Origin of the sequence: Mesorhizobium sp. M0626 (genome assembly GCF_040320665.1) — a bacterium.
Lineage (GTDB): Bacteria > Pseudomonadota > Alphaproteobacteria > Rhizobiales > Rhizobiaceae > Mesorhizobium.
Map to the genome: position 1 here is coordinate 168,477 of NZ_JAMYQD010000005.1, position 57,671 is coordinate 226,147.

Consider the following 57,671-nt stretch of genomic DNA (forward strand, 5'->3'; position numbering starts at 1 on the left):
TGAGCACCGGAAGCGCAGGAACCTGCCATTTGCAGGCCGGCCTCACCTGAATGTCAGCGCACCTAAATAACCGCCGCGACGCTGCGCAGGATCGGCTGCAGGCGCACGGTGCCGATATCCTCGCGCTCGAAGCGGCTGCCGACCTTGGTCAGCTTGGCCAGCACCTGCTCGCCCTCCTCCGGCCCGATCGGGGCAATGACGATGCCGCCGCTCGACAATTGGTCGAGCAAGAAGCGCGGCAGGCTGTCGAAAGCCGCCCAGGCTACGATGCGGTCGAACGGCGCTTCGTTGGCAAGCCCGTTGGAACCGTCGGCCTGGCGCACGATGACATTGCCGATGCCGAGCGCCTCGAAGCGTTGCCTGGCCTGCTCGGCCAGCGTTTTGTAGCGGTCGACGCTGACGATGCGCGCCGCGAGCCGCGACATCACCGCTGCCGTGTAGCCCGAGCCGGTGCCGATCTCCAGCACCCGGTTGCCGGGCTCTATTGCCAGGGCCGCAATCACCGCCGCCTGCAGATCGGCGCCCTCGATCGCCTCGCCGCATTCGATCGGCAGCATGCCGTCCGACCAGGCGATGGAATGGAACTGGCCGTTGAGGAAGCCGCGCCGCGGCGTCGCCTCGAAGGCTGCGATCAGCGCCTTCGGCACCGCGCCTTGGCCGCGCAGGCGCAGCAGGAAAGCGGCAAAACCCTCGCGATCGTCGAGCGGCAAGTTCATGCCAGAACCTTCTTCATGCGAACACCTTATTCAGACAGCGCCTTGGTCAGTTGGTCACGGATTTCATGCGCGGTGAGGTCAAGCTGCAGCGGCGTCACAGACACGAGCCGGTTGCGCAGAGCATGGAGATCGGTGCCCTGCTTGCCCTCGACCGGCTCGCGGCCGAAGCGCAGCCAGTAATAAGGCAGGCCGCGCCCGTCGCGGCGCTCGTCGACCCAAAGGCTGTGCACCAGCTTGCCCTGCGACGTCACGACGGTGCCGGCAACCTCGTCAGGGAGGCAGTTGGGAAAGTTGACGTTGAGCAGCACGCCGTCCGGCAGCGGCATGGCGACGAGCTTTTTCAGCAACGCCGGCGCCAGCGCCTCGGTGGTCTCATAGGGAACGACGCGGTCCTCGCCGACATAGGAATAACCCTGGCTGAGTGCGATCGAGCGGATGCCGAGCAGCGCGCCTTCCATGGCGCCGGCGACGGTGCCGGAATAGGTGACGTCGTCAGCGATGTTGGCGCCGGAATTGACACCGGACAGGATCAGGTCCGGCGCGCCAGGCAGGATCTTCTTGACGCCCATGATGACGCAGTCGGTCGGCGTGCCGCGCACGGCGTAGTGTTTCTCGCCGATCTTGCGCAGCCGGAGCGGCTCCGAGATCGACAGCGAGTGCGCGTAGCCGGACTGGTCCTGCTCCGGCGCCACGACCCAGACATCGTCCGACAGCGTGCGGGCGATGCGTTCGAGCGACGCCAGGCCCTCGGCATGAATGCCGTCATCATTGGTCAGAAGGATGCGCATTACTTCGATTCGATCTTCGCCAGACCGCCCATATAAGGCCGCAGCACTTCAGGAATGGTTACGCTGCCATCCTCATTCTGGTAGTTTTCGATGACGGCAATCAGCGCACGGCCGACAGCGGTGCCCGAACCGTTCAGCGTGTGCACAAAGCGGTTGCCCTTGCCATCCCGGTCCTTGTAGCGGGCATCCATGCGCCTGGCCTGGAAGTCGCCGCAGACCGAGCAGGACGAGATTTCGCGATAGGCGTTCTGGCCGGGCAGCCAGACCTCGATGTCGTAGGTCTTGCGCGCGCCAAACCCCATGTCGCCCGTGCACAGGACCATGGTGCGGAACGGCAGCTCCAGTCGCTTCAGCACCTCTTCCGCGCACTGCGTCATCCGCTCGTGCTCGGCGAGCGAAGACTCCTGGTCGGTGACCGAGACCAGCTCGACCTTGTAGAACTGGTGCTGGCGCAACATGCCGCGCGTGTCGCGGCCGGCGGAGCCCGCTTCCGAGCGGAAGCACGGCGTCAGCGCCGTATAGCGCAGCGGCAGCTTTTCATGGGCCGTGATTTCTTCGCGCACCAGGTTGGTGAGCGGGACCTCGGCGGTTGGAATCAACCCGAGCCGGCCATCGCCATGCTGCACGAAGAACAGGTCGTCCTCGAATTTCGGCAGCTGGTTGGTCCCGAAAAGCACTTCGTCGCGCACCATCAGTGGCGGGATGACTTCTTCATAGCCATGCTCGGTCGTGTGCAGATCGAGCATGAACTGGCCGATGGCGCGCTCCATCCGCGCCAGCCCGCTCTTCAGCACGGTGAAGCGTGATCCCGACAGCTTTGCCGCCCGCTCGAAATCCATCATGCCGAGCGCTTCGCCGATCTCGAAATGCTCCTTCACCCAGTTCGGCCGGGTCGGCACCTCGCCGACGATATGCTTGACGACATTGTCGTGCTCGTCCTTGCCGACCGGCACGTCGTCGAGCGGCACATTCGGCAGCACCGCCAGCGCATCGTTCAGCGTCTTGTCGAGCTCGCGCTCGCGCGCCTCGCCATTCTGGATGAAGGTCTTGATATCGCCGACTTCGGCCTTGAGCTTTTCGGCAAGTGCCGTGTCGCCCGAACGCATGGCGTTGCCGATCTCCTTCGAGGCGGCGTTGCGGCGTTCCTGCTTGGTCTGCAGCTCGGTGACGTGCTCGCGCCGCGCTTCGTCCTTCTTGATCAGCTCATCGACCGTGGACTGCGCCTCGTCAGCCGACCACGAGCGCTTGGCCAGCGCCTCGACAAGTGCCTTCGGGTTGTCGCGAATCCATTTGATGTCAAGCATGGTTGGTCGTCCTCGAGCTAAGGCCTGAGGGCGTAAACCGCATCCTTCATCGATGCAAGATGGCGGCTGTCGCGTTTTTCCGCTAACGCGGATACCCGAACGCGACAGCCTATGAACGAGCCTGCTTTGAGGACGCGTCCGCCGCCTTTTCGGCCACGGCTTCGGCGGCTTCCTGCTTCTCGCGCGCCAGCTTCTGCTTGACCTGATCGCGCTCGATCAGCCGGGCCGCCCAGATCGACACCTCGTAGAGCAGGATGGTCGGGATGGCCAAACCGATCTGGCTCATCGGATCAGGCGGCGTCAGCACCGCCGCGACGACGAAGGCGATGACGATCGCCCATTTGCGCTTCTCGGCCAGCGCCTTCGACGACAGCATGCCGACGCGCGTCATCAGGCTGGTCACCACCGGCAGCTGGAACACCAGGCCGAAGGAGAAGATCAGCGTCATGATCAGGCTGAGATATTCCGACACTTTCGGCAGCAGCGAAATCTGCACCTGGTCGTCGGTGCCGGCCTGCTGCATGGCGAGGAAGAACCACATCACCATCGGCGTGAAGAAGAAATAGACCAGCGACGCTCCCATCAGGAACAGGATCGGCGATGCGATAAGGAACGGCAGGAAGGCGTTGCGTTCGTTCTTGTAGAGGCCTGGCGCGATGAATTTGTAGATCTGCGTGGCGATCAGCGGAAAGGCGATGACCATGCCGCCGAACATGGCGAGCTTGACCTGGGTGAAGAAGAATTCCTGCGGCGCCGTATAGATCAGCTCGACCTTGTGCGGATCGAGCCCGGCCCACTGCGTGGCCCACTTGAACGGAACGACCAAAAGATTGAACAGCTTCTTGGCAAAGAAGAAGCAGACGAGGAAGGCGACGAAGAAACCGCCGATCGACCAGATCAGCCGCCGGCGCAGTTCGATCAGATGCTCCATCAGCGGAGCCGACGACTTCTCGATCTCGTCCTTTTCGCTGTCCGTAATGCTCACTTGGCGGCCCCCGCCGTCTTCTTGGACGCGGGCTTCGTGGCCGGCGCAGGCTTCGGCTCAGCCTTTGCGACTGCCTTCGGTGCAGCAGCGGGCTTGGTGGCGGCTTTTCCAGGTGCAGCCTTGGCGGGCGCCGCTGACGGCTTGGCCGCAACCTTCGCCGCAGGCGCCGGCTTTGCCGGTGCTGCCTTGGCTGGCGCTGTTTTGGTTGCCGGGGCCTTTGATATCGCAGCCCCCTTGGCGCGCGCGTTTCGTGGCGCTGCTGTTGCTGCAGCCGGTGTCACCACCGCCTGATCGGTCATCGCCGGAAGGATCGGCGCCGCCGGCGCTGTTTCCGGTCCGTTGACACCCGGCATCACCGTCGCGCCGTTCTTGAGCGGCTCGGCCGGCTGTGGTGTTTCTGCCGCGGGCGTTGAGGGGTCGACGGCGGGCTTCGGCTTCATCACCGCATCGACGCCGGAGCGAACCTCGGCTGCCGCCTGTTCGAACGGATTGAGCTGCTTGCGGATTTCGGCCGCCGGATTGAGGCCGCGCAGCGTATCGACAGACTTCTTGACGTCGTCGAGCTCGGCTTCCTTCAACGCCTCGTTGAACTGCTTCTGGAAGTCGGAGGCCATGGCACGCAGCTTCGCCGTCGTGCGGCCGAAGGTGCGCAGCATATTGGGCAAATCCTTGGGTCCGACGACCACGATCATGACGATCGCGATCACCAGCATTTCGGTCCAGCCGACTTCAAACATGGCAATCAGTTCCGACTAGTGCTTGTCGCCCAAGAGTGCGAAGCGGCTTTTGGACACGACTTGCTCAAAAGCAACAACCTCGGGCTCAGCTCTTGCTGGCCTTTTCCTTCACTGCCGAAACGGTCTCGTCCGGGCGGTGCTCGACGGTGCGCTTGTCTTCGGCGGTATCGTCGTCGGCCATGCCCTTCTTGAAGCTCTTGATGCCCTTGGCCATGTCGCCCATCAGCTCGGGTATCTTGCCGCGGCCGAACACCAGCAGCACGATCACCAGCACGATCATCCAGTGCCAAATCGAAAATGAACCCATTGTAACTCTCTCTCGAATGTTTTCCCTGGCGATGATCTATGCGTTTTCGCGTTGGGATTCAAACACAACAGCGACAAAGTTTATGAAGGCGCGGCTTATGTCACGCATTTTCGGCAAAGCTGCCCGCTACCAATCGGCGCATCTACCGCAGCAATGCAGCTTTTTGACAGCGGCTTGCGGTCAATCTTCCGTGACGCGCGGCGTCAGCAGGCCGAGTTCCTCGAGATCGATGTCGGTCAACGCATCCTCGTCCTCGGTCAGCGCGTCCGGATCGGCCGGCGGCAACGGGATGGCGAAATTCGACGGCATGCGGCCGGAGAGCAGCCCTGCCCCCTTCAGTTCGTCCATCCCGGGAAGATCGCGGATCTCCTCCAGTGCGAAATGGTCGAGGAAAGTGTCTGTCGTGCCGTAGGTGACGGGACGGCCGGGCGTGCGGCGGCGGCCGCGCATGCGCACCCATTCCGTTTCGAGCAGCGTATCCAGCGTGCCCTTCGAGGTCTCGACGCCTCTGATGTCCTCGATCTCGGCGCGCGTCACCGGCTGGTGGTAGGCGATGATCGCCAGCACTTCGAGCGCGGCGCGCGACAGCTTGCGCTGCTGCACCGTGTCGCGGCTCATCAGGAAGGCGAGATCGCCGGCGGTACGGAACGCCCAGGCATCGCCGACCCGAACCAGATTGACGCCGCGCCGCGCATAGATCTGCTGCAGCTCAGCCATGGCAGCGGCAATGCTGATGCCATCGGGCAATCTGGCTGCGAGCTGCTTTTCGCTGACCGGCTCGGCGCTGGCGAACACGATCGCCTCGGCCATGCGTATGGCTTCGGCCATATGCAGCCGTTCGCCAGGATTCAGAAGCAGGGTATCAATCGGGTCCTGGGCGATAATGCCCTCCTCGGTCTCTTCTTCGACCTTGAACGGAATGACCGAAGCGTTGGCGCGTTCGCTCATGATGCCACCTCGACTGCCTTGATTGGTTGCGCGCGGCCGCGCAGATAGAGCGGCGCGAACACCTGGTCCTGTCGCATCTCGATGCTGCCTTCGCGCACCAGTTCCAGCGACGCCGCAAACGAGCTGGCAATCGCGGTACGCCGTTCGTCCGGGCTGGTCAGGTAATTGATCAGATAGCTGTCCAGCGCCGTCCAGTCGCGCAGCGAGCCGATCAGCCGGGTCAGGATATCGCGCGCATCCTTGAGCGACCACACGCCACGCCGGGCAATTGTCACATTGGTGATCGCCTGTTTCTGGCGCTGCTGCGCATAGGCGGTGAGCAAATCGTAGAGCGAGGCCGAATAGGCGTTACGCTTCTCGACGATGACCATCTCAGGCATGCCGCGTGCAAACACGTCGCGGCCGAGCCGGTTGCGGTTGACCAGCCTTGCCGAGGCGTCGCGCATGGCCTCCAGACGCTTCAGCCGGAACTGCAGCACCGCGGCCAGTTCCTCGCCGCTTTCGCCTTCTTCGCCGGGCTGCTTGGGGATGAGGAGCTTCGACTTGAGGAAGGCCAGCCACGCCGCCATCACCAGGTAGTCGGCGGCAAGCTCAAGCCTTAGCGCCCTCGCCGTCTCGACGAAGGTCAGATACTGCTCGACCAGCGCCAAGATGGAAATCCGCGACAGATCGACCTTTTGGTTGCGGGCGAGATGCAGCAAGAGATCGAGCGGACCTTCGAACCCGGCGACGTCGACGACAAGCGACGGGTCGCCGGTGACCCGTGAATCGTCGTTCTCGGCCCACAGACGGTCCATCGGTGCGGCCTTCGCAGCCTTGCTGTCCAATGTTTCCGCCACTTGTTCCTTTACCTCTGGTTAGAGCATGATGCCGAAAAGTGTGAAACGGTTTTCGGACGACATCATGCTCTCTCTATCTAATTTAGAGACGGATTCAGATTTCAGGTCGAACAGACCTGAAATCATCCGTCTCTAGGCCACCGCATCGAAATAGGTGGCAAACTCGGCGCGTATCTCGGTTTCGTCGGCCCGGTCGCGATCCCTTATATAGGTCAGCGCCCGGTTGGCGCGCTCCAGCGACGTCCCTTCAAGTCCCGTGGTTCGCGATGCGATGCCTGCCATCTCCTCGAAAACGCCATTGCAGTGAAGGACCAGATCGCAGCCCGCCGCAAGGATCGAGGCCGCCTTTGTCGGGAAATCCCCAGAAAGTGCCTTCATCGAGGTGTCGTCGCTCATCAACAGCCCGTCGAAGCCGATCTCGCGGCGGATGATCTCGTCGATGACCTTGCCTGAGGTGGTCGCTGGGTTGTTCGGATCGATGGCGCTGTAGACGACATGCGCCGTCATCGCCATCGGCAGATGGCTAAGCTCGCGGAAAGGGGCGAAATCATGCCGCTGCAGGTCGCTCAGCGAGGCGTCGACCACAGGCAGCTCGAAATGCGTGTCGGCGAAGGCGCGTCCATGGCCCGGAATATGCTTCATGACCGGCAACACGCCGCCGGACATCAGCCCTTCCGCGGCGGCGCGGCCAAGTTCGATGACCGGGCGCGGCTCCTTGCCATAGGCGCGCGCGCCGATGACGTCGCTGGCGCCCTCGATCGGCACGTCCAGCACCGGCAGGCAATCGGCCGAGATACCGAAGCGCAACAGGTCGAAGGCGTGCAGCCGCGCCATCAGCCAGGCAGCGCGGGTGCCGGCATCATGGTCCTTGCGCCACAATGCACCGAGCGCGCCGCCGGCGGGATAGTTCGGCGCCAGCGGCGGCCGCAGGCGCTGCACCCGGCCACCTTCCTGATCGATGAACACCAGCGCATCGGGGCGCCCGATACAGTCGCGCATTTCGGCGACCAGATCGCGGATCTGCTCCGTTTCGCCGATATTGCGCGCAAACAGGATGAAGCCCCACGGGCATTCATTGCGATAGAAACGGATTTCTTCGCGGGTCAGCGATTTCCCGGCACAGCCGAGGATCATGGATTTTGATTCGGTCATTCCACCAGTTTAGGGCTTCGCGCCGCCAAAGGGAATCTCCCCGGACGGCAAGCGCCTCAACCTCTCGCCCATCCACATGAAAAAGCCGGCGCGACCCTTGGGAACGCACCGGCTCTGATAATTGGATCCGGCCTTACCGCGACACGAAGCAGTTGCCTCCGGCAGCCTTGTAGCTGGTGCACAGATTGATCGCATCGTTGCGCGATTGCGCAGGCACCCGGACACGGTAGAAGGTGCCCTTGCCGGCGATCTCCGCCTTGACGATGTTGGCGGTGCGACCGGCGAGCACATTTCCATAGCGGCGCTGCAGGTCGGCGTAGTTGGCCTGGGCGCTTTCGACCGTCGGCTGCGAAGCGATCTGCATCGACCACGAACCGCCCGATGTCGAAGCCGTCGCCGGAATGGAGGCAACCTGGTCGGGCTTGACCTCGCCGACCACGTCGACCGGCTGGTCGGACGGGCGCTGCGGCGCCACGGCAACCGTCTGCGGCGTGTTGGCGGACTGGGTCTCAGCCTTCGGCGTGGCCGCCGGCTTCACCGGCTTGACCGGCTTGGCGGTTTCGGCACTTGCCTGGTCGCTATTTGCCTGATCGGCAGGCGCCACGGTGCCGGTCTGCTCGGCATCGGCCGAAGGGGCGACGTGCTGCGGCGCCGGGTCAAGCGGCTCAGTCGCCGCAACCTGCGGCGCGGCCGGCGTCGAGTCCTCGCGTGCCACCAACGAGCCGTCGGGCTTGACCACCATGGTCCGCACCTTGCGCGGGGCAACGGCGACGGTATCGGGGTTCTTGTCGGCTTCCTGCAGCACCTGCGCGATGCGGTCCTCGGATTTTGGCGCCGGCGCGACAGCCGCGTCGGGGTTGCCGGCAGCGTCGGGGTTGACGGCAGCTTCGGGGTTGCCGGCAGCGTCGGGGCCTGGGGCAGTGTCGTCGGGCGACAGATCGACGACGCGGCTTTCAGGCTCCTGCGCCTTCACATCGACCGGCTCTTCGGTGTTGGTGACCAGCTTCTCCTGAACCGGCTCGGCCGGCTTGGTGCCCTTGGCGACCGCATCATAAACCTTGTTGTCCTGGTTCGGCACCACGGCGCCGCCCGGATTTTCGGGCTTGACCTTGATCGGCCTGTTGTCGGCTTTGACAATGACCGGCGCATCGCTGCCGCCCTTGCCGCCGAACGACAAGGCGAAGGCGCCAAGGCCGCCGGCAATCGCAACCGCAGCAACGACCCCCGCGACCAGCAGCCCGCTCCTGCGCGGCGGTGCGGCTTCCTGCTCGGCGAGGCCCGGCACCGCCATTGCCTCGTCCAGATCCGGATCGTAGTCGAGTTCGTCGACCGCGAAATCGTCGGCCTGCGAAACCGGCTGGCTGCCGGGCAGATCGTCCATGTCGAAGCCGCCGGCGGAATCGGCGTGGTGAGCTTGCGTGGCTGCAAGCACTTCGGCTGGCCGCGCAGCATAGGCGCGCTGGTCGAGCTCGTGGCCCGAACTGAAGCCGGAACTGTAGGAATCGTCATCATAGCCGGCACTGCGTGCGGCAGTGGGCGGCGCCACTTCCACCGCGTTCATCTCGTTGAGCATGCCGGCGAATTCGGCGTCGATGTCGTCATAGGCGGCCGGCTCGTCTTGCTCGAAGCTGAGTTCTGGAATGTCGAGGTCGTCGGCAATCGCCACCACACGCTCCGGCACATCGACCGTCTCGACATCCGGCATCTCGTCATAGGCCTGAGGCGGCGCCTGGCGCGATGGCGTCGGCGCCACATAGGCAGCAGCTGCAACCGGCTGGTCGCGATAGCTTGGCGCTGCCGCCGGCGGCATGGACGGCTTTTCTGCAAAAGAAGGTTGCGGCTGCGCTGCAAAGGAAGGCTGGGCCGGGGTGGGAGTCACGCGGCTCCACGAACGCGCCGGCTCCGGCGGCGTCGAGCGCCAATCGCCAGCGACCGGTGCTGCCGTGTCATTACCGAGATCGATGCCCTTGGCGAGCGCCGCATCGAAGGCATGATCATCGAACTCGATCTCGGGCTCATGGCCCTCGAGTTCGCCGGCAAGCAGATCGTCGAAATCGGCATCGTCCGCCCGGGCCTCCTGAGGAGCCGGCGCGTGTTCGTCCAGGTCCCAGTCGAGATTATCGACCGGAGCGACCGGCGTTGCGACGGACCGCTGCACCGGGGCAACCGGCTCATAAGTCCTGGCGGGCTCGATGGCGGCAGCCCTGGTGGGCTCGGTGACGACCGGAATCGGCGCGACTGGCGCCGGGCGTGGTGTGGTCATGGCGCCAAGCAGCGCGTTGAGTTCATCTTCCAACGTCCGTTCGTCAGCGACCGGAGCGGCCGGGGTCGCCATATTGGTAGGCGCCACATAGGCTGGTGCGACCGGAGTTGGCTGAACCGGAGTGGGTGCGATCTCGGCAACCGGCTCGTGATCGGCAAGCGCATCATCGATGCTCAGATCGAAATCGTCGAATGCTTCGTGCGCAGTCTCATGAGAGGGGCTGGCCTCCACAGTCCAGGCCGGCGTCTCGTTCACTTCCGGCGCATCCATCTCAACCGGCGCGCTGGCCTGCAGATCGCTGACATCCAGATCGCGCTCTTCCGGATCCTCGGCCTCAACAGGCTGAGCCTCGAAAGCCTGAGGCTCGAAATGCTCGGCCGCAAAATCCTGGGCTGCAAAATCCTGGGCCGCAAAGTCCATGTCGACATCGGCCATCGCGTCATCGAAATGACCCGCAAAATCCTCGTCGGCAACAGTGTGGTCGGCGACTCCGACGACCGGCGCCTCGGCTACTGGCGCGGCATACTGGTCCTGCGCCGGCGCAGGACCGTCCAGCGTCAGCTCGTCTTCCAGCGACATCGAGACGGCATTGTCGAAATCATCGTCGAACGCGACATCGTCGGCGGGCGCAGCAGCAACCTGGGCTACATCTGCGGCATGGGCGACGGTCGCATCGTCATCGAGCAGCAACCCCTGCTCGAGCGAAGCGGCAAGCTCGTCATCCATCGGCAGGTCGTCTTCGAGCGGCGATACGTTTTCCAGTGAACTGGCCACGGCATTGTCGAAATCGTCATCGAATGCAGCTTCGTCGAATGCGGGCTCGGCAAACCAAGGTTCGGCAACCGAGGGTTCAACGGGAGCAGCCGCAGCCTGCGGGCCAGCGCCGAAATCCAGATCGGCGGCATCGTCGAAGACGAAATCATATTCCAGCGAAGCAGCCAGCGCATCGTCCATCGCGGCATCGGTGGTTTCGAAAGCCGGCTCGCGAATCTCGGCAGCAGGTTCGTAGGGCTCAGCGGCAGGCTGGTGAATCTCGGGAGCCGGCTGGCTGGCCTCCATGGAACCGACTTCATCGCCGAATTCGCCCATCAACTCCTTCTCGAGGTCGATGTCGAAATCGCCCTCGTCTGCAGCCGTCTCGACGGCTGGCGCCTGCGGCTTGACCGGCTGGCGCGGATCGAAACCCATGATCCTGGTCAGTTCAGCGAACGGATCATCTTCGGCGATGTCGTTGTTGTCGGCTACTCTCAGCTGGGTTCTGTCTGCCATTATTGTTCCCGAACTCGCACTCATTCGGACGCCATGGACGTCGCGTAGGGTTGGCCCTTACCAGCGCAATGTGGGCAAATGGTGACAGGTGTTTTAGTTAAACCTAACGCATCTCAGTGGGCGCATCAGCCCCAATCAGCGTCAGGCCGGAGGTCAAAACATCCGAAACAGCCTGCACCAGCCCTAGTCTGGCATGAGTCAATTGTCGGTCGTTAACCTTAACAAAACGTAAGTCGGCATTCTCGGTGCCCCGATTCCAGTGTCCATGGAAGCTGGAAGCCAGATCGTAGAGGTAGAATGCCAGCCGGTGCGGCTCCAGCGCAAGGGCCGCAGATTCGACCAGCCGGGGATATTCAGCCAGCTTCCGGATCAGGCCGATCTCGCCCTCATCGGTGAGCGACGCCGAGGCCGCGGCCAGGCTGTTGCGGTCGAAATTGGCCTCGCCCAGTTGCTCGCTCGCCTGCCGGAACACCGAATGACAGCGCGCCGAAGCGTACTGCACGTAGAACACGGGATTGTCCTTGGACTGTTCGGTGACCTTGGCGAAATCGAAGTCGAGCGGCGCGTCGCTCTTGCGGTAGAGCATCATGAAGCGGATCGCATCGCGGCCCACCTCCTCCACCGCTTCGCGCAAGGTCACGAAGTCGCCCGACCGCTTCGACATCCGAACCGGTTCGCCATCGCGAAACAGCTTCACCAGATTGCACAGGAGCACCGTGAGTTGCAGCTTCAGATCATCGCCTGCAATCGCCCGCGCCAGCGCTTCCAGCCGCTTGACGTAGCCGCCATGGTCGGCGCCCAGCACATAGATCAGGCCGACGAAACCGCGGTCGACCTTGTCCTTGAGATAGGCGACGTCGGCGGCGAAATAGGTGAACGAGCCGTCGGACTTGACCAGCGCCCTGTCCATGTCGTCGCCGACCGCCGTCGAGCGGAACAGCGTCTGCTCGCGGTCTTCCCAGTCGTCCGGCTTCTCGCCCTTGGGCGGCGGCAGCTTGCCCTTGTAGATATGGCCCTTCAGCGTCAGATCGTTGATCGCCGAGCGGATTTTTTTGGCATTGTCGGCATGCAGCGTGCGCTCGGAGAAGAAAACGTCGTGATGCACATTGAGCAACGCCAGATCCTCGCGGATCATCACCATCATGGCGTCGATCGTGCGGTCCTTGACGATTGCCAGCGACTGATCGTCGGGCATCTGCAAGAGCTTGCGGCCAAATTCGGCAGCCAGCGCCTGACCGACCGGCACAAGATAGTCGCCGGGATAGAGACCGGCCGGTATCTCGCCAATGTCGTCGCCCAGCGCTTCGCGGTAGCGCAGGAAGGCCGAACGCCCGAGCACGTCGATCTGCGCGCCGGCGTCGTTGATGATGTATTCCTTGGTGACGTCATAGCCGGCGAAGGCCATCAGATTGGCGAGCGTGTCGCCGACAACCGCGCCCCGGCAATGGCCGACATGCATCGGCCCGGTCGGATTGGCCGAGACATATTCGACATTGGTCTTCTTGCCGCTTCCGACGGTCGAGCGACCATAGTTTTGGCCCTCGCCCAGCAGCGCAGTCAGATGCGCCTGCCAGAAACCGTCCTTGAGCCGGAGATTGACGAAGCCGGGACCGGCGACGTCGGCTTCGGCAACATCGGCGTCGCTGCGCAGCACTTCCACCAGCCGCTCGGCCAGCGCCCGCGGGTTGTGCCCTGTCGGCTTGGCCAGTACCATCGCCGCATTGGTGGCGAGATCGCCATGGCTGGCGTCGCGCGGCGGCTCGACGGCGATGCGCGACAGGTCGGGCGAAACGCCATTACTGTCTTTCAAATCAAGCGCTTCGACGGCTTTTGTGATTCGCGCGCTGAAATCGGCGAAGATGTTCATGGGTCTTGCTCTGGCGGACTGTGCAGGGGAACCGGCTCATTGGCCGGCAAATCGCGCCCGCCCTAGCTTAAATCGGGCGTATGGTCAAACAGACGGCGGTGTTCCTTCAAGGCGTAGGTATCCGTCATCCCCGCCAGGAAATCGGCGACGCTGCGCGCCTTGATGCGGTCCTCCGCCCGGTCGAGCCCCTCCCGCCAGCCGTCCGGCATGGCGCGCGGATCGGCGAAATAGACATCGAACAGGTCGCGCACGATCTGCTCGGCCTCAGTGCGAACGCGCATCACCTCGTCATGCCGGTAGAGATGCTTGTAGAGAAAGGTCTTCAATTCCTTCTCGGTCGCCGCCACGTCAGCGGAAAAGGTCACCATCGTTTCGCCCGCCGCCCGCACCGCTTCGGCGCTGTCAGGCTTGATGCGCTCAAGATTGGCGGTGGTGGAAACAATGACATCCTCGACCATCATCGTGATCTGCCGGCGCATCAGCTCATGGCCGGTGCGCACATCGTCCAGGCCCGGATAGCGCGCGCGCACGCTTGCCAGGATCGATCCCGGCAGCGCCACCGTTTCCAGCATGTCCAAGGTCAGGAAGCCGGAGCGCAGGCCGTCGTCGATGTCATGGGTGTTGTAGGCGATATCGTCGGCGATCGCAGCACATTGCGCCTCGATGCCGGCGAAATGGTCGAGTTCGAGGTCGTGCAGCTCGGAATAGTCGCGGATCGCCTGCGGCACCGGGCCTTTGAGCCCTTTTCCCTTGGCATCTGTCAGCGGCCCATTGTGCTTGACCAGCCCTTCCAGCGTTTCCCAGGTCAGGTTTAGCCCGTCGAACTCGGCATAGCGCCGCTCCAGCCGCGTCACCACGCGCAGCGACTGCGCATTGTGGTCGAAGCCGCCCCATTGGGCCATCCGCTCGTTCAGCGCGTCCTCGCCGGTATGGCCGAACGGCGTGTGACCGAAATCGTGCACCAAGGCGACCGCCTCGGCCAGATCCTCGTCGCCGCGCAGCGCTCGCGCCAGAGCCCGCGCAATCTGCGCGACCTCGATCGAATGCGTCAGCCGGGTGCGATAGTGGTCGCCTTCATGGGCGACGAACACCTGCGTCTTGTGCTTCAGGCGGCGGAAGGCGGTGGAATGGATGATGCGGTCGCGGTCGCGCTGGAATGGCGTGCGAGTCGGGCTCTCGACCTCGTCATAGAGCCGCCCGCGCGACCTGGCTGGGTCGCTGGCATAGGCCGCGCGCGGCCGATAGCCGAACCCAATGTCGCCAAGCTCATTTGTCATGGCTGATGCCGCCGCAGTTGACTTGCCCCTTCCCGCTTCATACCTATCATGTGAAACCGAAAGCAAGGTGACGCCCATGGGCGCTGATGCCAAGACTGCCATGAAAGTCGAGATGACCGAGTCCGCCGCCAGGCGGATCGCGAAAATCGTCTCTGGCGAGGCCGGCAAGACGGCGCTGCGCGTCTCAGTAGAGGGCGGCGGCTGCTCCGGCTTTTCCTACAAGTTCGACCTGGTCGATACGCGCAATGACGACGACGTCGCCATCGAAAAGGACGGCGCCACCGTGCTGATCGACGATTTGTCGCTGGTCTATATGGGCGGCTCGGTGATCGACTTCGTCGACGATCTGATGGGCCAGTCGTTCCAGATCCGCAACCCCAATGCAGTCGCCTCCTGCGGCTGCGGCACCAGTTTCTCCATCTAGGCAGATGTCCGGCGTCGGCGCGGTCCGTCAGGTCGCACTGTCGGCCGGGCGCGACCTCGACGTCACGCTGGCCTTCTGGCACGATGTGCTCGGCCTCAGCGTTCATGCCCGCTACGATCCGCCGGGCATCGCCTTCATCATGGCCGGTGATATCAGGTTGCTGTTCACCGATGGCGTTCCGGCCGGCACCGTCTATCTCGATATAGCCGGGCTCGAAGCCTTCCACGCCGAGGCGAAAGCGTGCGGCGTTCCCTTCACCGCACCGCCGGCGCTCGTCCACAACGACACCGAAGGCACGTTCGGAACGGCGGGGGAAAGCGAGTGGATGGCCTTTCTAAAGGACCCGGCAGGCAATACGATCGGGCTTGTCGAACGTCTTTCGCCCGAACATCCCTGAGGCCGCCCATGAAAATCGTCACCTGGAACATAAACGGCATTCGCGCCCGCATCGGCAACCTCACCCACTGGCTGAGCGAAAGCCAGCCCGACATCGTCTGCCTGCAGGAGATCAAATCGGTCGACGAGCAGTTCCCGCGCGCCGAGATCGAGGCGCTTGGCTACAACGTAGAAACCCATGGCCAGAAGGGCTTTAACGGCGTCGCCCTGCTGTCGAAACTTCCGTTCGACGAGGTTATCAGAGGCCTGCCAGGCGACGAGACTGATGAGCAGGCGCGCTTCATCGAGGGCGTGTTCTCGACCGACCAGGGCGCGCTGCGCGTCGCCTCGCTCTATCTGCCCAACGGCAACCCGGTCGATGACGAGAAGAAGTTTCCCTACAAGCTGGCCTGGATGGAACGGCTGCATCGCTGGGCCGAGCAGCGGCTGCTTCTGGAGGAGGCGCTGGTGCTGGCCGGCGACTACAATGTCATCCCCGAGCCGGTCGATGCGCGCTTCCCCGAGAACTGGCTTGGCGATGCGCTGTTCCAGCCGCAGACCCGGCAGGCCTTCCGGCGGCTGAAGAATCTCGGCTTTACAGAGGCGGTGCGCGCCGTCACCGATGCGGCCGACGTCTACACCTTCTGGGACTACCAGGCCGGCGCCTGGCAGAAGAACAACGGCATCCGCATCGACCATCTGCTGTTGTCGCCCGAAGCGGCCAACCGCTTTTCCTCGGCCTCGATCGAAAAGCATGTGCGCGCCTGGGAAAAACCTTCCGACCACGTGCCGGTGGCGATCGATCTGGCGCTGCTGCCGGCCTGATATCAGCCGAAACCCTGATATCGCCACAATCGCGCCATTCAGTCAGAGATCAGCATGGCGGCTGGGGTTCCATGGCACTACGATTCCTCCTTTGCCCGATCGGCCTGGCATTTGCCATGGCCTCCCCTGCAGCGGCACTTGCCGACCAGCAGTGCCTGGCCAATGGCAAGTCCTACCAGGTCGGCCAGGTCACCTGCCTGACGGTTTCAGACAAGAGCCATATGGCCCGCTGCGACCTGGTGCTCAACAACACCTCATGGACCGAGATCGGCGACAGCTGCCCCGACAGCACGATGAAGCCGCATCTGCACGTCACGCCGATCTCGGTGCCGGTACACAGAGCGGCGCCGGCGGAACTCACCGAGAACTGATGGATGTGAGCTAATTTCCCCCTTGAGGGGGAGATGGCCGGCAAGCCAGAGGGGGGCGCGAAGAAACGCGACCTTTCGGTCAAACAAGCTCACCCTCTCAGTCCAACCCGGGCAAACTTTAGTCAACTGAAATGCCAGCGGGACAGCGCCCCCCTCTGCCCTGCCGGGCATCTCCCCCTCAAGGGGGGAGATTGGCAATTTCACTGGTCGCCGCCGCCCTTGGTGAGAATATCGTCGGCAAGCGAAATCGCAGTGCGGCGGTCGGCTTCGCCGGCGGCGGCAAATGCCTCTTCCTGCATGCCGCGGATCCACGGCTGGTCGCTCGGCGAGGCGCGTTCGAGCGCGGCGGTCATCATGGCCAGCCCGCGCACGATCTTGCCGCTCTGGAACAGAAGATTGCCAAGCGTCGCCTGGGCGCCGGCATGGCCTTTTTCGGCGGCGAGCTGGAACCAGCGGCCGGCCTGCTTGACGCTGGCCTTGACGCCGCCCTCGCCCTTCAGGAACATCTGGCCCATCTCGAACTGGGCGTTCGGGTTGCGGTAATTGGCGGCCGCACGCATGTAATATTCCTGCGCCGCGACCTCGTTTTCCTCGACCGGGCTGCCGGGGATGCCTGTCCGGAGATAGTCGCCCAGCGCCACCAGCGCGTCGGAGACATAGCTTTCCTCCGGCGAACCCGGCTCGACATCCTGATCGACGATCTCGGAGAAGAATTTGAACGCCGCGTAGTCGTCGCGCGTCACGCCGTCGCCTTCGGCATACATGCGGGCGAGCTTCCAGGTGGCGCCGATCTGGCCGTTTTCGGCGGCGTATTTATAGGCCTCGACCGCCTGTTCCTTGTGGCCGCTCTTGTAAGCGGAGAAGCCGAACTGGAACACGGCCCACGGGCTCGATTGCGGCTTCACGCCGGTCTTGTCGTCGAACACCTTGTCGTCGAAGGCCATGGCCTGGCTCACGGCGCCAAAGATCGCAACAGCGACCAGTGCCGGAAGGACAGACGACCTCAACAACTCAGATATCCGCATAGCAATGTGTTTCTTTGGCACCGCCGGGATGGGTGACCGCGCCGTCGCGGGCAGGCCCTACCGTCTGTGCATATTTCCAGATCGCGCCCGACTGGTAGTCGGTCGTGCGCGCCTTCCAGGCCTTCGCCCTCGTTGCCAGTTCAGCCTCGGACAGGTCGACCTCGATCGTGCCTTTGGTCGCGTCGATCGAGATCACGTCGCCGTCTTTCAAGAGCCCGATCGGGCCGCCAACGGCTGCTTCGGGCCCGACATGGCCGATGCAGAACCCGCGTGTCGCGCCCGAAAAACGGCCGTCGGTGATGAGGGCCACCTTGCCGCCCATGCCCTGGCCGTAGAGCGCCGCCGTCGTCGACAGCATCTCGCGCATGCCCGGACCGCCGCGCGGACCCTCGTAGCGGATGACGAGAACTTCGCCTTCCCTGTAGTTGCGGTGCGTGACCGCCTCGAAACATTCCTCTTCCGAATCGAAACAGCGTGCCGGGCCTGAGAATTTCAGCTCCGTCATGCCCGCGACCTTCACGATCGCGCCTTCGGGGGCAAGGTTGCCCTTCAAGCCCACGACACCGCCGGTTTGGGTGATTGGTCGGTTGGCGGGACGGACCACATCCTGGCTATCATTCCAGGCAACATGCTCCATGTTTTCGGCCAAAGTACGGCCAGTCACGGTCATGCAGTCGCCATGCAGATAGCCATGGTCGAGCAGCGTCTTCATCAACAGCGGAATGCCGCCGGCCTCGAACATGTCCTTGGCGACATATTTGCCGCCCGGCTTGAGGTCGGCGATGTAAGGCGTCTTCTCGAAAATCGCGGCAACGTCGAACAGGTCGAACTTGATGCCTGCCTCATGCGCGATCGCCGGCAGGTGCAAAGCCGCATTCGTCGAGCCGCCGGTGGCCGAGACCACGGTCGCCGCATTCTCCAGCGCCTTCAGCGTGACGATGTCGCGCGGCCGGATGTTCTTGGCGATCAGCTCCATGATCTTTTCGCCGGAGGCGAAATTGAAGCGGTCGCGCATCTCGTAAGGCGCCGGCGCGCCGCAGGAGTACGGCAGCGCCAGGCCGATCGCCTCGGCGACGGTGGCCATGGTGTTGGCTGTGAACTGGGCCCCGCAGGAGCCGGCGGACGGACACGCCGCCTGCTCGATCTCGAGCAGTTCGGCATCGCTGACCGTGCCGACCGAATGCTGGCCGACCGCCTCGAACACGTCCTGCACAGTGATCTGGCGGCCGCGATAGGAGCCCGGCAGGATCGAGCCGCCATAGATGAAGATGGACGGCACGTTGAGCCGCACCATGGCCATCATCATGCCGGGCAGCGACTTGTCGCAGCCGGCAAGGCCGACCAGCGCATCGTAGCAATGGCCGCGCATGGTGAGTTCGACCGAATCGGCGATGACATCGCGCGACACCAGCGACGACTTCATGCCCTGGTGGCCCATGGCGATGCCGTCGGTGACGGTGATGGTGCAGAATTCGCGCGGCGTGCCGTTGCCGGCCGCGACACCTTTCTTGACCACTTGCGCCTGGCGCATCAGCGAGATGTTGCAAGGCGCCGCCTCGTTCCAGCAGGAAGCAACGCCGACCAGCGGCTGCGCGATCTCGGCTGCCGACAACCCCATCGCATAGAGATACGAACGATGCGGCGCACGCGCCGGACCAACGGTCACATGGCGGCTAGGCAGCTTGGCCTTGGAAATGACTTTGGCGTCCATACTCTTCCTTGCCGCGGGCGGTGCGGCCTGCCTCATCGCCGAGCCTTCTGGCGCGTGTCCCGAGACAAATTCGAGGTGCGCCGGGTTTATGGCGGGAAATGGGCAATTTGGTCGGCGGGGCTGTAGCGCGGGGGTTGGTCTGGAACTGTTGCCAAAACGTCACAATTACGAGAGGTGAAAGTGATGCGACGGATTTGCAACGCTGGCGCCTGTCGGCACGACACGGCGCTGTTCTCCAAAAGAAAAGGCCGGGCAGTGCCCGGCCTTTTGTCTTCAATTTGAAAGGCTTACCACTTCACCTTCAACGAGGTCGAAACTGCGGAGACCAGATCGTTGCCGAAGTCTGCTGTGTAATCTGTACCGTAGGTGACGCCATCTTCGCCCACGACTGGATGGATCGATCCGCTCGTAAGAACACCCAGTGCCCCACCAAGACGTACCTCGATGTTCTGGGTCGGCGTGTAAGCCACGCCACCGCTGACCGTCCAGGTATCGGTCTGAGCGCTGAGGCCCGTGCTGGTGCCACGATCCCAGGTCAGAACGGCAGCGCCGCTCCACTGATCATTGAACTTGTGGCCAATGCCGCCGGAAACCGTCCAGCCATCACGATAGAGCAGATCAAGCGACGTGGCCCGGTAATCGCTGGTAGTCGAGCACTCTGGAGAGCCCACCGGGCAAAACGGAATGCTCTGCAGGACGCTCCAGTTGACCCACTTGACGGATCCAAAAGCCAGCCATCCTGGCGCGATGCCGGACTGCAGTTTCAGTTCCAAAGAGTCGGGCACCTGAGAAGATCCGGAGACGTCCGTTACCTTGCCCAAAAGCGGGTTGCCCGGAAGAGGAACCTCGGTCAGATCGAGCGTTCCGTCCAAATTATTGAGCTTGACCGCCGAGTTGTACACTAGGCTGGCGCGCAGCGCGATATCCGGAATCTCGTACGCAATACCAGCGCGCCATCCATAACCGTCGCCCTTGAGATCGAGACGGCCTATGCCGGTACCGATGCCAAGCAACCCTGGAATTGGCGACACCAACTGTTCCTTGTAGCCCGAGACGTCCTCGTGGAACACGCCACCGATGAAACGAAACTGTCCTTTGCCCAGATCCATCTTGTACGAGCAGGTTCCGCCTACAGCTTCACTCTTGACCTTGGTGACGACATTGCCGTTCGCGCCGGCCCAATTGGCGCCGGGATTGCTATACGCACCGATCGGTTGGCCGTAGTCGATAAGGCAATCGACGGGGCCTACACCAGCCTTGAAGCCGACGCTCGGTACCCAATAGCTTTCGGTATCACGGGCGCTGCTGGAGTATCCCATGGCGCTAAGATCGCTACCACCTGTAAGCGGGTTCGGATCTATGTCCTTCACATTCTTCAGGTCGCGTTGCGGCATCACATAGGTGCCGGTAACCTCGCCCGTGACCTGCGCCGGATCGAACAGCAGATCGATGTCATAGCCGCCGCGCTCCAGACCGCCGGCATGTACGGAACCGATCAGGCCCAGCGAAAAACACCCCGCCCCCAGCAGTGTTTTCAAACGCAAATTGTTCATGAATGTCCTCCCCGAAATTCCAGTGCGTCAAGCTAGAACCAATTCGGGTTAACGGTGCAACAATGAATTGAAATAGCGTACATGTACGCACTTGCGGAACGCATTTGGACAAAGTGGCGCGCCGCGCAAGCATGCCGGAAAATGGCCATTTGAGCGGCAATCGGCGCAAAAAATCATGAAAAACCGCTCTAAACAGTATAAAACCCGGCTGTTTTACCGGCATTAGGCCCCATTGTTACATTATGGCAACAATGGGGCGCAAACTTTCCGTTTACGTCAACATTAACGTTACGGAATGCCTGTTTTTCTGGCACAAGACCTGCCTTGACGCTGTTCCCAGGCATCGCGAATCCGGCGCTCAGCCGGCGTCGCGCACCCGGGTCAACGCCACCGAAAGCTTCTCCTGCTGATCACGGTATTCCGCGAGTTTTTCGCGATCGGCCGCGACGATCTCTTCCGGCGCGCTGGCGACGAACCGTTCGTTCGACAGCTTCTTGTGCAGCCGCGCGATTTCCTCGGTCACCTTGGCCAGTTCCTTCTGCAGCCGCGCCGCCTCGGCGGACAGATCGATCAGGCTGCCGAGCGGCAGGCAGATCGTCGCCTCGTTGAGCACGATCTGGGCCGAGCCCTTGGGTGCGGCGTCCTGCTGCGAGATGTCGCCGACCCGCGCCAGCCGCTTGATGGCGGACGCATGGCGTTCCAGCCTCTGGTGAGTCTCGGCGCTGGCGCCGACCACCACCAGCGGCGCGATCGCCGCCGGCGGCACGTTCATTTCAGAGCGCACGGAGCGAATACCGGAGACCAGATCGACCAGCCAGTTGATGTCGGCGGCTGCATCGGCGTCCTCGAAGTCGGGCGACGGCCAGGCGGCGTGGCACAGCAGCGTTGCGCGCGTCCTGCCCTCACCTGCCGTCTGCGCCCACAGCTCCTCCGTCATGAACGGCATCATGGGGTGAAGCAGCTTGTAGATCTCGTCGAGCACGAAGGCGACGCAGGCGCGGCTTTCGGCTTTGGCCGCCTCGTCAGTGCCCATGAACACCGGCTTGAGCAGTTCGAGATACCAGTCGCAGAACAGGTTCCAGACGAAGCGGTAGGCAGCCGCTGCCGCCTCGTTGAAGCGGTATGAGGTGATGCCCTCGGTGATCGCGTGCGACGCCCGGGTCAATTCGGTCAGGATCCAGCGGTTGACCGGCAGCTTGGCGTCGTTCAGCCAGAAATCGTCATTGCGCGCGACCTCGTTCATCTCGGCAAAGCGTGTCGCGTTCCACAGCTTGGTGCCGAAATTGCGGTAGCCGGCGATGCGCGCCGGATCGAGTTTCACGTCGCGCCCCTGCGCCGCCATCACCGTCAGCGTGAAGCGCAGTGCATCGGCGCCAAACTCGTCGATGAGGTCGAGCGGATCGATGACGTTGCCTTTCGACTTCGACATCTTCTGCCCGTTCTTGTCGCGCACCAGCGCATGCACATAGACGGTGTGGAACGGCTCCTCGTGCATGAAATGCAGGCCCATCATCATCATCCGGGCGACCCAGAAGAAGATGATGTCGAAACCGGTCACCAGCACGTCGGTCTGGTAATAGGTCTTCAGCTCCGGCGTGTGATCCGGCCAGCCCAGTGTCGAGAACGGCCACAGTGCGGACGAGAACCAGGTGTCGAGCACATCCTCGTCGCGGCTCAGGATTTCGCCCGGCTTGAAGGTCTCGAGCTTGTCCTCGACCCAGGCCTTCCACGGGCCTTCCAGCGCCAGATAATATTCAATCGCGGCGCCCAGCGCCTCTTCCTCGGTCTTCTCGACGAAGACGCGGCCGTCCGGCCCGTACCAGGCCGGGATCTGATGACCCCACCACAGCTGGCGTGAAATACACCAGGGCTGAATGTTCTCCATCCAGTCAAAATAGGTCTTTTCCCAGTTCTTCGGCACGAAGTTGGTACGGCCTTCACGCACCGATGCGATCGCCGGCTTGGCGAGCTCGGCGGCGTTTGCATACCACTGCTCGGTCAGAAACGGCTCGATCGGCACGCCGCCGCGGTCGCCATGCGGCACGGCGTGGCGGTGCGGCTCGATCTTGTCGAGGAAGCCGCCGGTCTCCATCAGCTCGACGATTTTCTTGCGCGCGACGAAACGGTCGAGACCGTCGAGCTCGTCCCAGACGGCCTGACGCTCCGGCGTCACGTCGAGCCCGGCGAGAAAATCCTCATTATCCCTGAGCGTTATTGCCGCCTCGATGGTCAGGATGTTGATCGCCGGCAGCCTGTGGCGCTTGCCGACCTCGAAATCGTTGAAGTCGTGCGCCGGCGTGATCTTGACCGCGCCGGAACCCTTTTCCGGGTCGGAATACTCGTCAGCCACAACCGGGATTTTCCGGCCGACGATCGGCAGCACGACATTTTTCCCGACCAGATGCCGGTAGCGCTCGTCGTCCGGGTGCACGGCAACCGCCGTATCGCCAAGCATCGTCTCGGGCCGTGTCGTCGCCACGGTAATGAAGGTCGCCGAATTTTCCGGATCGAAAGTCTCGCCTTCGATCGGATAGCGGAAGTGCCAGAGATTGCCGTTGATCTCCTGGGGCTCGACCTCCAGGTCGGAGATCGCCGTCAACAGCTTCGGGTCCCAGTTCACAAGGCGCTTGTCCTTGTAGATCAGCCCTTCCTTGTAGAGGCTGACGAATACTTCGAGCACGGCCTTGGACAGGCCTTCATCCATGGTAAAACGTTCGCGCGACCAGTCCGCCGAGGCGCCGAGCCGCTTCAGCTGGTTGAAAATGGCGCCGCCGGACTCGGCCTTCCACTCCCAGACCTTGTCGATGAACTGTTCGCGGGTAAGATCGCGGCGATGTATCTGCTTTTCCATCAGCTGGCGTTCGACCACCATCTGCGTGGCGATGCCGGCATGGTCCATGCCGGGCTGCCACAGCACGTTCTTGCCGCGCATGCGCTCGAAGCGCACGAGTATGTCCTGTAGCGTGTTGTTGAGTGCGTGGCCCATATGCAGCGAGCCGGTGACGTTGGGCGGCGGGATGACGATGGTGAAGGCCTCCGCCCCCTCCTCGGCGCCGGCGCCGGCGCGAAATGCGTCCGCCTCTTCCCAGATTTTGGCGATCTTGGGCTCGACGGTCTTGGCGTCGTAGGTCTTTTCAAGCATGGGAAAGTGGTCCGCGCGGTCGGGAGTTTTGCTGACCCGGTGTAAATCGGAAGGTTTTGGCCAAGTCAACCGCGAGGGCTGCCTCAGTCCTTCAACGCAAATAGGCGGGGCCCTGGTCATTTCAACGGGAAGGCCATGCCTGCACCTTCATCGTCAGCGATCCCGACGGTAACCTGATCGTGTTCGCGACATCGGCCGGAAGCTGGCCTGCAGCGAAAGCTCCGCCCGAAGGCGGCGCTTTAATCCGGAACGGGCTGTGGTAATGCCTACTGCGCGCCGCGCGCGACGCGCTCGATTTCTTCGCGTACCAGGCGCTCGACCAGCGTCGGAAGGTTGTTGTCCAGCCAGTCCTGCAGCATCGGCCGCAGCATCTCCTCGGCCATCTCGTCGAAGGTCTTCTTGCTGCGGCTGGCAAAGGCGTCGGAGAGCTCGCCGAAGGCCGCAGCGACCTGCCGTCCCGTATGTTCCGAAACGATCGCCGGCCGAACCGGAGTTGTATCGGCCGGGCGCGCGTGCTCGCTGCGCGAAGGATGAGGCTCGAAAGCCGGCTCGGCAGCGAGATCGTCTTCGAAAGCCTCGACCTCCGCGATTGCTGCCTGCCGATTTTCAGTCTCTGGCTGCCTGATCTCCGGCTGCCTGATCTCGGGCCGCCGTACTGTGTCAGCCGGTTTTGCCTGATTGCCAACGGCCGCGATTTCGCGGCGCCAATCCGTGACGATCGAGTCGGTGGTTTCCGCCTTTGCCCGCACTGCAACTTCTGCCCTGACGGCGGGAGCTGGCTCACTGGCTATCCTGGCGCTTACTTCCGCCAATGTCATCGGAGCATGCGCGGGTGGCGCGGCGGTCGTGGCATTTGCCGCAATGGCCGGCTTCACTGGCGACGGCTCGGAGCGCGGCTCCAGCCGCGCAACCACCGGCTCGGCCAGTTGGGCCTGCACCTCGGCCAGCGTCACCGGCTTCTTGCTTTCGGTCGAGCTGTGCAATTCGCTGCGGAAGGCCTCGACATCCGAAACAGGTCCGGCGGCCGGCACAACGTCCTGGCGCAACTCATCCGCGTCGCCCGGCAGCTTGCGGCCTGTGTCGCTGTCTTCGATGATCCTCCTGATGGAAGCCAGTATTTCTTCCATGGAAGGTTCGCGCTGTGCGCTGCTTGCCGTCGCCATCGTCACATCCGCCGCCCCCGCGCATGATCCCGAAAATCGATCTTCGATTTTCGAAGAGGATCAGGCGCAAAATCAAAGTTCTACAGCCTCCTTTGCGCATCCATCGGACGCGTGGCGCTGCAGTGACCCGTTCCTGGATTCCTGTCCGGCAAAGCCGGATACGAATCATGGCGACAGCGTAGCCGACGGATCGCCATCCGAGAATCCCCAATCTCGGAAGACGCCGGATTTCAACAATTTAGGCTACAAAAGACAAACGCCGCGCATCCTTGGGAAGCGCGGCGCTACGATACTTTCAATCTTGGCGGGATTTGAACCGCTCAGTCGCGATCAACGACCGTCCGGCGTACGCAGCCCGATCCATTTGTCCTTGACGGCTCTGTAGTGCTCTTCAGGCTTGTACTTCACCACATTCAACGCCAGGCGATCGGCCGACAGGCGGCCCATGGCCGACAGGATGGCGTAGCTCGCTACAACCACATCGCGCTCGGAGCTGGCGAGGTCGATCTTTGCCGAGATGACGGCGTTCTGGGCATTCAACACGTCGAGCGTGGTGCGCTGTCCGACATTGCGCTCCTCGATGACGCCGTTGAGCGCCAACTGTGCGGCCGCGATCACCTGCCGATTAGCGTCGACGCTTTCACGCGCTGCGATGTATTGCGTCCATGCCGAGGTCACGGCCTGGCGCACCGAGTCACGGCTGACATCCACCTCGATGCGAGCCTGGCTGAGCGATTCCTTCGACTGACGAACGAGTGCGGAGGTACGGCCGCCCGAATAGATCGGAACGGTCAGCGTCGCGCCGACGGTGGCGGCATTGGAATCGCCGTCCGAATCCCCCGCGCCAGGTACGGTATTTTGATAGACATGGGAAAGGCCGGCACTGGCAGTCAACTGCGGCAGCAACGCACCCTCCTGCGTCTTTACATCAAATCCGGCTGCATCGACGGAATGTAGGGCGGCCAGGATGGCCGGATGCTCGTTCGATGCAATGCCGATCGCCGCCTCGAGACTCCTCGGCAACAGCTTCGCCAACGGCGACGCGGCCTTGAGCTTGCCCGGCTCGTCACCGACGATCTGATGATAGGTTGCCGCACTGGCCAGAGCCTGCGCACGGGCAGCACTCAATTGCGCCACCGCGGCCGAACGCGACGCGTCGGCCTGCGCCACATCGGTGCGCGTGCCCTCGCCGACCTCGAAGCGCGAGCGTGCCGCGCGCGCCTGCTCGGTCAGGAACTGCAGATTCTGTTCGGTCAGCACCGCCACCTGGCGGTCGCGAATCACGTCCATATAGGCGCTCGCCGCGTTGAACAGCGTGTTCTCTTCGGTGTTGCGCAGGCCCTCGACCGAGGCCCTCACCTGTGCAGCGGCCGACGCGACCCTGTTCTTGGTCTGGAAGCCGTCGAACAGCGTCTGATCAATCCGAACGCCGAAGCTGCCGGTGGTCAATGCCAGGCTCGCGTTCCTGCCGTTCAGGTGCCTGGAGGTGTAATCGATATCAGCCGAACCAGTGATCACCGGGCGATAGCCCGACTTGGCGATCGCCACGCCCTCATCGGTGACGCGCACGCCGGCACGGGCCGAATTCAGCGAGGAATTGTTCTGGTAGGCCTTGGAAAGCGCGCCGAGAATGGTTTCCGCCGAGGCGGCTATCGGCGAAAGCGCTGTCGCGGAAATGAGGACAGTAACAAACAAACTCTTGGCTAAGGACGGCACTTTATATCCCTCATTCGTTTTGCACGGGAACCACGCCACGCCAGCCCATCCCTAGGGATCGGCCAGCGCCGCGTCGATGTATCGTTCCCCCGCTGACAGCCTCCCGAAACCCCGGTTAACCAATCAGCAACGATTGTTCAATCGCAAGCCAACATGACAGAGTCTTTGCTGCAAGGCAAAATCACTTAGAACTCGAAGGCATGAATGCGTTCAAATCCGGGTAGTGGCTTAATTGCCGCATTAAATGCCCGTCTTCCGGTTACAACCCCCCCTGCATTGAAAAAGAGCCGGGCTACGCCCGCATTGCCCTGCCCTTCCACAGCCACCAGCCGGCCGCCTTCGGCAAGCTGGTCAAGCAGCGCCGCAGGCACTTTCTCGACGCTGCCGCCGATGAGAATCACATTGTAGGGCGCCTTGGCGGCATGACCTTGCGGCAGTGGGCCGGTGACCACGGTGACGTTATCGCAGCCCTGCGCCGAAAGCGCCGCTTTGGCTGCTTCCGCCAGTGTGGTATCGCTTTCCAGCGCCACGACGGATTTGGCCAGCCTGGACAGCAGCGCCGCGGAATAACCGGTGCCGCAGCCGACATCGAGCACCGAATCGCCGGCGTCGATCTCGGCCAACTGCAAAAGCTTGGCCAGTGGCGACGGCTCCATGAGGTAGCGCGCACCGCTGCCATCGGCGCCGTCGGAGATGCGGATATCCTCGTCGATATAGGCGAGAGCCTGTTGGCCGGCCCCGACAAAGGCCTCGCGCGGCACGGCAAGCATGGCATCGAGCAATGCTGCGTCGGTCACATCGGTGGTGCGGACCTGGCCGTCGACCATCTTGACGCGAAGTTCGGAGAAATCAGCGCTCATGTCCCAACCAATCCGTCAAAAGCCAATGCGCTGAATGCGCTTGTCGCGCCGACACTGCGGCGCATTCGAACTCAAGCCCCCGGCATGCGGGAGTTGAAGCGATTGGAGGCCTCGCCCGGAATCGAACCGGGGTGCAAGGATTTGCAGTCCTCTGCGTAACCACTCCGCCACGAGGCCTCATCGCTCCCGGCGAGCGAACTCAATATGGTGGCAGCGAAAGGTCGTCAAGCGTCCGCGCGGCATTCCGGCGCGCTTTCCTCATCAGCCGCCGCAACGTGGTTCCCGAGCGATTTCAGCGCTTGGCGCACCGGCATATTGGCCGCTCCTCAAGCATGGCTGCGCGACCGGCGAAACTCGAACCCGCAGCTTTACGCAGCGGGTGCAAACTGGCTTTCACCGTAAACGCGCGGCTGACACCAGGGGCTGCCGTTCTCAAGGAGATATTCGAGGGGAAGGTCTGCGGGGGGGGTGGAAGCGAAGCGTCCACTGAACCGGGACCGCGCGCCATCGCTTTCAATTTGGCCGGCGACGCCGTTCCCACCAGACGACGAACCGGCGCCGCAGGCGGCGCACCGCGGCAAATTCGTAGGAAAGCACCAAAAGGCCGAGCGGAATCATCCAGAAGCCGAGAATCGGGAGGAAACCGAGAAGGCCGAAAAACACCAGCATGATACCGATGGCGATCCTCAGCCCGCGCGAGCGCGGCATGGTGAACTCGCGCCCGAACACCGAGATTTTCCGCGCCGGTGCCTGGTTTTCGTCTGCTGCAGTCATGTCGAAAGTCGATCCGGTTGCCTTCGATAAAGCCATATGCGCTAAAGGCTGCAATCGCCTTTCAGGTTCCGCCGACCAAGGTCCGACGGCGCCCAAGACGGCTCATATGTGGTGTCATCCGGCGATTGCCAGAAACCATTGGGTGAAAATGCGCTAAAAAATGCGAAATGCTTCTTTGCAAAGCCGAAAAGGGTTTGCTATAGGCTGCGCCACTCACATGAGAGCCTCTATTCCCCGGTAGCTCAGTGGTAGAGCAACCGGCTGTTAACCGGTTGGTCGCTGGTTCGAATCCGGCCCGGGGAGCCACCGCCTTTTCTAAGCCGTGGTGCGATCTTGTACACTACAGCGCCATTGTCCGCGCACTTCGGTCCGCTTAGCTTCTGCCAGAACGGCTGGTAACAGCTACGAAGCCGATCGAGGCAGTTTGGCGGGCATCGCGCCCCTGCCCTCGCCCGAAGGCAGCCTGATAACGCCCGGTATCATCTATGAAAATACCAAATCGGGAGGACGTTGGTGCAAACCAAGAAGATCATCAATGACGGCAATCGGGCCGTCGACGAGATGCTGGAAGGCATCCTGGCTGCGCATCCCCGCCATCTCAAAGCCGTTGACGGAAGCCCGCGCTCGATCATCGCCCGCGATGGACCGCGCCAAGGCAAGGTAGGCCTCGTCATTGGTGGCGGCTCGGGCCACGAGCCGAGTTTTCTCGGCTTCGTCGGCAAGGGGCTGGCCGACGCGGCGGCGATCGGCAATGTCTTCGCCTCTCCGCCGCCCGACCCGATCCTCGAATGCGCCAAGGCGGCGAGCGGCGGCGCCGGTGTGCTGTTCATGTACGGCAACTATGCCGGCGACGTCATGAATTTCGACATGGCGGCCGAGATGGCCGCGATGGACGACATCGAGGTGCGTACGGTGCTGAGCACCGACGACGTCGCTTCCGCGCCCGTTGGCGACAGGCACAAGCGGCGCGGTGTCGCAGGGAACTTCTTCATCTTCAAGGCGACAGGCGCCGCCTGCGACCGCATGTTGTCCTTCGATGAATGCGAACGCATTGCCGGGAAAGCCAACGACCACACCTTTACCATGGGCGTCGCATTGGCGCCCTGTTCGTTGCCGCAAACCCGCCGGCCGAATTTCGAGATCGGACCCGACGAGATGGAGATCGGCATGGGCATCCATGGCGAACCCGGCATCGCACGCGGAAAACTCAAAACAGCCGACGAGATCACCGACGAAATGCTGGACAGGATTCTCGCCGAGATGGCGCCGGCACGCGGCGAGAAGGTCGCCGTGCTGGTCAATTCGCTGGGTTCGACACCGCTGATGGAACTCTACATCATGAACCGGCGCGTGAAGCAGCGGCTTGACGATATCGGTGTATCCATTCACGCAAGCTGGGTCGGCAATTACTGCACCTCGCTCGAAATGGCCGGCGCTTCGATCACGCTGCACCACCTCGACGACGAGTTGCAAACGATGCTCGACCACCCTTGCGACTGCGCCATGTTTCGCGCCGGGTAAACTGGGGACGGCAAGGAACAACAGATGACGACAATCGACACCACCCGCCTTGCCGCGATGTTCGCGGCCATCGCCGACGCTATGTCAGCCGACCGGGATCGGTTGTGCGCGCTTGACGGGGTGATCGGCGATGCCGACCACGGCATTGCGATGGAGCTTGGATTTTCCGCGGCACGCGATGCGGTGGCCGCATTGGATACCGGCACCACCGATCCGACCATCTTGCTGAACACGGCGGCGAAGTCGTTCCTCAACGCCGTCGGCGCCTCCTCGGGCCCGCTCTATGCCACGGCATTCATGCGCGGCGCGGCCGCCGTCAAGGGCAAGGCGACGCTCGACGACGCCGACGCGGTCGCTATGTTCCAAGCGATGGCCAGAGGCATTCAGGATCGCGGCAAGGCCGAGCCTGGCGAAAAGACGATGATCGATGCGTGGGCGCCGGCCGCGACGGCTGCGGGCGAGGCACTGGCCGCCGGCAAGGGGCTGGCCGGCAGCCTCGCGGCTGCAGCCGAGGCGGCAAAGGCCGGCGCGGAGGCGACCAAGGCGATGATCGCCACCAAGGGCCGGGCCTCCCGCCTCGGCGAACGCTCGCTTGGCCATATGGATCCAGGCGCGGCGTCCGCCGTAACCGTCATCGAGGCGATGCGGATCGCCTTGACCGGCTAGGTCGGGAGCGGATCCTCAGCGCTTCGCGTCGAGCTTGTCGACAGCCTGCACGTTGGCGGCAGAGGGACCGTTCGGATCGAACTCCGAGGCCAGCCAGGCGTCGGCGATCGATTTGGCCAGTTCGGGGCCGATGACGCGCGCACCCATGGTGATGATCTGGGCATTGTTGGATTTCGCAGCGCGTTCCGCCGAATAGGTGTCGTGGGTTAGCGCGGCACGGATTCCGGGCACCTTGTTGGCCGAGATGCTGACGCCGATGCCGGTGCCGCAAAACAGGATGGCGCGGTCGTAATTGCCGTCGACAATTTCGTGGCCGACCGCAGCGGCAATATCGGCGTAGAATCCGGCCTGGCTGAGATCGACGACCTGCAGTTCTGGCTTGGTGGCGAGATGCTTGGCGATGACATCGAGCAGCGGCTTGCCGGCGCTGTCGGCTCCGAGTGCGATCTTCATGGCAATTAACTCCTTCGTTTTCGTGGTCAGCGCGCGATGGCGGCCGACGCCTTTTTGAGAATGTCGATATAGCCTTCCGCTTGCCATGCCGAGCGGCCGATGAACAGCCCATCGATATGCGGCTGGCCGATCAGTTCGGCCGCGTTGCCGGGATTGACGCTGCCGCCGTAGAGCACAAGCGGGGCGGTCGGCAACCGGGTTGCTGCGATCTGCTTGATCAGCGCCTGCTGCTTGTCGGCATAGTCGGCGCTGGCCGGGATGCCGTTTTCGCCGATCGCCCACACCGGTTCATAGGCAAACAGAATTTCCGCCGACAACTCATTGTTTGTGAGACCCTGCAGCGCGCCCAGAACCTGCGCGGTCAGGATTTCATCAGCGCGGCCGCCCTCGCGCTCGGCCAGCGTCTCGCCGACACAGATCAGCGGCACAAAGCCGTGCCTGACCGCCGCCGCCGTTTTCAGTCCTACGGTCCTGTCCGTCTCACCAAAATGCTCGCGGCGTTCGCTATGGCCGAGTTCGATCAGGTCGAGCCCGCAATCCCTCAGCATCACCGGCGAAATCTCGCCCGTCCAGGCACCGGCGTCGGCCCAATGCATGTTCTGGGCGCCAACCTTGACGCGGGTGTTGGCGAGCGCCGCCTTGACCTGCCGCACCGCGGTGAAGGGCGGAATGACGAAAGGCTGTATCGCCGGATCGAAGCCGGGCACGAAGGCAGCCAATGCCTCGGCGAACTGCAGCGCCTCCGCCAGCGTCTTGTTCATTTTCCAGCTCGTGCCGACCCAATATGGGGCCATTCTTCTCTCCTTCGATCCGAAATTCGGATGTTTCCGGCCAGCGCGCCGGCCTACGGGCCGGCGCTTTCCCTCAAGCGCGAGGCTTGAGACTTTCGCGGCCGCTGTCGATGTAAGGCGCCCAGAAATCCACCGACTCACGGATCATTGCAATAACCTGATGATCGACCGGTTCCCTCTCCCGGAAGGAAAGTTCAAGGCAGATTTCATTGTCGGTTCCGCCACCCGCCCGCACGGCGTCGAGCAGCTTCTGCGGGATGATGCGGCCATCCTTGTTGTAGGCGGCGGTGAACGGCCAGTGCCCGCCCTTGTTCATCGACGATTGCTTGATGTGGATGATCGGCGATTGCAACGGGAACGCTTTCGCCCAGGCATAGGGATCAGTGTCGTCAGGATTGGGCGAGGTCACGTCGCCATGGTCGATGTCGACCATCATCTGCATCGGGATCGGCAGCTTGGCCGCATCGATGGCGCCCTGCAATTCGACGCAGCTTTCGATCGTGTGGCCAAACTCGCGGCCGACCGACATCGGTTCCCAGAAAAGGTAGGTCAGGCCCGCCGCTTTGGCGTGCTCGGCCACTTCGCGCCAGCATTCGAGCGCGATGCCGAGAAGCGCCGCGCGCCGCTGCGGATCGTCAAAATCCTTGTAGGTGAATATGGCGAACTGCGTGCCCATGCCCGACGCGCCGAGTTCGGCGGAGATGTCGGCGAAGGTCTTGAACCAATCGACATAATAGCGGCGCACATCCGCGTCCGGATGGCCGAAATGATTGAGCCGGCCATAGGGACCGGTCATACCCGAAGTGATCCGCACGCCGGTCCGCGCCAGGGCGCTGTTGAACAGGCGAACGAACTTGGCGATCGTTGCCGCCGGCCAGCCCGGATTGACGAATTCATGCGTCAGTTGCACGTCGCGGATGCCGATGCCATAGGCAATGGCGTCGATCAGATCGTCGGGATCGGCGAAGCGATTGACCAGCGGGTTGGTGTTCAGCGAAAGCGTGAAGGCCATCAGTTCACCGCCGCCATTGTCTTTGTGCACCAGTCTTCGAATGTTTTCCGCTCGGCCGCATTGATATGCAGCCCGTGTTTGGTCCGGCGTTCGAGAACGTCGGCGGCGGTCATCGCCCATTCGGTCTCGAACAGGAAGACAGCTTCGAGCTCATAGAAATCCGGGCCGAAACGACGGCCGAGATCGGCTTCGCCTTTTACGCCTTTCAGCAAGGCGCGCGTGCGCGTGCCGTAGCTGCGGGCATAGTGCTTCACCAGCGACGGGCTAAGCCACGAAAACTCGGCGTGCAGATCGCCCAGGAACTGCTCGAAATCCGCGTTGGGCAGGTCGCCTCCCGGCAGGGGAATTTTGGCTGTCCAGGCCTTCTTCATGGTCGGAAAGAAGGGCTGGATCTTTTCCAGCGCATGTTCGGACAGTTTGCGGAAGGTGGTGATCTTGCCGCCGAACACAGAAAGCAGCGGCGCGCCACCGTTCGGGGCGTCGAGTTCGAAGATGTAGTCGCGCGTCACCGCGCTCGGGTTGTCGGCATTGTCGTCATAGAGCGGACGCACGCCCGAGAAACTGTAGACCACGTCTTGCGCGGTCAGCTGCCGCTTGAAGTAGCGATTGACCACCTTGATCAGATAATTGATCTCGCTTGCCTCGGCGGCCACTTCTTCGGGCCGACCTTCATAAGGAATGTCGGTGGTGCCGATCAGCGCCAGATCGTTCTCATACGGGTTGACGAAGATCACCCGCTTGTCGTTGTTCTGGATGAGATAGGCCTGCCGTCCCTCCCAGAATTTCGGCACGACGATATGGCTTCCTTTCACCAAGCGAACGTTGCGGGTGGAATTCTGTCCAGCGACGCGGCTGACGATGTCATTCACCCATGGCCCGGCCGCGTTGACCAACCCGCGTGCGCGGGCCCTCGTCACAGCACCCGTGCGGCCATCCTGCATGTCGATCGACCACAGGCCGCCTTCGCGCCTGGCAGCAATACAGGCCGTGCGCGTGAAGACTTTTGCGCCACGCTGACTGGCGTCGAGCGCATTGAGCAACACCAGCCGTGCATCATCGACCCAGCAGTCCGAATATTCGAAGCCTCGTTTGAATTCATCCTTGATCGGCGCTCCTTCCGGCGCGGTTCTCAAATTCAGCGTCCTCGTTCCCGGCAGGCGCTTGCGGCCGCCAAGATGGTCGTAGAGAAACAGCCCGAGCCGGACCAGCCATGCCGGCCTGTCTTCGGGGCTGTGCGGCAGCACGAAGCGCATCGGCCAGATGATGTGCGGCGCCGCCTCAAGCAGCACCTCGCGCTCGATCAGCGCCTCGCGCACCAGCCGGAACTCGTAGTACTCGAGATAGCGCAGGCCCCCATGCACCAGCTTGCCGGAACGCGAGCTGGTGCCTTGCGCCAGATCGTCCTTCTCGCACAGGATGACCGACAGCCCGCGACCCGCGGCATCGCGCGCTATACCGGCGCCGTTGACGCCACCGCCGATCACGAAGAGATCGACAATATCCGTTGTATCGCTCAAGACTTAGCTCCTGTGCGGTGCGCCATCGATTTCCACACCGGATGCAGCGCCTGACGCGCCGCGACAAAGGACGGAAACAGCGCATCGTAGGTTTGCGAAAGCGCCTCGTCATAGGCGTCGCATTCGCCCAGCAGCGGCGTCACCCACTCGGCGCAGCAAACATCCATCGAGCGATAGACGCCAAGCCTGACCGCGGCCATCATCGCCGCACCCGCGGCGCCGGCTTCCTGGCGGCTGCTGGTCCTGACTTGCGCGCGGGTCGCCGCAGCGACGATACGGCGCAGCGACGGGCTGCGCGCGGCGCCGCCAGACAGGCGGATTTCGCCGGGCACGCTGCCCATGGCCTGGTAGCAATCGCGGGCCGCGAAGGCCAATCCTTCGAGAACTGCGCGCGCCAGATCGCCAAAACCGTGCTTGACCGAGAGGCCGATGAAGCCCGCGCGTGCGTCGGGGTCAACGAACGGTCCGCGTTCGCCGGCAAGCGAGATATAGGGCTGATAGACCAGCGATCCCGGCTCCGATCCCTCGACCCAGACATCGAGCGCTTTCAGCAGCTCGTCGCGCGAAGGTTTTGCGCCGCTGGCGGTCAGCACGTCGCGCGCCAGGCCAAGCAGCCAGTCGATGTTGAGCGTCGCCGCCATGTTGGATTGCAGTTGCGCATACGCGCCAGGAACCGGCATGGCGATCGTGTAGCCTGATGCATCGTCGTTGAGAACGACGTCGTCGGCAGTGCGCGCCAGGCGTGTGTGGATGCCGGTCGAGCCGATGACCGTGCAGCCGACATTGCCGCTTGGATCATAGAGGCCGGCGCCAAGCGCGGTGCTGACCATGTCGACATAGCCCAGCACCACCGGCGTGCCCTCAAGCAGGCCGGTCTCATTTGCTGCCGACGCAGAAAGCGGATGATGGTCGGTCGTGCCTTCGAGCATTGGCGGCAGCAGCCGGCGGTGCGACGTCAGATCGAGAATGTCGAGCACCTCGTCGGAATAGCTGCGCGAGCGGAAATCGCCGAAGGTGAATGTTCCCTCCGAAGGATCGGTGGCGCGCTCGCCGGTCATCTTGAAATAGAGCCAATCCTTGCAGTGAAAGGCATTGGCGGCGCGCTCCAGGATTTCCGGGCTGTTTTTCTTCAGCCAGCTGAGCTGAGCGCCCTGCTGGCAGGCGTTGAGCCCGGTGCCGGTGATCGCGAACCGCGTGCGATCCCGGGGATCGCCGCGCATCTCGTCCACCAGATGTCCGGCGCGCGCATCGAGCCAGAGCCAGGCGCGCCCGACCGGCATGCCGTCGCCATCGATCAGCCAGCTGCCGTCGCCCTGCCCGGTGACCGCGACGGCCGCGGTTCGCCGCGCGAGGTCTGGAATTTTCGTCGCCAGATCGAGAACGGTCAGCACCATGTCGCGCCAGGTCTGATCAAGGTCCTGCTCGGCGCCGCCGCCTTCCAGCGTGACGAAGCTGTTGGTCACCGACGCCATGGCAAGCTGCCGCCCCGAGAGATCGAAAGCGACCGATTTGATCACGGACGTTCCCGCGTCGATCCCGATCAGCAGGTCTTTCATGCCGCACGTTCCGGATGGTTATGAAGGCAATTCACAAGGAGCAGTCTTTATTGTCTGGAGCCGTGGAAGAGCCAGGGAGTGTCCGCAAAGGACACCCCCTGAGCACGTTTTATTCCGACAGCACGAAGGGTGCGGTGTACTTGTCCACATTGTCCTTGGTGATGAGCAGGCAATCGAACAGCTGCTTCTCGCTGGTGGCGCCGGTAGCGCCCGACTTGATGAACGAGTCGGCCTGCTGCACAGCCTTGGCCGAGAAGATGGCCACCGGCTGAAGCACGGTGTACTGCAGTTCGCCGGACTTGATGGCCGCAACCGCATCCGGGGAACCGTCAAAGCCGCCGACCTTGATGCCGGCGAGCTTGCCAGCTTCCTTCAGCGCCGCAACCGCGCCAAGCGCCATTTCATCGTTGCCGCTGATCACGGCGATGATGTCGGGATTGGCCTGCAGCATGCTCTGCATCTTGTCATGGCCCTGGGTACGATCCCAGTTGGCGACCTGCGAAGCGGCCTTTTCGAGATCCGGATACTGGCTGAGCACAGTCGCGTAGCCGTTCGAGCGCGTGGCGGCGTTGTTGTCCGACGGGGCGCCGAGCAGTTCGACATACTTGCCCTTTTCACCGACCGCCTGCACCCACTGCTGGGCACCGAGAGCCGCACCCTGGGCGTTGTTGGAGACGAGCTGTCCCTTGGCAAGACCTTCCTGGTTGATCTCGGCATTGACGAGGAAAACCGGGATGTTGGCGGCAATCGCCTTCTTCACCGCGCCGACCGAACCATCGGCATTGGCCGGGTCGAGGATGATCGCCACCGACTTGTTGGTGATGGCGGTGTCGATCAGATTGCTTTCGGTATTGGTGTCGCCCTTGTGGGCGGCGACGTTGGCTGTATAGCCAAGCTTTTCGGCTTCGGCCTTGGCAACGTTGCCTTCGGTCAGCCAGTAGGGGTTGGCCGGATCGTTGACGATGATCGAGATCAGGCCCGCGGCCGATGCGGCTGCGCTAAACCCGACCACCATCGCGGCGGCAAGCAAACTTCTAAGCACGATTTTCATGTACATTCCTCCAATGATTTTACGCGGTCTTGCTGCCAGTCAGCTGGCAGTCTTCCCTTGGGCAGGATTGGCCGGTTCGGCCTTCCCCCGTTTCTGAGAAGTCGGTTGGCCGCCCGTCGAAGCTGGAAGCTTGCTACGGCGGCGATACTGAACGGCATTGAGGAGCACGGCGAGCACGATGACGGCGCCGGTGAACACTGTCTGCCAGTAGGATGAGATGCCGATGATCACCAGACCGTCGGACAGGAAGCCGATGACGAAGGCTCCGAGCAGGGTGCCGCGAATGTTGCCGCGCCCGCCGGTGAGTGCGGCGCCGCCGATGACGACGGCGGCGATGGCCGTCAGTTCGTAAGTGGTGCCAGCGGTCGGTCCGGCCGAGGTCAACTGCGAGGACAGGATCAGGCCGGCAATGGCGGCACAGATGCCTGAAAGCACATAGACCGAAATCTGCACAGTCTTGACCGGAACGCCGGACAGTTCGGCGGCGCGCTCATTGCCGCCCGAGGCGTAGAGCCAGCGCCCGAACGCGGTGCGGTTCAACACGATGCTGCCGATCAGCGCGATGACCGCCAGCACCACCACGCCGGTCGGCACGCCGAACAGACGGTTGAAGCCAAGCGCGTCGAAACCGGTGTTGCCCAACTCCGGCTTGCCGCCGAGATTGTTGTAGGTCAGGCCGCTGGTCATCAGCAGTGCCAGGCCGCGCGCCATGTACATGACGCCGAGCGTGGCGACAAAGGCCGGAACCTTGAACCGCGCGATCAGCACGCCGTTGATCAGCCCGACAGCGGCGCCCAGCATGCAGGCCAGCACCGCGACCACCCAGACCGGCGGATAGAGAACGACGCCGAGCCAGGTCAGCGTCACGCCTTGCATCAGAAAACCGGCGACGACGCCGGCAAGCCCGAGCGTCGACCCCACCGACAGGTCGATGCCGCCATTGAGGATGACGAGCAGCATGCCGATGGCGAGAATCCCGAAGATGGCGACATGCGAAGCCATGGTCAGGAAATTCGCCACCGAGAGGTAGTAGGGCGACAGGATCGAGAAGACGACAATGATGACGATCAGGGCAAAGAAGGCCCGGCCTTCGAGCAGCAGCTTGGCCACGTCGAAGCCCTCTCCGCCCGCATTGGGGCTGGACTGTTTGCTGGCCTGGCTGACATCGCTCATGGGTCGGGGCTCCGGAAATTCTGTGGTCAGGCGACCACGGCTTCGCCGGAGGCGGCCATGATCTGCTCTTTGGTGGCGTTGGCGCCGAATTCGGCTGAAATCTTGCCGCGCCGCATGACGACGATGCGGTGGGCGATGCTGAGGCACTCATTGACCTCCGAGGTCGAGAAGACGACCGCCAGGCCTTGCGCGGCACGCTCGCTGAGCAAGCGAAAGACTTCGGCCTTCGCGCCGACGTCGATGCCGCGGCTCGGCTCGTCGAGAAGGATGACCTTGGGATTCGTCGTCAGCATCTTGCCTATGACGACCTTCTGCTGGTTGCCGCCCGACAGCGATCCGATCATGGCGTTGCCGCCCGCGGTCTTGATGGTCACCTTGCGGATCGAATCGTCGATCAGTGCGCGCTCCCTCTGCCGGGAGAGGAAGAGCCCCTTGGCGAATGCCTCGATGCTGGCAAGCGACAGGTTGCGGCCGACGGTCATGGTCTGAACCAGGCCATCGCGCTGGCGATCCTCGGGGACCAGAACCAGACCTCGGGCGATGCGCTGGGCAATGGTCAGTCCCGAAACGTCCTCACCCTCCAGCAGCGCCCGCCCGCCCGCCATGGGCACACGGCCGGCGACGGCCTCCAGCAATTCCGTGCGGCCCGCGCCCATCAGCCCATAGATGCAGACGATCTCGCCCGCTTTGACATCCAGCGACAGATGATCGACGACGTAGCCTGAACCCGAAGCGTCGGTGACGCTGACATCCTCGATCGACAGCGCCACCGCGCCGAACTCGTGGCCGGTCGGCGGCGAGCCGAGATCGAAATTCTCGCCCACCATGTTGCGGACGATCCATTCGAGGTCGATGTCCTTGGCCTCGGCCGTCGCCGTGATCGCCCCGTCACGCAGCACGACGGCGTAGTCGGTGATCTGCAGCGCCTCTTCGAGGTGATGCGAGATGTAGACGATGGAGACGCCGCGGCTGGTCAGGTCGCGGATCACCTTGAACAGCACTTCGACCTCCGTGGCGCTCAGCGCGGAGGTCGGCTCGTCCATGATCAGGATGCGGGAATCGACCGACAGCGCGCGTGCGATCTCGACGATCTGCTGCTGCCCCAGGCGCAGGTCCTCGACCAGGGTCATCGGATCGATGTCTTCTTCGAGGTCGGCCATCAGCGCCCGCGCCTGGCGCGACTCCTCGGCGAAGTCGAGGCCGGTTCTGGTGCGCAGTTCGCGGCCCATGAAGATGTTGTCGCGAACGCTGAGGTTCGGCGCCAGGCTGAGCTCCTGGTGGATGATCGAAATGCCGCGATCGCGCGCGTCTGAAGACGAGGCAAAGCTGACGAGATTGCCGTCGAGTACGATGTCGCCGGATGTCGGCGTCACCACGCCGGACAGGATCTTCATCAGCGTCGATTTGCCGGCGCCATTCTCTCCGAACAGGGTGGTGACCTTGCCGCGATGGATGTCGAAATTGACGCCCTTGAGCGCGTGGACGCCGCCATACGACATGACGACATTGCGCGCCGAAAGCACGGCATCGCCAGTCGCGGGTTCTGTGCCGGCAGCCATTGTCATTTGACGTCCAGCCTCACCGGTGTGACCAGCCAGCTCTTCGGATTGACCAGCTTGAAGACGCCGACCACCGCTATTGTCTTGCCGGTCAAGGCGCTGGTGTCGACTTTCGCCAGCACCTCCTTCTTCATCTCGTTGTTCAGCGCCGAGCCGGCGTCCTGATACTCGATCTGGTTGGTGAACTGACCAAAGGTGATCTTGCCGGTGGCGTCGCGAAGCTCGGTGCCGTTGATCGCCGGCCCAGTCTGTACGCGGACGGTCAACGTGTCCGGCAAACCGTCGACGGCGACCTTGTAGATGCCCGATTTTCCCTCGCCGACGACGCCGGTGAACTTGACCGAGATGACCGGTCCGACTCCCGCCGGCACGCCATATTCCTTTTCGGCCGTCGCCCTGTCCTTGGCGATCGCCGTCGCCACCGTCGCGGCGTCGGCGGCACGCGCTTCGACATCGGCTTGCACCTTGGGGAATTCAGATTTGCCGTAGTCGGCCGCCGAAAACACGGCGTTGCGGACATCGCCGGCAGAGCCGATCTTGATCACCTTGGTGTCGAGCGCCATGGCGCCGAGCAGAACCACAACCGCGGCGCCGGCAAGCACCCGGCGCAAGCGGGGCGAAGCTTGCCGGGCGGTGGCAGCCTTCGCGCTCATGATGCAACCACCAGCGATTTTCCGTTGTCACGCATTCGAAGTTCCTCCGTTCACGCGGCGCTTCGCGGTCCCGGCTGCATCGTCGAGCTCGACCAGCGCGCGGGCCGTGCATTCGTCGGTGATCAGGCCGCTGAGATAACGGCTTTCGAGTACTGCCTTGATGGCGCGCACCTTCACCTTGCCGCCGGCGACGGCAACGATCCTGCGGCCCTTCAACTGATCCCGCGGAAGCGCCAGTATTCTTTCCGACAGCGCCGTTTCGACCGGACCACCCTTGTCGTCGAAGAAATGCGCCAGCAATTCACCAACGCCGCCGTCCCGCTTGACCTCATCGATTTCGGAAGGCTCGATCATGCCGGTGGCGACCAGCGACGCCTCCCGCTCGGCCGTGCCTATTCCGACGAACATCAGGTCGGACCGGCTGGCGAGAGCGAACACATCGCTGATGCCGCGTTGGCCAAGCAGCACTTCACGGTCCTCGGCGGTATTGGCGACAAAAGGCACCGGCATCACAAAGGCCTGCGCGCCTGTCCGCTCTGCCAGGCGATGCATGACGTCGTGCGGGTTGGCGGCGAATTTGCGCGTCACGCCGCCAAGCAGCGAGACGAAACGGATGTGAGCAGCAGTTGCGCGCGTCAGATATTCGACGCTGGCGGCAAGCGTGCGGCCATGGCCGACGCCGATCAGCATGTCTTCGCCGCGATCGATTTCGCGCTTCAGGAACTGGGCGCCTGCAATGCCCAGCCCCTTCAGCGGCAGTTCGTCCTGATCGAGATCGGGAACCACCTCGCAATAGTGGAGCCCAAAGGCGGCGATCAGGCGCTGTTCCAGGTCGACGCATTCGGCGACGTCGCCGTCGATGAAGACCCTGACCAGACCTTCCTGGTTGGCCTTGGTGATCAGCCTATGCGCCTTGAGGCTGGTCAGGCCAAGCCGCTTGGCCACCTGGGCCTGGGTCAGACCACCGGCATAGTGCAGCCAGGCCGCGCGCGTGGCGAGGCTGGATTCATGGTCGCGGTTTGCGCTTCCGCCGGAATTCAAGCCATCCCCTCCCCAGGGTGATAATATTATCTTTGTGTGCAAAAATTTTCATACCTTTGCACCGCTGTCAATCCCTCCGCAGATGGTTGCCTCAGCCGACGTTCCGCAGCCAACGCGAGCCTATTAGAAGGTAAGCATATAATATGACCATACGGTAGTGTTAATTTAACGTCAATTTGTGTTACCGTATCCAGTGACAGCATGAGCCCGTAGGCGCCGGCAAATCCCAATCCGAGTGCAAAATGGGAAGGTGATGCACACGGCGCAACAAGGGCAAATCGATCGGATTGCCTCAGGAAAAGCTAGGCGTCGGCGATCAAGCGATCAGTCCAGCCGCATCAGGTTCCTGCCCTCGAGCTCGACAACAGCGGATTCGACCTCCCGCGTGAGGCGCTCGGTGCTCCACCCCAACGCCCGCCCCGCGATCGCGGCAATCTCCTGCAGGTCGCGGCTCGTCAGCGAGCCGCCTATCGCCAACGTGCTGCGGCGCATAACGACATCGGCCAGATGTTCGACGAATTCGTTGCGCACGATGTAGTCGATTTCCGCCTTGCCGTAGCCGTCCGAGTCCGGCAGACGACGACCCTCATCATCCGACCCGTGCCTGGCGATCTCAACGGCTCTGGTCCCGTAGCGCGACAGCAATTGGTCAAGGCGCCTTTCCCCGGCGCCTGTTGCCTGCTGTGCCTTAGCCAGCCAGTCCGCGCGCGCGGCGGCATTGGCCGGAAAATTCCTCCCGCCGCCGATCGGCATGGCTCGCGTCGTCACCTTGCGGCTGCGCTGCAGGCGCTTGAGTACCGTGTCAGCGACTTCCTCGGCAAAGCCGCGGAACGTCGTCCATTTGCCGCCGACCAGCGAAATGACTGCAAAGGGCCTGTTGCCGTCCGGCTCGGCGACCGGCGCTGAATGATCGCGGCTGATCAGCCCTGGTGTCGACGCCTCGGACGTCGGCAGCGGCCGGATGCCGCTATAGGCGTAGACGATCTGGTCGCGCTCGAACGCCATGCCCGGCAGCAGCGTTCGCACGCTGTCGAGCAGATAGTCGACTTCTTCGGGTTCGCAGCGGACCGCGTCCGGATTGTCGGCCTTGATGTCGGTCGAGCCGACCAGCGCCAGGCCGAGATAGTCGTAGACCAGGCAGATGCGGCCGTCATCGGCCTCGAAATAGAGCATGCGCCCGGCGAGGCTTTTGACCAGTTCGTCATGCCTTAAAAGGATATGCGAGCCCTTGGTGCCGCCGATCATCTTCGATGGAGCACCAAGCAGCGCGTTGACGTCGTCGATCCACGGACCGGCGGCGTTCACCACCAGCTTCGGCCGCACCGAAAAGGCCGCGCCGTTTTCCGGCTGGAAGGTGAGCACGCCATTGGCTGAAGCCGCCAGTGTCGTGTAGTTGGCACCGGCAGACGCCGCGTGAGCCTGCAAGCCGTCGAGGATCAGTTCCAGCACCAGCCTTTCCGGGTGACTTATCTTGGCGTCGTAGTAGGTGCCGGTGGCGACGATCGCCGGATTGAGCGCCGGCATCTCAACAAGCGCCTGCCGCCGCCCGACCATGCGGTGGCGCGGCATGACCTGGTTTCGTGAACCGTAGAAATCGTAGATCATCAAGCCGATCTTGATCAGTATGGCGCCGCGGCTGCGCGGCGCGCTGGTCGAGCCGAACAGCGTTCGCAACGCCGCGAGCATGCCCTTGCTCCACGAGAAGATCGGGATGACGGTCGGCAGCGGGCTGACATAGTGCGGCGCGTTTTGAAGAAGCAGATTGCGTTCGAGCGTCGACTGCGCCACCAGCCCGAACTCGCCGGTCTCGAGATATTTCAAGCCGCCGTGGATGAGCCTCGACGGCGCGGCACTGGTGCCCGAGCCGAAATCCGCCTTTTCGACGATCAGGCAGCTGACACCTTGCGCGCACAGATCGCGAAACAGCCCAGCCCCGTTGATGCCGGCGCCAAGAATGACGACGTCGACCTCGCCGGTCGCAGCCATAGCGGCGAGACGTCCGGCGCGATTGTCCGCCCCTGCTCCGTCTGTTCGGCTCATGGCGCTTTCGTCTTGACGATGCGCAGTTTCACGCCGGCCCGCTCGAGGCTCTGCGCCTGCGCATCGCCGAGCCCCTCGGTCACCAGCACGGCGTCGAAACTGGTCAAATCGTCGAAGACATGCAGCGCGATCCGGTCGAATTTTGCGTGGTCGACCAAAAGGATGCGCTTCACGGAGGCGGTCATCATCGCCTGCTTGACCCGCACGACATTCGGATCCTGGATGAAAGCCGTGGTTCCGGTGACGGCCGAAGCCGAACAGATCAGCACATTGGCGCGCAACTGCGCCACGGCGTTCTCGCAGACGATGCCGATATAGGCATTGTAGGTGCCGTGATACTGGCCGCCGAGACAGATGAAGTCGAGGTCGTCGACATTGATCAGCAACGCAGCCGTCGACACGCTGTTGGTGACAACCGTCAGCGGCTTGACGTCGAGCAGCAGCGTCGCAACCGCGTTTGCCGTCGATGAATCGTCCAGCATCACCACCTGGCCGGCCTCGACATAGTCCAATGCTGCCCGCGCCAGCGCATCCTTCTCGGCTCGGTTGACCGTCACCCGGTAGCGGAAGGCGCTCTCATAGAGACCGGACGGCTGAACCGTCACGGCACCATGCAGCTTGCGCAGCACGCCCTGCTGCGCCAGCCGGTCGATGTGCCGGTGGATGGTCATGCGCGATACGCCGAAATGCTCGACCAGATCGTCGATGCGCACCTGGCCCAGCTTGATCACATAATCGGCGATCTCTTCGCGTCGTTCGTCGGCCTTGATCATGCGTCTCCCCTTGGCCGCGCCAGCCTTTCGATGTCCGGCCAATGCGACTTCAGCTGCTCGGCTATGCGGCAGTAGAGCGAAAACCGCTCATTGAACACAGCACTGGAGGCGGGCACCGGTTGATACGTCCGCTCCGTCATCCCAACCTGCCTTGCTCCCTCTTGCGGCGTCTTGAACAAGCCGACCGCAGCACCTGCGCAAAGCGCGGCACCGAGGGCCGCGGTCTCATCCGTCGAGGTGACGGTGACCGGGGCGTTCAGCACGTCGGCAAACATCTGGACGAAGGCAGGATTGCGCGAACCGCCGCCGGTCAGGCGGATCTCGCTGACGGCAAAGCCGTCGCGCAAAGCCTCGACATGGGTGCGGTGATTGAAGGCGATGCCTTCCAGAACCGCCTTCAGCATGTCGCCGCGATTGTGCCAGCCATGCAGGCCGACAAAGCTGCCGCTGGCCAAATCGCCATAGGGAGAGCCGAACAGATAGGGATGAAACAGGATGGTCGAAGGCTTCTTCAACGCCGCGTCGATCTCTCCCGCCAGCAATTCGTGGAGGGAGCCGCCATCCGTCCTGTCCTGCTCCGCGCGGCAAAACGTGTCGAGAAACCAGTCGTAGTTCGCGGTCGAGGCCGGCGAGATCGACATGTTGTTCCAACGGCCCGCGTCGATGGCGTTGCGGCAGAACCAACGCCGGTCGACGCGCGGTTGCGAAGAGACGACTTCATTGATGGAATAGGTGCCGGCGACGATGGCGAGCACGCCGTCTTCATGGCCGCCCATGCCAAGCGCCGAGGCGGCCACGTCGTGCAGGCCGCAGGCGACCGGTGTTCCCTTGCGAAGGCCGGTCCTTTCGGCGGCATCGGCTGTGACTTGACCGGCGACGTCAGCCGAATGCCCCACCGGCGGCAGCGCGTTGAACAGATCCTCCAACCCGAAGATGCGCAGCGCTTCAGGCGCATAGGCTTGCGTGCGAAAATCCGTGAATGAAGTGCTGGCCTCCGTGCGGTCGGTCCCGATCGTGCCGGTCAGGCAAAAGCGCAACCAGTCCTTGCAGGCCAGCACACGGCCGATGCGGCCATAGCGATCAGGATCGTTCTGCTTAAGCCACGCCAGCAGCGTCGACGGCGCCGAAACATGCGGCGTCTGGCCTGTCGTCGCCAGCGCATCGGTGAAAACGGTACCGGCGGACCACCTGTCGACAATGTCGCCGGCGCGGCTGTCGAGCGACAGGATGCCTGGTCCCAAAGGCTGACGATCATGATCGAGCACATAGAGACCATCGCCATGCGCGGTCGCCGCCACCGCCTTGATGTCTTCCGCCGGCCTGCCGGAGAGCGCGATCGCCTCCTTGATGGCGTCGGCTGTTGCTTGCCACAGGCCTGACATGTCGCGCTCCACCCAGCGCGCGTGGGGCATCGATTGCGGCACCCGGCGACGCGCCACGGACAATTGCGTGCCGTCGGCATCGAAGATGACCGCCTTGGTGACCGTGAGGCCGTTATCGATTCCGAGCAGGCTGGGCATGATCACCGCCTCTTTCAGCATTGGCGATTGCTACAGGGCGATCCTGCAGTCTGATGCAAGGGCGAAACACATGGCGACAACCCCGATAGAGCAAGGCGGATAAATGGCAAAAGTACCTTGCCCCGACAAAACACCCATATCTTTATGTGAATTTAACGTCAACATGCGCGACAAAAACCGCTACCGCGCCGTTAGAGGGCATGAATGGATCTCGCGGTTGCCAGGCGACGCGTAATCAGCTGCTAAGGCCGTCACGGATGGCGCTGAAATAGCGGTCGGTTCCAACCTGCCCGCCCTTGAGTGCCACCTCCAGCCCATCGATCGCCTTGACGCGCGAGTGAGCGACGCAAAGCGGCGAGCCCGGCGACGCCGGCAACGGCATCCGCACGGTCAGCGCATCGACACCCATCTGGCCGAGCGCGTGGCTCGACGTATCGCCGCCGGCAACGACCACGCGCTGCAACTTCTGCTCGATGGTCAGCGCGCGAAGCAGTTCGCCGAGGCCCCGCCCGAGCTTGTGGCGGGCGCCTTCCTGGCGGTCGATTTCGCCCCCCCTATCGGCCGCGGGTCCAAGGGCCGTGTAGAGAACGACGCTGCGCCCGGCTTCCAGACTGGCGCGACCGGCTGCCGTCGCGCGTGCGATCGCATCTCCGGAAGCTTCGGAGATCAGTTCGACGGGATCGACCTCGATGCCGTCGAAGCCGTCAGTCAAAGCGTGACGGATCTGTCGTTCGGTCGTCGACGAACAACTGCCCGAGACGACCGCGATCCGGTCGGCGGCACCCGGCGGCGAAAATTCTGGTTCAGCTCTGACTGTCCCGTTCGACACCCATTCGGCCAGCAGCGCATATTCGATCCCCGACGAGCCGACGACGAACGAACCGCCCGGCTTGCGGGCGCGCCATATCTCCTTGCCGGCAAGCGCCTGCGTCTCGAGGCTGTCGACATCGACAAGTACGATGTCGGTGCCCTTTGCGAGCAAGCGGTCGAAGGCTTCCGAGCGCGACGCCGACTGCAACGTCGCGAGATCGACCAGCCCCGATGTGAGCTCCGTCTGCCGCGACAGATGGATCAGCAGGTCGGATTCATCCATCGGCGTCGTCGGGTGGCGGCTCATCACCGGATGGCGGTCGATGCGGAAATACTTTTCACGATAGACCGCGAACAAATGACCGAAGGCGGTGTAACGCTTGAGCTGCGGCGCCCCGACCAGCAGCGGCACGCTGTCCTGCGCGAAGACCGAGCGGCCGATCTCGATGGCGCGACCGATGCTGCCGATCGTCGGATTGGAATCGAAGGTCGAGCAGACCTTGTAGTGACAGATCGCGGCATTCAGCGTCTTCAGCCAAGCGAAGGCATCGCTCAGATGCGTGTCCATCCATTGTGGCGTCTCGCTGCGGCTGGTGCCGGCCAATCCAATGGCGCGGCAGTGGCTGAACTGCGCAAGCATGGCCGCGTCCGGCTGGCGCATAAATAGCACGGTCGGCACGCCGCCGAGTTCGAGCGCTTCCATGACGTCGGTCGAGCCGGTGAGGTCGTCGCCATAATAGCTGAGAAGCAGGTCTTGCATTGCTTCAGGCCGCTTTGCCGTCGCCGAATTTTTCGATCGACCGCGCCAGCTCCGGATGGCTCAAGGCGAAATCCGCCAGCGGAATGCCGTCGACCGCCGCCTGCCAGGCTTGCTGCACGGCACGCACCCCGGCGCCCGGTCCATCCGGATGGCTGACGATGCCGCCGCCGCACAGATAGAGCAGATCGACCGTCCGGCCGGTCCGTTCATAGGTCTCGGGCGCTTGCCCGCCCCATTGGCCGGAGCCCGCCACAGGCAAGGCGCAATCCTCAGGGGCAAAAATCGGCGTCGTCACCGCCTTGAAGGACTCGACGAAAGACGCGTCCGGCTCCCAGTATTTCGATTGGATGCCGTTGATCTGGAACTGGTCGACGCCGAGCAGCCGCCAGAACTGTTGCCAGACCTTGAAGTTCATACCGAGGCCGGGATGGCGGGTGAGGATGTCCCAGCCGTTGCGATGAGCGTGAAGCACCAGGCTGGAGCGTTTTCTCAAGAAGGCCAGGCCACCGAAACCGACGGAGTTGATGTTGACCACCGCGCAATTTCCGCCGGCCTTGGCCACCAGATCGTGATTGCGCATCATCTCGTCCGGGTCGGCATGCGAGATGCCGAAGGCGTACATCACCTTCTTGCCGGTCCTCTGCTCGTGGTCGAGGATCAGCGGCATGATTGCCTTTACCCGCTCCGCCAGCGGCGAATAGGCTGGGCTCATCAGCTTCTCATCGTCCTTGATGAAATCGACACCGGCGGCGATCAGCTCGCCCACCATCGCGGCGGTTTCGGGGGGCCGCAGCCCCAGCGCCGGCTTGACGATGGTGCCGATGATCGGCCGATCCGTGACACCTGTCAGCCTGCGGCTGCCGGCGACGCCGAATTGCGGACCTGGATGCGCGCCGCGGAATTGCTCCGGCAGCTTCATGTCGACAACGCGAATGCCGGTTAGGCCCTTGATCGAATAGGCGCCGCCGATGGCAATGGTCATCAGAGCCGACAGGTCGTGGCCGATGGCATCGAATGGAAAGGCGATGTCGACATCCGCGCGCTTGAACGGCCCGTTGCCGGCCTCGGGAATGGAGGGGCGAAGTGCGTCCGGCAGGTGCCGAATGGCCAGGACACGCGCGGCCACCCGGGCTTTCAGTTCCTCGGTCTCGCCGGGCAGCGCGACGAAGGTTCCAGTCGACTGGTCGCTGGCGATCTTGGCTGCCAGCGTCTCGATGCTGCCTGATGTCTCGATGCGGTAGGTGAGCGTGATCATGGTTCGTTGTCTGAGGCCGCAGGGGGTTCGAAAAGAGTTCCTTGATCGTCGGAATCTGGTATAATGAGTACATAAGCTTTGCAAGCAATATCCTGTCTGGCGGCTATGGGCGATCGGGGCGACAGCCATTCCGGGAACAGCTGCGGCAGTGCTAGATAGACACAGGTCAAGGGAGTGATTCGCGACGATGAACCGTTCGGAGCCGATCGTCCGGCGCAAACTTTCCGACGAAGTGTTTTTGCGGCTGAAGCGCCTGATCACCAGCGGAGAATTGACGCCGGGCGACGACATGCCGTCGGAGCGCGAGTTGATGGAGCGCTTCGAGGTCGGCCGTCCCGCGATCCGCGAGGCGATGCAGGCGCTGAGCAATATGGGCCTCGTCGCGATCTCGCATGGGGAACGCGCCAAGGTGCTGCAGCTGACCGCCAAGTCGATCATCAAGCAGGTCGATGGCGCAGCCAAGATCATCCTGTCGTCGTCGAAGGACACGTTGGAACACCTGAAAACGGCGCGCATCTTCTTCGAGCGCGGTATGGTCAGGGAAGCCGCCGAAAACGCCACTGCCGAGGACGTTGAGCAGCTGCGGGCCACAATTGCCGAACAGCGTGGCTTTCGTGGCGATTCCGAGGCTTTCATTTCAGCCGACATGAAGTTTCACACCCAGATCGCGGCCATTTCAGGCAACCCGATCTATATCGCCGTCAGCGAGGCGATGCTCGGTTGGCTGAAGGAATATCACACCGAAATGCTGATCTGGACCGGCAAGGAACAGTTCACGCTGACCGAGCATGAAGAGATCATCGGCCGCATTGAGAAGAAGGATGCCGACGGCGCCGAGAAGGCGATGATCAAGCACCTCGAGCGCTCGCGCGCGCTTTATGTGATGAACTCCGGCAACTGATTTCAGCCGATCCGCGTGATCGCGTAAGGGGTCATCACCAGTTGGCCTCGGCCAAACGCTGAGATGTCGACCGTCACGTCGTCCGCCGTCAGGTTCGCCAGCCACGCCACGGTCTTGCCCGAAGCGGAGCGGCCGGCCAGCGCCAGCACCTTCGTCTGATCGCTCGTCCTTGCCGCCACATACGCAAGGCCGGCCATTTCGCAAAGACCCTTGATGGCATCGAAGATCGGCCGGGGTGCGCCTTCGGCGACGGGTTCGCCGGACGCTGCGAGCACGCCGAACGGTCCGGCGAAGCCGGAGAGCGTGAGCAGTTCCAGCCCGGCCGACGCGACACGCGCGGCATAGCCGATCGCCCATGCGGCTGCGAAGAGGCCGGCATGGCGAGGGTCGCGATCGGCCATGGCGATGCGCTGTCCCTCGGGATTGGGTTTGGTCGCGCCCCCGTAGGGGTTCTGGCGCATGGCGATCGTCGACGGACCGATGCGGTAAGGCTTTTCCCCAAAGATCGCCCGCGCCGACGCGGTGATGAAGGGCAGCGCCTCCAGCGACTGCATGACGCTGAGATCGTCGGCGGCGTGCACGATCGGGCACGTGCAGTGAGTGATGAAATCGAGCAGGCCCGCCGGCACGCGCTTGCGGTTGAGCTCGGTGAAATAGCTGAACATGCCGCCACCAAGCCGGATATCGGGAAAGGCGCGCCGCGCCGCGTCATAGACGTCTTCGAGCGGCGGACAGTCCGGCCACGCACTGCCCGGCGGCGTCGACTGCCGGTCAACCGAAGGCGAGACGGCAATGGCCGAAAGCTTCAACCCGGCTTGACGCACCAGGTTCGCGACGGCTGAAAGTTCAGCGTCGAGATCGCCCGCGCAGGCAACGACGCATTCCAGCGTCGTCTGCACCGGATAGGCGGCGGTGAGCCTTGCATAAGACTGCAATGCTTCGAGACCGTGGCCGCGCGTCGGATCGTAGTGGAAGACAAGTTGCTGCGGGCCGAGCTTGGTCAATGTCGAAAGATTTGCGAGCGCTGCTTCGACCTCATCCGGGTAGATGATCACGCCGAGATCCGGCAGCCTCTGCCCGGTCTCGCCGAGTTCGACGCTGACCGGTTCGGCGGCAGATGCTGCGGCCGGCATTCCCCCCTCGCCGGTGATGCGCAGGCTGACCGTCTGGCTTACAGTTTGGCCGGCCGGCAGCACATAGGGCCATGGCAGCGCCAGCGGCCGCACATAGGTCTTGTAGGACGCGTCCGACCAGTTGCGCTGGTCCTCCATCTCGAAAGTGTCGCCCTCCATCCGGCATTCGGCAGTGATGCCCGGCCGGACCTCATGGGTGATCGCGCGCAAATCCTTGAAAGGCTGCCAGGGATCGATCAACAGCGGCAGTTTCGTCGCCACCACGCTGCCGCCGGTATGCTCGACCGTGACCGGGCTGCCGGCGAGGCCGGCGATCGGATGCAGGATGCAGAAGCCGCAGCGATTGGTCTCGAAATCGCTTTCAGGGACCGCGCTGACGTCGAAGACCAGGTGACCGTTGGCGGAGCCCTTGATCGTAGCGCGAAGGTCGAGCCGGCTTCCGCCCGGTGCTAAGCAAGTTGCGGAGTAGCTGACGGAGAAGCTGTCGGCGTCCTGATCGACGGCAAGGTCCGTCAGCGCCGGTTCATAGGTGCCCCAGTCGCGGTCGCGCACGATGTAGGCGATGGCGCGCAGCACTTCGATGCCGCCGTAACGCATGGTGCGCAGGCTGCCGTTGACAAAGTCGGCGCTGAGCAAGCCCGCACTCAGCCTGACCGGCTCGGCCTCGACCACGCGTGTGCCGTATAGGAGGAAGGCGTCGGCTGTCATGTCAGCAAGCCATCCAGGTGGACAGGTTCGTGGCTCGCGGCGCCCAGATAGGCCGCCTCGACCAGCGCGAATGTCTTGAGATTGTCGGCGCCCGAGGTCGCCGGCTCGGTTCCCTTTGCCAGGCAGTCGACCCAGTGCTGCTGGATGGCGACGACGCTCTCCTGGATGTTGTGCCATGGGCGCGATGCCCAGGCGAGTACGGGCGGCGAAACGTCGGTGATCTTCGTGCCGCTCCTGCCGGTGACGGTGAGCCGATATCCCTGCGCCAAGCGGATCGTGCCGTCGCTGCCGTCGATCTCGATAAGCGTTTCGGGAAACGGCTCCACGGCAAGCTTCGTCGCGTAGCTGCAGTCGACCACTGACGTCGCCCCGCTCTTGTGGTCCATCAGCATCGTTACGACGTCCTCGCCGGCGATATCGGGGTTGATGCGCGCCGTTCGCGTCGTGATCGTCGATACGTCGCCGAGTAGAAAACGGGCGATGTCGAGGATGTGGATACCGAGGTCTTCGATGATGAAGCGCTTTCCCTTGGCGAGATAGGGCTGGCCGGAAAACACGTCATAGGCGGAGCGGAAGGAGATGCGCCCGAAGAACGGCGTGCCGATCTCGCCGCTGTCCAGCACGGCACGCACCGCCTGGATCGCCGACTGCCAGCGAAAATTCTCATGCACCATCAGCGGTACGCCGGCTTCCACGCAGGCCCTCACCATCGCCTTGGCGTCGGCAAGCGTCGGCGCGAACGGCTTTTGGCAAATCACCGGCACACGGTGCAGGGCCGCCATCTCGACCAGCGGACGATGGCTGGGAACGGTAGTGGCGATATCGACGAAGTCGAGGCTTTCGCTTGCAAACATCTCTGCCGCGTCGGTGTAGCGCTTCGCAATGCCGAACTGGTCGCCGATGATGCGCAGCCGCTCCGGGTCGCGGTCGCAAATGGCGACCATCGCGGCGCCTTCAATGTCGCGCCAGGCATGCATCTGGTTGATGGCAAAGAAGCCGCAGCCGATGAGCCCTCCCCGCAACTCCGCCATGCTCAGCCTGCCTTTGCCATCTGCATCAACGTCACCCGGCTCTGCAGCCGGCGCTGCGCTTGGTCGACGACGACGGCGACGATGATGACAAGGCCCTTGATCACCATCTGCCAGAAGGAACTCACGCCCATCATCACCAACCCGTCCGAAAGAATGCCGATGACGAAGGCGCCGACAATGGTGCCGCCGATCGTGCCGCGCCCACCTGACATCGAGGTGCCGCCGAGCACTGCCGCCGCAATGGCGTTGAGCTCGAAACTTTCGCCCGTCGCCGGATGCGAGGCCATCAGTTCGGACGAGATGATCAAACCGACGATCGCCGCGCAAAAGCCGGAGAACATGTAGACGAACATTTTCACCATGTTGACACGAACGCCCGAAATTCGCGACGCCCGTTCATTGCCGCCGACGGCGAAGATGTGGCGGCCGAGCGGCGTGTATTTGGCGAGATATGCCGCAACCAGCGCAACGACGATCAGGATCCAGATCGCCACCGGCAGGCCGAGCAGCCGCCCGGCGCCGAGGAAACCAAACCCGGTGGTGCCAAGCTCCGGCTTGCCGACGAGGTTGGGGAAGGTGCGGCCGTCCGACGACAGCAACGCCAGGCCGCGCGCGACATAGAGCACGCCGAGCGTGGCGATGAACGGCGCGACGTTCAGCCTGGTGATCAGCAGTCCGTTGACGGCGCCGATCAATATGCCGACCGCCAGCGTGATCAGCGCGATCTCGACGACGTTGAAATAGACGGTGTAGCCGAATTGCAGGTCGATGCCGTTGAGCACGAGGTAGCCGGCGACCATGCCGCACAGGCCGACGATCGAGCCGACTGAGAGATCGATGCCGCCGGTGATGATGACGAAGGTCATGCCCATGGCGAGGAAGGCGTTCAGCGCCACATGTTTCGACATCAGGATCAGATTGGCTGTCGACAGGAAATTCGGCGCCGCGATCGAGAAGAAGATCAAGACGGCGATCAGCGCGATGAAGGTCCTCGCCTTCATCAGCGTCAGCAGCAGCGAGCCGCTCGAAACGGAGGAGACAGCCGCCTTGGCCGGGATGTCAGTCATGGGTTCTCCGTATGCGGGGCCGGTCCGTGGCCAAGTGCCGAGGCGGCGACAAGGGCTGCCTCCGTCGCCTCGGCGCGATCGAACATGCCCGTCAGTTTTCCATTGCTCATCACCGCGATGCGATCGGCCAGCGCCATCACCTCATCGAGATCCGAGGTGGCGAACAGAATGCCGAGCCCGTCTCGCGACAGTTTGCGCATGGTGCGGAAGACGTCGGCCTTGGCGCCGACATCGATGCCACGGCTCGGCTCGTCCATCAGCAGCACCTTCGGCCCGGTGAGCAGCGCCTTTCCGATCACCACCTTTTGCTGGTTGCCGCCCGACAGCGACGAGACCTCCTGCGCCGGGTCGGCGACCTTGATCGCCAGTTCCCGCACCATCTGCGTCACCGCCTGCTTCTCCTGGCCGCCACGAATGTGGAACATGCGCACGAACCGCGACAGGCTGGCCAGCGTCAGATTGCTGGCGACGGACAGGATCGACACCAGCCCTTCGCGTTGGCGGTCTTCGGGGATCAGCGCCAGCCCGCGCCGGATGCGCCGCGTCGTGTCGCGCTCCTTGACCTTTTTGCCGGCGATGAAGATCGCGCCGGTCGCCTGGCCATGGCGGCCCATGATGCAGTCGAACAGCTCGCTTCGCCCGGCGCCCATCAGGCCGTATATGCCGAGTATCTCGCCGGCGCGCAGCGACAGCGAGACGTGATCGACCGCCAGCCCCCCGGTAGCCCGCGGCAGGCAGATGTCCTCGGCGCGGAATATCTCTTGGCCGGGAACATGGCCGTCGGCCTTGGCGAAATCCTTGGCGTCGGAACCGATCATCTGCCGCACGATCCACCGCGTGTCGACGTTTTTCATCTCCTCCTGGCCGGTGATGTGCCCATCGCGCAGCACGGTGATGTAGTCGCCGATGCGGATCAGTTCTTCCAGCCGGTGCGAGATGTAGACGATGGCCACGCCGCGCGCCTTGAGGTCGGCGATCACCTTGAACAGGATCTCGACTTCCGCCGCACTGAGCGCCGAGGTCGGCTCGTCCATGATCAGGATGCGCGCATCGAGCGAAACCGCCTTGGCGATCTCGACCAGCTGCTGCTGGCCGATGCGCAGATCCTCGACCAGCATGTCCGGCCTTATCCCGGCCTGCAGCCGTTCGAGAAATTGCGCCGCGCGACGCTCCTGTTCCTTGCGGTCGATCTTGCGGAACCGGGTGGTGATCTCGCGCGTGGCGAAGATGTTCTCGGCGACGGTCATATTGCCAAACAGGTTCAGCTCCTGGAACACCATGCCGATGCCGCGGTTCACCGCGTCGCCCGATGACGAGAAGGAGACCTCCTCCCCTTCCAGGAGGATCCGGCCGAGCGTCGGCTCTTCGACGCCGGCGATAATCTTCATCAGCGTCGATTTGCCGGCGCCGTTTTCGCCGACCAGCACATTGACGGCGCCCTTGCGCACCTCGAAATTCGCGCGCTTGACCGCGACGGTGCCGGAATAGACCTTGGAGACGTCCTCCAGCTTCAAGACGACATCGTGAGCAACCGCAGCGCTCATGGCTTCGGCCCGATTTCTGCCTCCGCCGGCGTCACCAGCGGCAGGTCCTGGCCGCTCTCGAGCGTATAGGCGCCGAGAACCTTGGCGGTCCGGCCTTCCAGCGCGTCGCGCGGCAGTTTGGAAAGCACGGCCTTGACGGCATAGGCGTTGAACGCCTTGCCGAACTGGGCGAAGTCGATCTGGTTGGTAAAATCGTTGAACTGGATGAAATCGAGACTGTCGCGCAGCGCGGTTCCCCGCATCGCCGGTCCGATTTGCACACGCGCATCGGCCTTGCCGTCGCCGTCGACATCGATATCCATCGTTGCCGCGCGTGACGCCGTGTTGGCTGCGATGATCTTGCCCTCGACGCGAACCGCGAAGGTCCATGGCGAATTCGCCTGCTTGTTCGGATTGCCATATTTGGCGCCAGCGGAAGCAGGATCGGTTTTCGCCAGAGCGTGGACCTCGGCAAACGGCCCGGCCTTCTGCTGGAGGTAAGGCACGACCTTCGCGGCCCAGATCTCCTCGACCATCTTGTCCGGATTGAAGACGGCGGCATTGCCGCTGTCCCCCGAAGGGGTCGGGAGGATCTTGCAGGCGGTCAAGCTGATGCCGAGTATCACGGCAAGGATCGGCCAGATCGGCTTGTTGTTCAGCATGATGGCTTGTTGAGCATGTGATCAATACCCACGGAAAAGGGCGACGAGGGACGACCCTTGGGTCGCCCCTCGCTGTTCATGTCACGCCGGCTCAGTTGGTCAGCGTAAACGTTTCCAGCTTGGCAGCATTGTCGCCATTGACCAGAACGCAGTCCATCAGCTGCTTTTCCTTGGCCGGCGACTTCTTGTTCTTGATGAAGTCGTTGGCCTGCTCGACCGCCATCTGCGCCTGCGCATAGGCCGGCTGCAGGACGGTTGCCTTGATGCCGCCCGCGGTGATGGAGTCGCGCACGTCGTTCGATCCGTCGAAGCCGACGACGATGACGTCCTTGCGGTTTGCCGCGACCAGCGCCGCATAGGCGCCCATCGCCATCGTGTCATTGCCGGAGATGACGCCCTTGATGTCAGGGTTGGCCTGCAGGATCGATTCCATCTTGGCGTAAGCCTCGGTCTGGCTCCAGTTGGCCGATTGCTGGGCGACCATCTTCAGGTCCGGATAATCGTCGATGACGTCATGATAGCCCTTCGAGCGGATGCCGGCATTTGTGTCGGATTCCTTGCCGACCAGCTCGACGAAATTGCCCTTCTCGCCCATCAGCTTGACGAATTCCTGCGCACCGAGCTGGGCGCCCTGGTAGTTGTTGGAGACGATCTGCGCCACGGCGACGCCGGTGGCGTTGATCTCGCGATCGATCAGGAACGACGGCACGCCCGCGTCCTTGGCCTTCTGCACGGCAGCGACGGTGGCGTCGGCGCCGGCATTGTCGAGGATGATCGCCTTGGCGCCGCGACCGATCGCCGTGTCGATCAATTCGGACTGCTTGTTGGCATCGTCGTCATGGACGAGCACCAGCGCTTCGTAGCCGAGTTCCTTGGCCTTGGCTTCGGCGCCGACGGCTTCCGCCTTGAAGAACGGATTGTCATGCGAGGGCGTGATGATGGCAATGAGGTCGGCCGCATAGGCGGGCACCGCCGTGCCAAGCGCCAGCATGCCGGCGAACGCCGCAAGTGTCATTCTGCGTGTGAGTTTCATGATGTCCTCCCGTTTGAAAAATTGCCTTGATCAATCAAGGCCTCTGCATTCGAATTCGTCGCGCAAAGCGGGCCGCCGATCGGTTCAGGCTGAATGCCAGTGCGGGCTTCCCAAACGATCGCTGCTCCCTCGCCGTCCCTCCACTCGCCCAGGCTTCGTACTTCCCGCGAACCCTTGCCCAAGCCATCAACAGCTAAGCCAACTGGTATGATGAGTCAATCACTAATTGAGGTGACATGTGCCCACTGAGCAAAAACAATGTGTGTCATGGCGGGTGTGTCGAGCCACCGAGGCGCTCCGGCAAGCCCCCGACTCGGCCTTTCTCAGGTAATGCGCCGAATGCTCGCGGCGATCTCTTCCGGCTCGAACACCCGCTTCCAGTCGTCGCGCATCAGCACCGGCTTACCGAATTCGATCGCCTTGTTGCAGGCGTCGGAGAACACACCCTTGGTCTCGCCGAAAATGACGGCGCCGAGCACGTTCATATGGCCGAGCAGGAAATCGAGCGCCGCCTGTTGGTCGACGCCACGCGCGACGACCTCGTCGACGGCTTCCTTCATGACGACAAGCAGTGATGCGCACACCGTCTCCGATAAACCGGGCTCCAGCAGCGCCATCTGCTCGACGGTGACACGGTGCGAGCGCATGACCGGCGCCCAGATGATTTTCGCGACCGCCTCGCCCTTGGCGTAATCCGCTTCCGGTCCCTGCATCAGCGCGCTGACCATATGCTGCTTGGCCTTGACGCCGCCAAAATAGTCCTTCTTGGCCGCCATGTCGGTCTCGTCGTTGAAGATCGGCGGATGACAGGGATGAGTGACGAAATAGGTCAGGTCCGGCCGGTTGGGCAGATGGCCGGCGAAGGGTGCAGCCGCGTCGAGCACTATCACCATCGTGCCAGGCGCCAGTTTGCTCTCGATATCAGCCGCCACCTTGCCGATATGCGTGTCGGGAACGGCCAGGATGACGATGTCCGCCCCGTCCAGCGCCGCATCGGCACTGACCGCGTCAAAGCCCAGTCCGGTCTTCAGCCGCTCGCGGCCGGCCTCGCTCACCTCGACATGGCGTACC

The 57,671-nt window shown here is 63.1% G+C and carries 49 protein-coding genes and 2 tRNA genes (1 of these 51 only partly in view); 8 read left to right on the forward strand and 43 right to left on the reverse strand.

Features of this window, described 5'->3' with window-relative positions:
* Positions 1-62 precede the first annotated feature (62 nt).
* From NKI37_RS07980 to NKI37_RS08035, 12 genes are all read right to left on the reverse strand, one after another.
* Positions 63-716, reverse strand: a complete 654-nt coding sequence (locus NKI37_RS07980) for a protein-L-isoaspartate(D-aspartate) O-methyltransferase (protein WP_023667683.1) — start codon at positions 714-716, stop codon at positions 63-65.
* Positions 717-742: 26 nt separating this feature from the next.
* Positions 743-1,504, reverse strand: coding sequence for a 5'/3'-nucleotidase SurE (gene surE / locus NKI37_RS07985; RefSeq protein ID WP_023710683.1), 762 nt, complete (start codon positions 1,502-1,504; stop codon positions 743-745).
* On the reverse strand, positions 1,504-2,808 hold the full coding sequence (gene serS / locus NKI37_RS07990; protein ID WP_023667685.1) for a serine--tRNA ligase: 1,305 nt from the start codon (positions 2,806-2,808) through the stop codon (positions 1,504-1,506). The genes surE and serS overlap by 1 nt, the downstream gene beginning before the upstream one ends.
* Before the next feature lie 109 nt (positions 2,809-2,917).
* Positions 2,918-3,793: a twin-arginine translocase subunit TatC gene (gene tatC / locus NKI37_RS07995; protein WP_023667686.1), complete on the reverse strand. Its 876-nt coding sequence runs from the start codon at positions 3,791-3,793 to the stop codon at positions 2,918-2,920.
* Positions 3,790-4,530 carry a Sec-independent protein translocase protein TatB gene (gene tatB / locus NKI37_RS08000; RefSeq protein WP_352637916.1) on the reverse strand — a complete coding sequence of 247 codons (741 nt, stop codon included), beginning with the start codon at positions 4,528-4,530 and terminating at the stop codon, positions 3,790-3,792. The genes tatC and tatB overlap by 4 nt, the downstream gene beginning before the upstream one ends.
* Before the next feature lie 85 nt (positions 4,531-4,615).
* Positions 4,616-4,837, reverse strand: a complete 222-nt coding sequence (locus NKI37_RS08005) for a twin-arginine translocase TatA/TatE family subunit (protein ID WP_023681650.1) — start codon at positions 4,835-4,837, stop codon at positions 4,616-4,618.
* Positions 4,838-5,017: 180 nt separating this feature from the next.
* Positions 5,018-5,785 carry an SMC-Scp complex subunit ScpB gene (scpB, locus tag NKI37_RS08010; protein ID WP_023725682.1) on the reverse strand — a complete coding sequence of 256 codons (768 nt, stop codon included), beginning with the start codon at positions 5,783-5,785 and terminating at the stop codon, positions 5,018-5,020.
* Positions 5,782-6,582: a segregation and condensation protein A gene (locus NKI37_RS08015; RefSeq protein ID WP_023667690.1), complete on the reverse strand. Its 801-nt coding sequence runs from the start codon at positions 6,580-6,582 to the stop codon at positions 5,782-5,784. Before NKI37_RS08015 ends, scpB begins: the two co-directional genes overlap by 4 nt.
* Before the next feature lie 174 nt (positions 6,583-6,756).
* A complete protein-coding gene (gene nagZ / locus NKI37_RS08020) occupies positions 6,757-7,776 on the reverse strand; it encodes a beta-N-acetylhexosaminidase (protein ID WP_023735289.1) in 1,020 nt (339 codons plus the stop codon).
* A 133-nt stretch (positions 7,777-7,909) separates the two neighbouring features.
* Positions 7,910-11,308: an SPOR domain-containing protein gene (locus NKI37_RS08025; protein WP_352787250.1), complete on the reverse strand. Its 3,399-nt coding sequence runs from the start codon at positions 11,306-11,308 to the stop codon at positions 7,910-7,912.
* A gap of 103 nt (positions 11,309-11,411) precedes the next feature.
* Positions 11,412-13,175 (reverse strand): arginine--tRNA ligase, encoded by a 1,764-nt coding sequence (argS, locus tag NKI37_RS08030; protein WP_352787252.1) that lies wholly within the window; start codon positions 13,173-13,175, stop codon positions 11,412-11,414.
* Positions 13,176-13,237: 62 nt separating this feature from the next.
* Positions 13,238-14,452 (reverse strand): deoxyguanosinetriphosphate triphosphohydrolase, encoded by a 1,215-nt coding sequence (locus NKI37_RS08035; RefSeq protein ID WP_023716245.1) that lies wholly within the window; start codon positions 14,450-14,452, stop codon positions 13,238-13,240.
* Positions 14,453-14,528: 76 nt separating this feature from the next.
* Here NKI37_RS08035 and erpA point away from each other — a divergent pair, with 76 nt between their 5' ends.
* From erpA to NKI37_RS08055, 4 genes are all read left to right on the forward strand, one after another.
* Positions 14,529-14,876, forward strand: a complete 348-nt coding sequence (erpA, locus tag NKI37_RS08040) for an iron-sulfur cluster insertion protein ErpA (protein WP_027050337.1) — start codon at positions 14,529-14,531, stop codon at positions 14,874-14,876.
* A gap of 4 nt (positions 14,877-14,880) precedes the next feature.
* On the forward strand, positions 14,881-15,273 hold the full coding sequence (locus NKI37_RS08045; RefSeq protein WP_352739910.1) for a VOC family protein: 393 nt from the start codon (positions 14,881-14,883) through the stop codon (positions 15,271-15,273).
* Positions 15,274-15,281: 8 nt separating this feature from the next.
* The gene (xth, locus tag NKI37_RS08050; protein ID WP_023688213.1) at positions 15,282-16,076 is read left to right on the forward strand and encodes an exodeoxyribonuclease III; all 795 of its coding nucleotides are present in this window, start codon (positions 15,282-15,284) and stop codon (positions 16,074-16,076) included.
* Positions 16,077-16,147: 71 nt separating this feature from the next.
* Entirely contained in the window at positions 16,148-16,447 is a 300-nt protein-coding gene (locus tag NKI37_RS08055; protein WP_352787254.1) for a hypothetical protein, read from the forward strand.
* A gap of 200 nt (positions 16,448-16,647) precedes the next feature.
* Here NKI37_RS08055 and NKI37_RS08060 read toward each other — a convergent pair whose 3' ends face one another.
* From NKI37_RS08060 to NKI37_RS08100, 9 genes are all read right to left on the reverse strand, one after another.
* Positions 16,648-17,472, reverse strand: coding sequence for a tetratricopeptide repeat protein (locus tag NKI37_RS08060; RefSeq protein ID WP_023691100.1), 825 nt, complete (start codon positions 17,470-17,472; stop codon positions 16,648-16,650).
* The gene (gene ilvD / locus NKI37_RS08065; RefSeq protein ID WP_023691099.1) at positions 17,459-19,183 is read right to left on the reverse strand and encodes a dihydroxy-acid dehydratase; all 1,725 of its coding nucleotides are present in this window, start codon (positions 19,181-19,183) and stop codon (positions 17,459-17,461) included. Before ilvD ends, NKI37_RS08060 begins: the two co-directional genes overlap by 14 nt.
* 287 nt (positions 19,184-19,470) lie before the next feature.
* Complete coding sequence (locus tag NKI37_RS08070; RefSeq protein WP_023691098.1) at positions 19,471-20,736, reverse strand: OmpP1/FadL family transporter; 1,266 nt, start codon at positions 20,734-20,736, stop codon at positions 19,471-19,473.
* Positions 20,737-21,094: 358 nt separating this feature from the next.
* On the reverse strand, positions 21,095-23,878 hold the full coding sequence (locus NKI37_RS08075) for a valine--tRNA ligase (RefSeq protein WP_352787257.1): 2,784 nt from the start codon (positions 23,876-23,878) through the stop codon (positions 21,095-21,097).
* A 266-nt stretch (positions 23,879-24,144) separates the two neighbouring features.
* Entirely contained in the window at positions 24,145-25,041 is an 897-nt protein-coding gene (locus NKI37_RS08080; RefSeq protein ID WP_023691096.1) for a PopZ family protein, read from the reverse strand.
* 330 nt (positions 25,042-25,371) lie between these two features.
* Positions 25,372-26,757, reverse strand: coding sequence for a TolC family outer membrane protein (locus NKI37_RS08085; protein WP_023691095.1), 1,386 nt, complete (start codon positions 26,755-26,757; stop codon positions 25,372-25,374).
* Between the two features lie 185 nt (positions 26,758-26,942).
* Positions 26,943-27,617, reverse strand: a complete 675-nt coding sequence (locus tag NKI37_RS08090) for a protein-L-isoaspartate O-methyltransferase family protein (RefSeq protein ID WP_023667707.1) — start codon at positions 27,615-27,617, stop codon at positions 26,943-26,945.
* A 103-nt stretch (positions 27,618-27,720) separates the two neighbouring features.
* A tRNA-Cys gene (locus NKI37_RS08095) sits at positions 27,721-27,794 on the reverse strand.
* 336 nt (positions 27,795-28,130) lie between these two features.
* The gene (locus NKI37_RS08100; protein WP_023667708.1) at positions 28,131-28,391 is read right to left on the reverse strand and encodes a PGPGW domain-containing protein; all 261 of its coding nucleotides are present in this window, start codon (positions 28,389-28,391) and stop codon (positions 28,131-28,133) included.
* Positions 28,392-28,622: 231 nt separating this feature from the next.
* On the opposite strand from NKI37_RS08100, the gene NKI37_RS08105 reads away from it, so the two are divergent.
* From NKI37_RS08105 to dhaL, 3 genes are all read left to right on the forward strand, one after another.
* A tRNA-Asn gene (locus NKI37_RS08105) sits at positions 28,623-28,697 on the forward strand.
* Positions 28,698-28,904: 207 nt separating this feature from the next.
* On the forward strand, positions 28,905-29,912 hold the full coding sequence (locus tag NKI37_RS08110; RefSeq protein WP_023691092.1) for a dihydroxyacetone kinase subunit DhaK: 1,008 nt from the start codon (positions 28,905-28,907) through the stop codon (positions 29,910-29,912).
* A gap of 24 nt (positions 29,913-29,936) precedes the next feature.
* Positions 29,937-30,578, forward strand: a complete 642-nt coding sequence (gene dhaL / locus NKI37_RS08115) for a dihydroxyacetone kinase subunit DhaL (protein WP_023706016.1) — start codon at positions 29,937-29,939, stop codon at positions 30,576-30,578.
* Positions 30,579-30,593: 15 nt separating this feature from the next.
* Here the strand turns inward: dhaL and derI are convergent, their stop codons facing one another.
* The 15 genes from derI to oiaX form a co-directional block, all read right to left on the reverse strand.
* Positions 30,594-31,031 carry a D-erythrulose-4-phosphate isomerase gene (gene derI, locus NKI37_RS08120; RefSeq protein WP_023672592.1) on the reverse strand — a complete coding sequence of 146 codons (438 nt, stop codon included), beginning with the start codon at positions 31,029-31,031 and terminating at the stop codon, positions 30,594-30,596.
* Positions 31,032-31,057: 26 nt separating this feature from the next.
* Positions 31,058-31,825: a triose-phosphate isomerase gene (locus NKI37_RS08125; protein WP_023688202.1), complete on the reverse strand. Its 768-nt coding sequence runs from the start codon at positions 31,823-31,825 to the stop codon at positions 31,058-31,060.
* Between the two features lie 70 nt (positions 31,826-31,895).
* A complete protein-coding gene (locus tag NKI37_RS08130) occupies positions 31,896-32,834 on the reverse strand; it encodes a sugar phosphate isomerase/epimerase family protein (RefSeq protein ID WP_023691090.1) in 939 nt (312 codons plus the stop codon).
* Positions 32,834-34,351, reverse strand: a complete 1,518-nt coding sequence (locus NKI37_RS08135; RefSeq protein ID WP_023691089.1) for a glycerol-3-phosphate dehydrogenase — start codon at positions 34,349-34,351, stop codon at positions 32,834-32,836. The genes NKI37_RS08130 and NKI37_RS08135 overlap by 1 nt, the downstream gene beginning before the upstream one ends.
* Positions 34,348-35,907 (reverse strand): FGGY-family carbohydrate kinase, encoded by a 1,560-nt coding sequence (locus tag NKI37_RS08140; protein WP_023691088.1) that lies wholly within the window; start codon positions 35,905-35,907, stop codon positions 34,348-34,350. The genes NKI37_RS08135 and NKI37_RS08140 overlap by 4 nt, the downstream gene beginning before the upstream one ends.
* 109 nt (positions 35,908-36,016) lie before the next feature.
* A complete protein-coding gene (locus tag NKI37_RS08145; protein WP_081725422.1) occupies positions 36,017-36,958 on the reverse strand; it encodes a D-ribose ABC transporter substrate-binding protein in 942 nt (313 codons plus the stop codon).
* A 39-nt stretch (positions 36,959-36,997) separates the two neighbouring features.
* Positions 36,998-38,131, reverse strand: a complete 1,134-nt coding sequence (locus NKI37_RS08150) for an ABC transporter permease (RefSeq protein ID WP_023681691.1) — start codon at positions 38,129-38,131, stop codon at positions 36,998-37,000.
* Positions 38,132-38,157: 26 nt separating this feature from the next.
* Positions 38,158-39,696, reverse strand: coding sequence for a sugar ABC transporter ATP-binding protein (locus NKI37_RS08155; RefSeq protein WP_023714402.1), 1,539 nt, complete (start codon positions 39,694-39,696; stop codon positions 38,158-38,160).
* Positions 39,693-40,343: a DUF2291 family protein gene (locus tag NKI37_RS08160; protein WP_023714401.1), complete on the reverse strand. Its 651-nt coding sequence runs from the start codon at positions 40,341-40,343 to the stop codon at positions 39,693-39,695. The genes NKI37_RS08155 and NKI37_RS08160 overlap by 4 nt, the downstream gene beginning before the upstream one ends.
* Before the next feature lie 27 nt (positions 40,344-40,370).
* Positions 40,371-41,384 carry a sugar-binding transcriptional regulator gene (locus NKI37_RS08165; protein ID WP_023701690.1) on the reverse strand — a complete coding sequence of 338 codons (1,014 nt, stop codon included), beginning with the start codon at positions 41,382-41,384 and terminating at the stop codon, positions 40,371-40,373.
* Positions 41,385-41,708: 324 nt separating this feature from the next.
* Positions 41,709-43,370, reverse strand: a complete 1,662-nt coding sequence (locus NKI37_RS08170) for a glycerol-3-phosphate dehydrogenase/oxidase (RefSeq protein WP_352787283.1) — start codon at positions 43,368-43,370, stop codon at positions 41,709-41,711.
* A gap of 50 nt (positions 43,371-43,420) precedes the next feature.
* The gene (locus NKI37_RS08175; RefSeq protein ID WP_352545347.1) at positions 43,421-44,197 is read right to left on the reverse strand and encodes a DeoR/GlpR family DNA-binding transcription regulator; all 777 of its coding nucleotides are present in this window, start codon (positions 44,195-44,197) and stop codon (positions 43,421-43,423) included.
* Positions 44,194-45,717 carry an FGGY-family carbohydrate kinase gene (locus NKI37_RS08180; RefSeq protein ID WP_352787285.1) on the reverse strand — a complete coding sequence of 508 codons (1,524 nt, stop codon included), beginning with the start codon at positions 45,715-45,717 and terminating at the stop codon, positions 44,194-44,196. The genes NKI37_RS08175 and NKI37_RS08180 overlap by 4 nt, the downstream gene beginning before the upstream one ends.
* Before the next feature lie 235 nt (positions 45,718-45,952).
* Complete coding sequence (locus NKI37_RS08185; RefSeq protein WP_352787261.1) at positions 45,953-47,287, reverse strand: four-carbon acid sugar kinase family protein; 1,335 nt, start codon at positions 47,285-47,287, stop codon at positions 45,953-45,955.
* A 4-nt stretch (positions 47,288-47,291) separates the two neighbouring features.
* Entirely contained in the window at positions 47,292-48,542 is a 1,251-nt protein-coding gene (gene oiaX, locus NKI37_RS08190; RefSeq protein WP_023697638.1) for a 3-oxo-isoapionate-4-phosphate decarboxylase OiaX, read from the reverse strand.
* Positions 48,543-48,729: 187 nt separating this feature from the next.
* Here oiaX and NKI37_RS08195 point away from each other — a divergent pair, with 187 nt between their 5' ends.
* On the forward strand, positions 48,730-49,443 hold the full coding sequence (locus NKI37_RS08195; protein ID WP_023672607.1) for a transcriptional regulator NanR: 714 nt from the start codon (positions 48,730-48,732) through the stop codon (positions 49,441-49,443).
* 2 nt (positions 49,444-49,445) lie between these two features.
* On the opposite strand, the gene apnL is transcribed toward NKI37_RS08195, so the two are convergent.
* The 7 genes from apnL to NKI37_RS08230 all read right to left on the reverse strand — a co-directional run.
* Positions 49,446-51,284: a D-apionate lactonase gene (gene apnL / locus NKI37_RS08200; RefSeq protein ID WP_352787263.1), complete on the reverse strand. Its 1,839-nt coding sequence runs from the start codon at positions 51,282-51,284 to the stop codon at positions 49,446-49,448.
* Positions 51,281-52,315, reverse strand: a complete 1,035-nt coding sequence (locus NKI37_RS08205) for a Gfo/Idh/MocA family protein (protein ID WP_023697641.1) — start codon at positions 52,313-52,315, stop codon at positions 51,281-51,283. Before NKI37_RS08205 ends, apnL begins: the two co-directional genes overlap by 4 nt.
* A gap of 2 nt (positions 52,316-52,317) precedes the next feature.
* A complete protein-coding gene (locus NKI37_RS08210) occupies positions 52,318-53,382 on the reverse strand; it encodes an ABC transporter permease (RefSeq protein ID WP_023697642.1) in 1,065 nt (354 codons plus the stop codon).
* Complete coding sequence (locus NKI37_RS08215) at positions 53,379-54,926, reverse strand: sugar ABC transporter ATP-binding protein (RefSeq protein ID WP_352787265.1); 1,548 nt, start codon at positions 54,924-54,926, stop codon at positions 53,379-53,381. Before NKI37_RS08215 ends, NKI37_RS08210 begins: the two co-directional genes overlap by 4 nt.
* Positions 54,923-55,567 (reverse strand): DUF2291 family protein, encoded by a 645-nt coding sequence (locus NKI37_RS08220; protein WP_352787267.1) that lies wholly within the window; start codon positions 55,565-55,567, stop codon positions 54,923-54,925. Before NKI37_RS08220 ends, NKI37_RS08215 begins: the two co-directional genes overlap by 4 nt.
* Positions 55,568-55,658: 91 nt before the next feature.
* Entirely contained in the window at positions 55,659-56,600 is a 942-nt protein-coding gene (locus NKI37_RS08225) for a D-ribose ABC transporter substrate-binding protein (RefSeq protein WP_352787269.1), read from the reverse strand.
* A 323-nt stretch (positions 56,601-56,923) separates the two neighbouring features.
* Positions 56,924-57,671 carry the 3' portion of a phosphogluconate dehydrogenase C-terminal domain-containing protein gene (locus NKI37_RS08230; RefSeq protein ID WP_023706030.1) on the reverse strand. The gene runs 80 nt beyond the window's last position, so only the last 748 of its 828 coding nucleotides appear in the window; its start codon lies beyond the right edge, outside the window; the stop codon is at positions 56,924-56,926.

Coding starts and splice junctions, on each gene's coding strand:
- NKI37_RS07980 (WP_023667683.1), bottom strand. CDS start 716: ATGAACTTGCCGCTCGACGATCGCGAGGGTTTTGCCGCTTTCCTGCTG.
- surE (WP_023710683.1), bottom strand. CDS start 1,504: ATGCGCATCCTTCTGACCAATGATGACGGCATTCATGCCGAGGGCCTG.
- serS (WP_023667685.1), bottom strand. CDS start 2,808: ATGCTTGACATCAAATGGATTCGCGACAACCCGAAGGCACTTGTCGAG.
- tatB (WP_352637916.1), bottom strand. CDS start 4,530: ATGTTTGAAGTCGGCTGGACCGAAATGCTGGTGATCGCGATCGTCATG.
- NKI37_RS08005 (WP_023681650.1), bottom strand. CDS start 4,837: ATGGGTTCATTTTCGATTTGGCACTGGATGATCGTGCTGGTGATCGTG.
- scpB (WP_023725682.1), bottom strand. CDS start 5,785: ATGAGCGAACGCGCCAACGCTTCGGTCATTCCGTTCAAGGTCGAAGAA.
- NKI37_RS08015 (WP_023667690.1), bottom strand. CDS start 6,582: ATGGACCGTCTGTGGGCCGAGAACGACGATTCACGGGTCACCGGCGAC.
- nagZ (WP_023735289.1), bottom strand. CDS start 7,776: ATGACCGAATCAAAATCCATGATCCTCGGCTGTGCCGGGAAATCGCTG.
- NKI37_RS08025 (WP_352787250.1), bottom strand. CDS start 11,308: ATGGCAGACAGAACCCAGCTGAGAGTAGCCGACAACAACGACATCGCC.
- argS (WP_352787252.1), bottom strand. CDS start 13,175: ATGAACATCTTCGCCGATTTCAGCGCGCGAATCACAAAAGCCGTCGAA.
- NKI37_RS08035 (WP_023716245.1), bottom strand. CDS start 14,452: ATGACAAATGAGCTTGGCGACATTGGGTTCGGCTATCGGCCGCGCGCG.
- erpA (WP_027050337.1), top strand. CDS start 14,529: ATGGGCGCTGATGCCAAGACTGCCATGAAAGTCGAGATGACCGAGTCC.
- NKI37_RS08045 (WP_352739910.1), top strand. CDS start 14,881: ATGTCCGGCGTCGGCGCGGTCCGTCAGGTCGCACTGTCGGCCGGGCGC.
- xth (WP_023688213.1), top strand. CDS start 15,282: ATGAAAATCGTCACCTGGAACATAAACGGCATTCGCGCCCGCATCGGC.
- NKI37_RS08055 (WP_352787254.1), top strand. CDS start 16,148: ATGGCACTACGATTCCTCCTTTGCCCGATCGGCCTGGCATTTGCCATG.
- NKI37_RS08060 (WP_023691100.1), bottom strand. CDS start 17,472: ATGCGGATATCTGAGTTGTTGAGGTCGTCTGTCCTTCCGGCACTGGTC.
- ilvD (WP_023691099.1), bottom strand. CDS start 19,183: ATGGACGCCAAAGTCATTTCCAAGGCCAAGCTGCCTAGCCGCCATGTG.
- NKI37_RS08070 (WP_023691098.1), bottom strand. CDS start 20,736: ATGAACAATTTGCGTTTGAAAACACTGCTGGGGGCGGGGTGTTTTTCG.
- NKI37_RS08075 (WP_352787257.1), bottom strand. CDS start 23,878: ATGCTTGAAAAGACCTACGACGCCAAGACCGTCGAGCCCAAGATCGCC.
- NKI37_RS08080 (WP_023691096.1), bottom strand. CDS start 25,041: ATGGCGACGGCAAGCAGCGCACAGCGCGAACCTTCCATGGAAGAAATA.
- NKI37_RS08090 (WP_023667707.1), bottom strand. CDS start 27,617: ATGAGCGCTGATTTCTCCGAACTTCGCGTCAAGATGGTCGACGGCCAG.
- NKI37_RS08100 (WP_023667708.1), bottom strand. CDS start 28,391: ATGACTGCAGCAGACGAAAACCAGGCACCGGCGCGGAAAATCTCGGTG.
- dhaL (WP_023706016.1), top strand. CDS start 29,937: ATGACGACAATCGACACCACCCGCCTTGCCGCGATGTTCGCGGCCATC.
- derI (WP_023672592.1), bottom strand. CDS start 31,031: ATGAAGATCGCACTCGGAGCCGACAGCGCCGGCAAGCCGCTGCTCGAT.
- NKI37_RS08125 (WP_023688202.1), bottom strand. CDS start 31,825: ATGGCCCCATATTGGGTCGGCACGAGCTGGAAAATGAACAAGACGCTG.
- NKI37_RS08130 (WP_023691090.1), bottom strand. CDS start 32,834: ATGGCCTTCACGCTTTCGCTGAACACCAACCCGCTGGTCAATCGCTTC.
- NKI37_RS08140 (WP_023691088.1), bottom strand. CDS start 35,907: ATGAAAGACCTGCTGATCGGGATCGACGCGGGAACGTCCGTGATCAAA.
- NKI37_RS08145 (WP_081725422.1), bottom strand. CDS start 36,958: ATGAAAATCGTGCTTAGAAGTTTGCTTGCCGCCGCGATGGTGGTCGGG.
- NKI37_RS08150 (WP_023681691.1), bottom strand. CDS start 38,131: ATGAGCGATGTCAGCCAGGCCAGCAAACAGTCCAGCCCCAATGCGGGC.
- NKI37_RS08155 (WP_023714402.1), bottom strand. CDS start 39,696: ATGACAATGGCTGCCGGCACAGAACCCGCGACTGGCGATGCCGTGCTT.
- NKI37_RS08160 (WP_023714401.1), bottom strand. CDS start 40,343: ATGAGCGCGAAGGCTGCCACCGCCCGGCAAGCTTCGCCCCGCTTGCGC.
- NKI37_RS08170 (WP_352787283.1), bottom strand. CDS start 43,370: ATGGCTGCGACCGGCGAGGTCGACGTCGTCATTCTTGGCGCCGGCATC.
- NKI37_RS08175 (WP_352545347.1), bottom strand. CDS start 44,197: ATGATCAAGGCCGACGAACGACGCGAAGAGATCGCCGATTATGTGATC.
- NKI37_RS08180 (WP_352787285.1), bottom strand. CDS start 45,717: ATGCCCAGCCTGCTCGGAATCGATAACGGCCTCACGGTCACCAAGGCG.
- NKI37_RS08185 (WP_352787261.1), bottom strand. CDS start 47,287: ATGCAAGACCTGCTTCTCAGCTATTATGGCGACGACCTCACCGGCTCG.
- oiaX (WP_023697638.1), bottom strand. CDS start 48,542: ATGATCACGCTCACCTACCGCATCGAGACATCAGGCAGCATCGAGACG.
- NKI37_RS08195 (WP_023672607.1), top strand. CDS start 48,730: ATGAACCGTTCGGAGCCGATCGTCCGGCGCAAACTTTCCGACGAAGTG.
- apnL (WP_352787263.1), bottom strand. CDS start 51,284: ATGACAGCCGACGCCTTCCTCCTATACGGCACACGCGTGGTCGAGGCC.
- NKI37_RS08205 (WP_023697641.1), bottom strand. CDS start 52,315: ATGGCGGAGTTGCGGGGAGGGCTCATCGGCTGCGGCTTCTTTGCCATC.
- NKI37_RS08210 (WP_023697642.1), bottom strand. CDS start 53,382: ATGACTGACATCCCGGCCAAGGCGGCTGTCTCCTCCGTTTCGAGCGGC.
- NKI37_RS08215 (WP_352787265.1), bottom strand. CDS start 54,926: ATGAGCGCTGCGGTTGCTCACGATGTCGTCTTGAAGCTGGAGGACGTC.
- NKI37_RS08220 (WP_352787267.1), bottom strand. CDS start 55,567: ATGCTGAACAACAAGCCGATCTGGCCGATCCTTGCCGTGATACTCGGC.
- NKI37_RS08225 (WP_352787269.1), bottom strand. CDS start 56,600: ATGAAACTCACACGCAGAATGACACTTGCGGCGTTCGCCGGCATGCTG.